54 protein-coding genes, 1 pseudogene and 1 riboswitch (1 of these 56 running past the window's edge) are annotated in these 55565 nt (G+C 70.1%); of the genes and pseudogenes, 23 read left to right on the top strand and 32 right to left on the bottom strand.

Annotated elements, in window-relative coordinates; translation table 11 throughout:
• Positions 1–386, bottom strand: the 5' portion of a protein-coding gene (locus Q0568_RS04595) for an ATP-binding cassette domain-containing protein (protein WP_298862970.1). 1507 nt of this gene lie to the left of the window's left edge; only the first 386 of its 1893 coding nucleotides appear in the window; the start codon lies at positions 384–386; its stop codon lies off the left edge, out of view.
• A 111-nt stretch (positions 387–497) separates the two neighbouring features.
• Between Q0568_RS04595 and Q0568_RS04590 the strand changes: the two genes are divergently transcribed.
• Entirely contained in the window at positions 498–1556 is a 1059-nt protein-coding gene (locus tag Q0568_RS04590; protein ID WP_298862967.1) for an enoyl-CoA hydratase/isomerase family protein, read from the top strand.
• A 207-nt stretch (positions 1557–1763) separates the two neighbouring features.
• Here the strand turns inward: Q0568_RS04590 and Q0568_RS04585 are convergent, their stop codons facing one another.
• The gene (locus tag Q0568_RS04585; RefSeq protein ID WP_298862964.1) at positions 1764–2921 is read right to left on the bottom strand and encodes a glycosyltransferase family 4 protein; all 1158 of its coding nucleotides are present in this window, start codon (positions 2919–2921) and stop codon (positions 1764–1766) included.
• A 182-nt stretch (positions 2922–3103) separates the two neighbouring features.
• Between Q0568_RS04585 and Q0568_RS04580 the strand changes: the two genes are divergently transcribed.
• Together Q0568_RS04580 and Q0568_RS04575 are read left to right on the top strand one after the other, a co-directional pair.
• Positions 3104–4831, top strand: coding sequence for an ABC transporter ATP-binding protein (locus Q0568_RS04580; protein ID WP_298862961.1), 1728 nt, complete (start codon positions 3104–3106; stop codon positions 4829–4831).
• On the top strand, positions 4828–7005 hold the full coding sequence (locus Q0568_RS04575; RefSeq protein WP_298862955.1) for an ABC transporter ATP-binding protein: 2178 nt from the start codon (positions 4828–4830) through the stop codon (positions 7003–7005). The genes Q0568_RS04580 and Q0568_RS04575 overlap by 4 nt, the downstream gene beginning before the upstream one ends.
• Positions 7006–7234: 229 nt before the next feature.
• On the opposite strand, the gene Q0568_RS04570 is transcribed toward Q0568_RS04575, so the two are convergent.
• Positions 7235–8695, bottom strand: coding sequence for a D-alanyl-D-alanine carboxypeptidase (locus Q0568_RS04570; protein WP_298862952.1), 1461 nt, complete (start codon positions 8693–8695; stop codon positions 7235–7237).
• A 210-nt stretch (positions 8696–8905) separates the two neighbouring features.
• Positions 8906–9017: riboswitch (TPP riboswitch) on the top strand.
• Between Q0568_RS04570 and Q0568_RS04565 the strand changes: the two genes are divergently transcribed.
• The 4 genes from Q0568_RS04565 (at position 9008) to Q0568_RS04550 (ending at position 12442) form a co-directional block, all read left to right on the top strand.
• Positions 9008–9649, top strand: a complete 642-nt coding sequence (locus tag Q0568_RS04565) for an ECF transporter S component (protein WP_298862949.1) — start codon at positions 9008–9010, stop codon at positions 9647–9649. Its footprint overlaps the riboswitch before it by 10 nt.
• A gap of 2 nt (positions 9650–9651) precedes the next feature.
• Positions 9652–11109 (top strand): ABC transporter ATP-binding protein, encoded by a 1458-nt coding sequence (locus Q0568_RS04560; RefSeq protein ID WP_298862946.1) that lies wholly within the window; start codon positions 9652–9654, stop codon positions 11107–11109.
• Positions 11106–11888 (top strand): energy-coupling factor transporter transmembrane protein EcfT, encoded by a 783-nt coding sequence (locus Q0568_RS04555; RefSeq protein WP_298862943.1) that lies wholly within the window; start codon positions 11106–11108, stop codon positions 11886–11888. The genes Q0568_RS04560 and Q0568_RS04555 overlap by 4 nt, the downstream gene beginning before the upstream one ends.
• A 38-nt stretch (positions 11889–11926) precedes the next feature.
• Complete coding sequence (locus tag Q0568_RS04550) at positions 11927–12442, top strand: DUF2127 domain-containing protein (RefSeq protein ID WP_298862939.1); 516 nt, start codon at positions 11927–11929, stop codon at positions 12440–12442.
• A 3-nt stretch (positions 12443–12445) separates the two neighbouring features.
• Here the strand turns inward: Q0568_RS04550 and Q0568_RS04545 are convergent, their stop codons facing one another.
• Complete coding sequence (locus Q0568_RS04545) at positions 12446–12808, bottom strand: DUF488 domain-containing protein (protein ID WP_298862935.1); 363 nt, start codon at positions 12806–12808, stop codon at positions 12446–12448.
• Between the two features lie 125 nt (positions 12809–12933).
• Here Q0568_RS04545 and Q0568_RS04540 point away from each other — a divergent pair, with 125 nt between their 5' ends.
• On the top strand, positions 12934–13695 hold the full coding sequence (locus tag Q0568_RS04540) for an SDR family NAD(P)-dependent oxidoreductase (protein ID WP_298862932.1): 762 nt from the start codon (positions 12934–12936) through the stop codon (positions 13693–13695).
• Positions 13696–13734: 39 nt separating this feature from the next.
• On the top strand, positions 13735–14565 hold the full coding sequence (locus Q0568_RS04535) for an NAD(P)-dependent oxidoreductase (RefSeq protein WP_298862929.1): 831 nt from the start codon (positions 13735–13737) through the stop codon (positions 14563–14565).
• Positions 14566–14586: 21 nt separating this feature from the next.
• Here Q0568_RS04535 and Q0568_RS04530 read toward each other — a convergent pair whose 3' ends face one another.
• Complete coding sequence (locus Q0568_RS04530; protein WP_298862926.1) at positions 14587–15318, bottom strand: sulfite exporter TauE/SafE family protein; 732 nt, start codon at positions 15316–15318, stop codon at positions 14587–14589.
• A complete protein-coding gene (locus Q0568_RS04525; RefSeq protein WP_298862923.1) occupies positions 15315–15953 on the bottom strand; it encodes a bifunctional 4-hydroxy-2-oxoglutarate aldolase/2-dehydro-3-deoxy-phosphogluconate aldolase in 639 nt (212 codons plus the stop codon). The genes Q0568_RS04530 and Q0568_RS04525 overlap by 4 nt, the downstream gene beginning before the upstream one ends.
• Before the next feature lie 111 nt (positions 15954–16064).
• Here Q0568_RS04525 and rlmN point away from each other — a divergent pair, with 111 nt between their 5' ends.
• Together rlmN and Q0568_RS04515 are read left to right on the top strand one after the other, a co-directional pair.
• A complete protein-coding gene (rlmN, locus tag Q0568_RS04520; RefSeq protein ID WP_298862920.1) occupies positions 16065–17327 on the top strand; it encodes a 23S rRNA (adenine(2503)-C(2))-methyltransferase RlmN in 1263 nt (420 codons plus the stop codon).
• A 78-nt stretch (positions 17328–17405) separates the two neighbouring features.
• Positions 17406–18986, top strand: a complete 1581-nt coding sequence (locus Q0568_RS04515) for a DUF4407 domain-containing protein (RefSeq protein WP_298862917.1) — start codon at positions 17406–17408, stop codon at positions 18984–18986.
• 5 nt (positions 18987–18991) lie between these two features.
• Here Q0568_RS04515 and Q0568_RS04510 read toward each other — a convergent pair whose 3' ends face one another.
• The 6 genes from Q0568_RS04510 to Q0568_RS04485 form a co-directional block, all read right to left on the bottom strand.
• Positions 18992–19771, bottom strand: a complete 780-nt coding sequence (locus Q0568_RS04510; RefSeq protein ID WP_298862914.1) for an FAD:protein FMN transferase — start codon at positions 19769–19771, stop codon at positions 18992–18994.
• Positions 19768–20319 (bottom strand): FMN-binding protein, encoded by a 552-nt coding sequence (locus Q0568_RS04505; RefSeq protein WP_366941345.1) that lies wholly within the window; start codon positions 20317–20319, stop codon positions 19768–19770. The genes Q0568_RS04510 and Q0568_RS04505 overlap by 4 nt, the downstream gene beginning before the upstream one ends.
• Before the next feature lie 31 nt (positions 20320–20350).
• Positions 20351–21769, bottom strand: coding sequence for a ferredoxin reductase family protein (locus tag Q0568_RS04500; RefSeq protein ID WP_298862911.1), 1419 nt, complete (start codon positions 21767–21769; stop codon positions 20351–20353).
• 87 nt (positions 21770–21856) lie between these two features.
• Positions 21857–22465 (bottom strand): hypothetical protein, encoded by a 609-nt coding sequence (locus tag Q0568_RS04495; protein WP_298862907.1) that lies wholly within the window; start codon positions 22463–22465, stop codon positions 21857–21859.
• A gap of 96 nt (positions 22466–22561) precedes the next feature.
• The gene (locus Q0568_RS04490; protein ID WP_298862904.1) at positions 22562–23557 is read right to left on the bottom strand and encodes a HAMP domain-containing sensor histidine kinase; all 996 of its coding nucleotides are present in this window, start codon (positions 23555–23557) and stop codon (positions 22562–22564) included.
• Complete coding sequence (locus Q0568_RS04485) at positions 23554–24213, bottom strand: response regulator transcription factor (protein WP_298862901.1); 660 nt, start codon at positions 24211–24213, stop codon at positions 23554–23556. Before Q0568_RS04485 ends, Q0568_RS04490 begins: the two co-directional genes overlap by 4 nt.
• 58 nt (positions 24214–24271) lie before the next feature.
• Between Q0568_RS04485 and Q0568_RS04480 the strand changes: the two genes are divergently transcribed.
• Positions 24272–25285, top strand: coding sequence for an aldo/keto reductase family protein (locus Q0568_RS04480; RefSeq protein WP_298862898.1), 1014 nt, complete (start codon positions 24272–24274; stop codon positions 25283–25285).
• Positions 25286–25309: 24 nt separating this feature from the next.
• Here Q0568_RS04480 and Q0568_RS04475 read toward each other — a convergent pair whose 3' ends face one another.
• The 5 genes from Q0568_RS04475 to Q0568_RS04455 all read right to left on the bottom strand — a co-directional run bounded on the left by Q0568_RS04475 (position 25310) and on the right by Q0568_RS04455 (position 29632).
• Positions 25310–26692 (bottom strand): FAD-linked oxidase C-terminal domain-containing protein, encoded by a 1383-nt coding sequence (locus Q0568_RS04475; protein WP_298862895.1) that lies wholly within the window; start codon positions 26690–26692, stop codon positions 25310–25312.
• Positions 26689–27198 carry an ACT domain-containing protein gene (locus Q0568_RS04470; protein ID WP_298862893.1) on the bottom strand — a complete coding sequence of 170 codons (510 nt, stop codon included), beginning with the start codon at positions 27196–27198 and terminating at the stop codon, positions 26689–26691. Before Q0568_RS04470 ends, Q0568_RS04475 begins: the two co-directional genes overlap by 4 nt.
• Positions 27199–27202: 4 nt before the next feature.
• Entirely contained in the window at positions 27203–28264 is a 1062-nt protein-coding gene (locus Q0568_RS04465; RefSeq protein WP_298862890.1) for a PLP-dependent cysteine synthase family protein, read from the bottom strand.
• 48 nt (positions 28265–28312) lie between these two features.
• A complete protein-coding gene (locus tag Q0568_RS04460) occupies positions 28313–28714 on the bottom strand; it encodes a hypothetical protein (protein ID WP_298862887.1) in 402 nt (133 codons plus the stop codon).
• A 381-nt stretch (positions 28715–29095) separates the two neighbouring features.
• The gene (locus Q0568_RS04455; RefSeq protein ID WP_298862884.1) at positions 29096–29632 is read right to left on the bottom strand and encodes a CGNR zinc finger domain-containing protein; all 537 of its coding nucleotides are present in this window, start codon (positions 29630–29632) and stop codon (positions 29096–29098) included.
• A 39-nt stretch (positions 29633–29671) separates the two neighbouring features.
• Between Q0568_RS04455 and Q0568_RS04450 the strand changes: the two genes are divergently transcribed.
• Entirely contained in the window at positions 29672–30646 is a 975-nt protein-coding gene (locus tag Q0568_RS04450) for an EamA family transporter (protein WP_298862880.1), read from the top strand.
• Between the two features lie 128 nt (positions 30647–30774).
• Here Q0568_RS04450 and Q0568_RS04445 read toward each other — a convergent pair whose 3' ends face one another.
• The 4 genes from Q0568_RS04445 to Q0568_RS04430 are packed head-to-tail and all read right to left on the bottom strand — an operon-like array spanning position 30775 to position 32996.
• Positions 30775–31542, bottom strand: coding sequence for an ABC transporter permease (locus tag Q0568_RS04445; RefSeq protein WP_298862877.1), 768 nt, complete (start codon positions 31540–31542; stop codon positions 30775–30777).
• Positions 31539–32294, bottom strand: coding sequence for an ATP-binding cassette domain-containing protein (locus tag Q0568_RS04440; protein ID WP_298862874.1), 756 nt, complete (start codon positions 32292–32294; stop codon positions 31539–31541). Before Q0568_RS04440 ends, Q0568_RS04445 begins: the two co-directional genes overlap by 4 nt.
• Positions 32291–32659 (bottom strand): DUF1048 domain-containing protein, encoded by a 369-nt coding sequence (locus Q0568_RS04435; protein ID WP_298862871.1) that lies wholly within the window; start codon positions 32657–32659, stop codon positions 32291–32293. The genes Q0568_RS04440 and Q0568_RS04435 overlap by 4 nt, the downstream gene beginning before the upstream one ends.
• 1 nt (position 32660) lies before the next feature.
• Positions 32661–32996, bottom strand: a complete 336-nt coding sequence (locus tag Q0568_RS04430; RefSeq protein WP_298862869.1) for a PadR family transcriptional regulator — start codon at positions 32994–32996, stop codon at positions 32661–32663.
• 149 nt (positions 32997–33145) lie between these two features.
• Between Q0568_RS04430 and Q0568_RS04425 the strand changes: the two genes are divergently transcribed.
• Genes Q0568_RS04425 through Q0568_RS04410 form a run of 4 tightly spaced genes read left to right on the top strand, consistent with a single transcriptional unit; the run spans position 33146 to position 37448 of the window.
• Entirely contained in the window at positions 33146–33808 is a 663-nt protein-coding gene (locus tag Q0568_RS04425; protein WP_298862865.1) for a GntR family transcriptional regulator, read from the top strand.
• A complete protein-coding gene (locus tag Q0568_RS04420; RefSeq protein ID WP_298862862.1) occupies positions 33805–35355 on the top strand; it encodes an MmgE/PrpD family protein in 1551 nt (516 codons plus the stop codon). Before Q0568_RS04425 ends, Q0568_RS04420 begins: the two co-directional genes overlap by 4 nt.
• Positions 35355–36257 (top strand): methylisocitrate lyase, encoded by a 903-nt coding sequence (gene prpB, locus Q0568_RS04415; protein WP_298862859.1) that lies wholly within the window; start codon positions 35355–35357, stop codon positions 36255–36257. The genes Q0568_RS04420 and prpB overlap by 1 nt, the downstream gene beginning before the upstream one ends.
• A 3-nt stretch (positions 36258–36260) precedes the next feature.
• Complete coding sequence (locus Q0568_RS04410) at positions 36261–37448, top strand: bifunctional 2-methylcitrate synthase/citrate synthase (protein WP_298862856.1); 1188 nt, start codon at positions 36261–36263, stop codon at positions 37446–37448.
• Positions 37449–37481: 33 nt separating this feature from the next.
• On the opposite strand, the gene Q0568_RS04405 is transcribed toward Q0568_RS04410, so the two are convergent.
• The 9 genes from Q0568_RS04405 to Q0568_RS04365 all read right to left on the bottom strand — a co-directional run bounded on the left by Q0568_RS04405 (position 37482) and on the right by Q0568_RS04365 (position 47278).
• On the bottom strand, positions 37482–39329 hold the full coding sequence (locus tag Q0568_RS04405) for a beta-L-arabinofuranosidase domain-containing protein (RefSeq protein WP_298862853.1): 1848 nt from the start codon (positions 39327–39329) through the stop codon (positions 37482–37484).
• A gap of 3 nt (positions 39330–39332) precedes the next feature.
• Positions 39333–40226, bottom strand: a complete 894-nt coding sequence (locus tag Q0568_RS04400; RefSeq protein ID WP_298862850.1) for a carbohydrate ABC transporter permease — start codon at positions 40224–40226, stop codon at positions 39333–39335.
• Positions 40227–40238: 12 nt separating this feature from the next.
• Entirely contained in the window at positions 40239–40496 is a 258-nt protein-coding gene (locus tag Q0568_RS04395) for a hypothetical protein (protein ID WP_298862847.1), read from the bottom strand.
• An 11-nt stretch (positions 40497–40507) separates the two neighbouring features.
• Positions 40508–41353, bottom strand: coding sequence for an NAD(P)-dependent oxidoreductase (locus tag Q0568_RS04390; RefSeq protein WP_298862844.1), 846 nt, complete (start codon positions 41351–41353; stop codon positions 40508–40510).
• A gap of 47 nt (positions 41354–41400) precedes the next feature.
• Complete coding sequence (locus Q0568_RS04385) at positions 41401–42924, bottom strand: alpha-N-arabinofuranosidase (RefSeq protein WP_298862838.1); 1524 nt, start codon at positions 42922–42924, stop codon at positions 41401–41403.
• 30 nt (positions 42925–42954) lie between these two features.
• Positions 42955–43869 carry a carbohydrate ABC transporter permease gene (locus tag Q0568_RS04380; protein WP_298862835.1) on the bottom strand — a complete coding sequence of 305 codons (915 nt, stop codon included), beginning with the start codon at positions 43867–43869 and terminating at the stop codon, positions 42955–42957.
• Positions 43869–44813, bottom strand: a complete 945-nt coding sequence (locus Q0568_RS04375; protein WP_298862831.1) for a carbohydrate ABC transporter permease — start codon at positions 44811–44813, stop codon at positions 43869–43871. The genes Q0568_RS04380 and Q0568_RS04375 overlap by 1 nt, the downstream gene beginning before the upstream one ends.
• The gene (locus Q0568_RS04370; protein ID WP_298862828.1) at positions 44810–46144 is read right to left on the bottom strand and encodes an extracellular solute-binding protein; all 1335 of its coding nucleotides are present in this window, start codon (positions 46142–46144) and stop codon (positions 44810–44812) included. Before Q0568_RS04370 ends, Q0568_RS04375 begins: the two co-directional genes overlap by 4 nt.
• An 87-nt stretch (positions 46145–46231) precedes the next feature.
• Entirely contained in the window at positions 46232–47278 is a 1047-nt protein-coding gene (locus tag Q0568_RS04365; protein WP_298862825.1) for a LacI family DNA-binding transcriptional regulator, read from the bottom strand.
• Between the two features lie 66 nt (positions 47279–47344).
• On the opposite strand from Q0568_RS04365, the gene Q0568_RS04360 reads away from it, so the two are divergent.
• The 6 genes from Q0568_RS04360 (at position 47345) to araA (ending at position 53109) form a co-directional block, all read left to right on the top strand.
• On the top strand, positions 47345–47593 hold the full coding sequence (locus Q0568_RS04360; RefSeq protein WP_298862822.1) for a hypothetical protein: 249 nt from the start codon (positions 47345–47347) through the stop codon (positions 47591–47593).
• Positions 47590–48018, top strand: a complete 429-nt coding sequence (locus tag Q0568_RS04355; RefSeq protein ID WP_298862819.1) for a TA system VapC family ribonuclease toxin — start codon at positions 47590–47592, stop codon at positions 48016–48018. The genes Q0568_RS04360 and Q0568_RS04355 overlap by 4 nt, the downstream gene beginning before the upstream one ends.
• Positions 48019–48052: 34 nt before the next feature.
• A complete protein-coding gene (locus Q0568_RS04350; protein ID WP_298862818.1) occupies positions 48053–49075 on the top strand; it encodes a LacI family DNA-binding transcriptional regulator in 1023 nt (340 codons plus the stop codon).
• A gap of 217 nt (positions 49076–49292) precedes the next feature.
• Positions 49293–50009, top strand: a complete 717-nt coding sequence (locus Q0568_RS04345) for an L-ribulose-5-phosphate 4-epimerase (RefSeq protein ID WP_298862816.1) — start codon at positions 49293–49295, stop codon at positions 50007–50009.
• Positions 50006–51580 carry an FGGY-family carbohydrate kinase gene (locus Q0568_RS04340; RefSeq protein WP_298862813.1) on the top strand — a complete coding sequence of 525 codons (1575 nt, stop codon included), beginning with the start codon at positions 50006–50008 and terminating at the stop codon, positions 51578–51580. Before Q0568_RS04345 ends, Q0568_RS04340 begins: the two co-directional genes overlap by 4 nt.
• An 11-nt stretch (positions 51581–51591) precedes the next feature.
• Positions 51592–53109: an L-arabinose isomerase gene (araA, locus tag Q0568_RS04335; protein WP_298862810.1), complete on the top strand. Its 1518-nt coding sequence runs from the start codon at positions 51592–51594 to the stop codon at positions 53107–53109.
• Positions 53110–53456: 347 nt separating this feature from the next.
• Here araA and xylB read toward each other — a convergent pair whose 3' ends face one another.
• Positions 53457–54749, bottom strand: a complete 1293-nt coding sequence (gene xylB / locus Q0568_RS04330) for a xylulokinase (RefSeq protein ID WP_298862807.1) — start codon at positions 54747–54749, stop codon at positions 53457–53459.
• Positions 54750–54900: 151 nt separating this feature from the next.
• Positions 54901–55565: pseudogene (locus Q0568_RS04325) on the bottom strand (TIM barrel protein); the annotation flags it as partial.

The following is a 55565-nucleotide window of genomic DNA, read 5'->3' as shown; positions in this document are numbered from 1 at the left end:
CGGGTTTCGGCGTCGTCCTGCAGGCCGACCAGTCGCAGCACCTCGTCGACGCGGGACAGCGGGATGCCGTTGGCCTTGGCTGCGATGGTCAGCTGGCGTGCGGCGGTGCGGCGGGGCCGGTAGGCGGCCTCCTCGAGCACGGCGCCCACGGTGCGCAGCGGATTGCGCAGCTCGGAGTACGCCGAGCCGCCGATCGTGGCGGTGCCACTGGTGGGGCGGACCTGCCCGAGCAGCATCCGCAGCGACGTGGTCTTGCCCGCTCCGTTGGGTCCGAGGAAGCCGGTGACGGCTCCGGGCTCCACGCGCACCGACAGGTCGGAGACCGCGGTCACGGCGTTGAAACGCTTCGTGACCCGGTCGAATTCGAGCACCTGTCCTTCGGGCATGGTGTCCTCCCCTGTTGCGGCCAGTTCCTCCTATCTTCTCGGAAAACCCTGTGAATCGAGGTTTCCCCCGCAGAAATCCGGTACATAGACCGTTCGGAGTAGCCTGGCGGCGTGACCGATGCCGAAGCTGCCACCGTCCTCATCCGCACCGAGAATTCCCTCGGGCGCATCACCCTGAACCGTCCGCGGGCCATCAATGCGCTGAATCAGGACATGATCGCGCGCATCACCGAGGCGCTGCACGCCTGGACCTGTGACGCCGACATCGACACCGTGCTCATCGACGGCGAGGGGGAGCGTGGCTTCTGCGCCGGCGGCGACGTGCGCGCGCTGTACGACCACATCGTCGGCGGCAATCCCGGAGGCATCGCCGAGTTCTTCCGCGCCGAGTACGCCATGAACGCGCTCATCGCCGAGTACCCGAAGCCCATCGTGGTCTTCGCCGACGGCATCACCATGGGCGGCGGCATCGGCCTGGCCGGTCACGCTGCCGTGCGCATCGTCACCGAGCGCTCCAGGCTGGCCATGCCCGAGACGCGCATCGGCTTCACCCCCGACGTCGGCGGAACCTGGCTGCTGGGCCGTGCGCCCGGGCGACTGGGCGAGTACTTCGGCCTGACCGGGCAGAGCATGACCGGAGCGGATGCCGTGCAGCTCGGCTTCGCCGACCATTACGTCCCCTCCGACCGGCTCGACGCGCTGCGCGAGGCGCTGGCCTGGCGTGCCGACCCGCCCACGCCCAGCGGGATCGTGCTGCTGTTCGACGAGACGCCCGAGACCTCGCCGCTGCTGGCTGCGCGCTCGTGGATCGACGAGGCGTTCTCCGCCGACACCGTCGGCGAGGTCGTGTCGCGGCTGCAGGGGTCGCAGGAGCCGGATGCCGCCGCCGCGCTGGCCGTCATGCAGGAGCTGGCGCCGACGGGGCTGGCCGTGACGCTGGATGCCGTGCGCGAAGCGCGTCGGATGCACAGCGTGCGCGAGGCGCTGGAGGGCGAGTACCGCCGCATCATGTGGTTCGGCACGCAGCCGGACATGGTCGAGGGCATCCGGGCTCAACTGATCGACAAGGACCGCAACCCGCACTGGAATCCCGCGACCATCGCCGACCTGCCCGAGGATGCCGGCGCCGGAGCCCGCGAGTTCGTGCCGGTGGTGCCGCTGTTCGAGTAGAGGCACGCTCGCTTCGTGGGGCCCATAATGCGGTCTCGGCGCGCAGGAGTCGACCAAATGGGACCCGCGACATGCCCGGGGTGCTGGGGAGCGCTGGTCGCGGGGTCCGAATGGTGGCCTCGCTTCGCGGGAGGCAGCAATTCGGGACCCGTGAAGGCAGTGACGATCGGATGCCGGTGGCGAGAGCTCCGTGCCCCGCTTCGCGGCTCAGCGCCGCGCTGACGCGATGAGCTCCTGCAGTCGGGCCACGTGCGCGGCAGCCACGCGGTCGCGAGCGTAGGCGATGGCTCCGGCGCGCGGGGCGTCCAGCAGGGTGCGATCGGCCTCCAGCCGCAGGAGCAGGGCCGCCAGGCCCTCGGCATCCGGCGTCGGCGTGCCGAGCGCGGCGTCGCCGAACTCCGTCGCCAGCACCGGATCGCTGACGATCACCGGACGGCCGTGCGCGAAGGCCTCGAGCGCCACCATCGGCTGGTTGTCGAAGCCCAGCGAGGTGATGAGCGCGGCATCCGCGGCATCCATCAGCTCCGCCACGCGCTCACCGGGGACCGGACCGTGGAACGTGACACCTGGTACCGGCCGGTGCGTTCCGCCGGCCACGTCCAGGTGCACGCGACCCTCGCCGAGACGGGCGACGACGGCGCGCATGGCGTCCAGCGCGACGTCCACGCGCTTCTCCGGCGCGAAGCGCGCCACCCACAGCAGCCGCAGCGGCCCGTCCGTGCGCGCGGGCGCGATGGCCAGCGGTTGCGCCACGTTCGAGAACGCCTCCACGCGGCCGGCGCCCGCCTTCCGCAGCGCCTCGGCCTGATGGCGAGAGGGGGAGAGCACGATGTCGGCGCGCTGCGCGATGCGCAGCGTCATGGTGCGCAGGGCGTTGTTCAGCGGGTGACTGCCGGTGTACCGATCGCCGCCGCGGATGCCGGTGAGCGCGGAGTGCACGCGGGAGACCACCGGCGCGAAGGGGGCGAGCGCCGCCGGTGCGCGCCAGAAGAAGGTGTGCACGGTGTGCAGCACGGGGATGCCGAGCCGCTTGCCCACGGCGAGAGCGGCGGATGCCAGTGCGAACTCGGAGTGCACGATGATGGCGCCCACGTCGTGCCTGCGCACGGTCGCCGCCACCAGAGGCTCCAGATCGCGCGCCCTGCCCAGCAGCGGAAGGTCCAGCACGGGGATCTTCCCGCGCTGCGGCGGGGCCACGGTCACGATGCCCGGGGCGGTCAGCTCACCGGCATCCGGCGCCAGCACCACCACCGGCACGCCCTCGGACGCCAGCGCCTGCGCCTGCCGAACGAATGCGGTCTGCGCCCCGCCCAGATAGGCCAGCGAATAATCGCACACCAGCAGGACGGCAGAAGCGGATCGCATGCCTGCGAGTCTATTCGCGGGCCCCTCGGCGGTTCTTCGATCCTGTCCAGGAAATCGGGTGGTGCCGGGCATTCGTTCGCCTTCAGTGAAAGTCCCCCTTCAGGGGGATACGGATGTCGGAGCTTCGTGGCACTCTGTCAGGTGGCCCTCTGTCGGCCCCGATCCCAAAAGGAAGTCCGCCTGTGCTGGGAAAACTCCTCGTCCGCTATCTCGCCAGATACAAATGGCTGCTGCTGGTCATCGTCGTGCTGCAGTTCGCCAGTGTCATGGCGTCGCTCAACCTGCCTCAGCTGAACGCCGACATCATCAACAACGGTGTCGCCAAGGCCGACATCGGCTACATCTGGAGCCACGGCGGCCTCATGCTGCTGGTCTCGCTGGGCCAGATCCTCGCATCGATCTTCGCGACCTTCTTCGCAGCCCGCATGGCCATGGCCGCCGGTCGCGACATCCGCGCCGACGTGTTCGCGCGCGTGAGCGGATTCTCCGAGCGTGAGGTCGCGCAGTTCGGCGCCGGCTCGCTGATCACCCGCAACACCAACGACGTGCAGCAGGTGCAGATGCTGGCCATGATGGGCGCGACGATGTTCGTCACCGCCCCGCTGCTGGCGATCGGCGGCATCATTATGGCCGTGCGCCAGGATGTCGGGCTCAGTTGGCTGATCGCCGTCTCGGTGCCCGCGCTGCTGATCATCGCGGTGCTGATCATCGGCCGCATGGTGCCGCTGTTCCGCGCCAACCAGCGCAAGCTCGATGCCGTCAACAGCATCATGCGCGAGCAGCTCACCGGCGTGCGCGTGGTCCGTGCCTTCGTGCGCGAGCGCATCGAGGAGCGCCGCTTCCGCGAGGTCAACACCGACCTGATGGTGCTCGGCCGCAACATCGGCTCGCTGTTCGTGCTGATGTTCCCGCTGTTCATGCTGGTGCTCAACGTCACCGTCGTGGCCGTGATCTGGTTCGGCGGGCTGGAGATCAACGCCGGCAACGCCGAGGTCGGCACGATCTTCGCGTTCATGCAGTACATCGGCCAGATCATGATGGGCATCATCATGTCCAGCTTCATGGCCATGATGATCCCGCGTGCGGCCGTGTCGGCCGAGCGCGTGGGCGAGGTGCTGGATGCCGAGTCCTCCATGACCCGCCCCGAGAACGGCATCGCCGAGTTCCCGGCTCCTGGCGCCGTGAAGTTCGAGAACGTCGAGTTCACCTACCCGGGCGCCGAGGTGCCGGTGCTCACCGACATCAGCTTCCACGCCGCGCCCGGCGAGACCGTCGCCATCATCGGCTCGACGGGCTCCGGCAAGACCACGCTGGTCTCGCTGATCCCGCGGCTGTTCGACGTGACCGGCGGTGCGGTGAGCATCGGTGGCGTCGACGTGCGCGAAGCCGACCTCGACCGCCTGTGGCAGGGCATCGGCCTGATCCCGCAGCGTCCGTTCCTGTTCGCAGGCACCGTGGCATCCAACCTGCGCTACGGACGCGAGGAGGCCACCGACGAGGAGCTCTGGAAGGCCCTCGAGATCGCCCAGGGCCGTGACTTCGTCGAGGAGATGCCCGAGCAGCTCGAGTCTCATATCTCCCAGGGCGGCACCAACGTCTCCGGCGGTCAGCGTCAGCGCCTGGCCATCGCCCGCGCCATCGTGCACCAGCCGCGGATCCTCGTCTTCGACGACTCGTTCTCGGCGCTGGACCTCACGACGGATGCCCGACTGCGGCAGGCGCTGTGGCGTGAACTGCCCGACGTGACCAAGATCGTCGTCGCGCAGCGCGTGTCGACCATCACGGATGCCGATCGCATCGTCGTCCTCGATGACGGGAAGGTGGTGGGCGTCGGCACGCACGACGAGCTGCTGGCCTCCAACGAGACCTACAAGGAGATCGTCGTGTCGCAGCTGGGGGTGGACGCATGAGCCCGCAGGCCGAGTCCGGAACCAGGGGTCCCGTGGAGATGACCGAGGCCGAGCGCGAAGAAGCCGAACAGGCCGAGAAGGCGCGCCAGCACGGCGGCGGCATGTTCAGCGGCCCCGCACCCGGCAAGGCCGACCACTTCGGGCCCAGCTTCCGCCGCATGATCGGGCTGCTCAAGCCCTCGGCCTGGTGGTTCGTCTTCGTGTCGGTGCTCGGCGCGATCGGCGTCGTGCTCTCGGTGGCGGCTCCGAAGATCCTGGGACGGGCGACCGACATCGTCTACGAGGGCTTCATCTCGAAGACCCTCGGCGAGGGCGACCACCCGTTCCCGCAGGGCACGACCAGCGAGCAGGTCGTCGAGGCGCTGCGCCAGGCGAAGCAGGGCACCTTCGCCGACATGGTCGCCGCGATGGACCCCTTCAAGGTCGGCGACGGCGTGGACTTCGAAGCGCTGCGCTGGATCATCGTGGCGGTGCTCGGCATCTACGTCGTCTCGTCGATCCTCAGCTGGCTGCAGGGCTACGTGATCAACGTGATCATGGTGCGCACCATGTGGCGGCTGCGCGAGGACGTCGAGGCGAAGATCAACCGCCTGCCGCTGTCGTACTTCGACAAGGTGCAGCGCGGCGAGCTCATCTCGCGCGTGACCAACGACATCGACAACATCACGCAGACCATGCAGCAGTCGCTCTCGGGTGCGCTGACCAGCGTGCTGACCGTGGTGGGCGTGCTGGTCATGATGTTCTCCATCTCGTGGCAGCTGGCACTGGTGGCGCTGATCTCACTGCCGCTGATGGGCGTCATCTTCGGCGTGATCGGCCCTCGCTCGCAGAAGGCCTTCGGCATCCAGTGGCGCAAGGTCGGCCGTCTGAACGCCCGCGTCGAGGAGGCCTTCTCGGGCCACGCCCTGGTCAAGGTGTTCGGTCGCGAGCAGGACGCCCTCGACGGCTTCCAGGCCGAGAACGAGGAGCTGTTCCAGGCCAGCTTCAAGGCGCAGTTCCTGTCGGGCATCATCATGCCCGCCATGACCTTCATCGGGAACCTGCAGTACGTCGGCATCGCCGTGCTGGGCGGACTGATGGTGGCGAACGGCGGCCTGAAGCTCGGCGACGTGCAGGCGTTCATCCAGTACTCGCAGCAGTTCAGCCAGCCGCTCAGCGAGCTGGGCGGCATGGCCGCCGTCGTGCAGTCCGGCACGGCATCCGCGGAGCGCGTCTTCGACTTCCTGGATGCCGACGAGCAGGACCCCGACGACGAGGACGCCCCCACCGTGGACGGCGGCAAGGGCGTCATCGAGTTCGACCACGTGGCGTTCTCGTACAGCGAGGACCGTCCGCTGATCACCGACCTGTCGTTCCGGGTTGAGCCAGGGCAGACCGTCGCGATCGTCGGACCGACCGGCGCGGGAAAGACCACGCTGGTCAACCTGATCATGCGCTTCTACGAGCTGGGCTCCGGCCGCATCCTGCTGGACGGGCAGGACATCGCCGAGATGGCCCGCCCCGACCTGCGCAGCCGCACCGGCATGGTGCTGCAGGACCCGTGGCTGTTCGGCGGCACGATCCGCGAGAACATCCGGTACGGCAAGGAGGACGCCACCGACGAGCAGATCATGGCGGCCGCCGAGGCGACCTACGTCGACAGGTTCGTGCACTCCCTGCCCGAGGGCTACGACACGGTGCTCGACGAGGAGGCGTCCAACGTCTCCGCCGGTGAGCGCCAGCTGATCACGATCGCCCGCGCGTTCGTGGCGCAGCCGTCGATCCTCATCCTCGACGAGGCCACCAGCGCCGTCGACACCCGTACCGAGCTGCTGCTGCAGCACGCCATGGCGGCGCTGCGCCAGGGGCGCACCTCGTTCGTGATCGCGCATCGTCTGTCGACGATCCGCGATGCCGACCTGATCCTGGTGATGGAGCACGGCGACATCGTCGAGCAGGGCGACCACGACGAGCTGATCGCCAAGCAGGGCGCGTACTGGCGGCTGTACCAGTCGCAGTTCGAGCAGGCCGCCGCCGACATCGACGCGGAGGACGCCCTCACCGGCTCGACGCCGATCATCGTCACCGGAGAGGCGGAGGCCGAAGAGGCGATCGCCGAGTCGGCGGATGCCGCGCAGCTGGCCGAGGCCGTCCGCGAGGCCGAGTCCACGGCATCGGATCCCGGTCGGGCCTGATCACACCCCGAAGGCGCCCACTCGCAAGAGTGGGCGCCTTCGGGGTGCGGGCGACTGGCATCGTGTCCTCGTGGGGCCCGAATGGTGGCCTCTGCGCGTACGAGGCCGCCATATGGGACCCGCGACCCTCCCGGGCCGCAGGGGCGTGTTCTCCGCGGGGTCTGAATGGCTGCCTGGCTGCGGGGGAGGCCGCCAGATGGGGCTCGCGAATCGCGCGGACGCACCGGCCTCAGCGCTTGTCGAGGCCGAACAGCTCCAGCGGATGCGTCAACCGCCACCAGACGGTCGGCTCGGCAAGCGTCTTGGACAGCGATACGCGGGTCTTCACGGTGTTGATCGGGCCCTTCGCATCGAGGGAACCGGCCTTCGCCCCGGCCTTCATCGATGCCCCCAGCTCCAGCGTCGTGGTCGCGGTCGCCGTTGCGCCGTTCCACAGCACGACCCTCGTGTCGTCGTCCGTCACGATGTCGCTCTTCGCGCCCCACGGGGTCTCGACGCTCCCGACGACGGTGCCCTTCGGCACGGCCACCGGCTGATCGGTGAGCGACTTCTCCACCTCGGCCAGCAGCGACCGTGTGACGGCGAGGCGATCGCCGTTGCTGTTCTGCCCGAGCACCGATGCGAACAGGCGCACGGTGGTGCCGTTCACGGTCACGTCCTTGGCGGTGAGCAGGTTCCAGTGCGTGAGGGTGCCGGTCTTGATGCCGACCACTCCGGGGTCGTCGAGCATCTGGTTCGTGTTGGTGACCGTGCCCACGCCGGGGATCTCCGCCGAGCGGGTGCTGACGATCTCCACGAACACCGGGTTGCGCATCGCGACCTCGCCCAGCCGCAGCAGCGCCTCGGGTGAGGAGACGTTGTCCCTGTCGAAGCCGGACGGACTGTCCAAGGTCATTCCCTCGATGCCCTTGCTGCGCAGCCAGGCCGCCGAGGCATCGGCGAAGCCGCGCTCCGAGCCCCAGATCTCACGGGCGAGGCGGTCGATGTAGTTGTTGGCCGAGCCCAGCAGCACACCCTGCAGCATCTGATACTCGGTCAGGCTGCCGCCCACCGGCACGTCCAGCGACGACTGGTTCTGGCGACGGTACTGCTGGAAATCGCGCTGATCCGCGCGGGTGAACTGGTAGCTGGGGCCCTGCTCACCGACCTTCAGCGGCAGCTTCTCCAGGACCATCGAGACCGTGGCGACCTTGGTGATGCTGGCGATCTCATCGCGCTCGGTGGTGGAGGCGAGCGGTGTCATGCCCTGCACGGAGACCGACGCGCTGCCCCTGCCGGGCCAGGAGACCGTGGCCGCCGGTGCCGGCGCGATCTCCACCGGCGCGGACTGCACCGTCGGCGGGACGTTGCCCAACGGCACCAGCAGCGTGCCGCCGACGTAGGTCGCGCACATCCCCGCCATCACGATGATGGGGACGAGCAGCCGGATGCGGCGGCCGGCTGCAGGCAGATGGACGCCGTCGAACAGTGACGGCGGGGAGTCGTCGGCAACTGTCGGCGGGGCGGTGATCGTCTGCGGGTCGAGCCAGGTCAGTGCGGTGGTCGGATGCTCGGCATCCGCCCAGCTCGTGACCGACTCCGCCTCCGGCACCGGCTCGACGCCCGCGGTGAGGCCGCTGAGGAAGTCGGGCTCCGTCTCGGCGGGCGTCTGCGCTGCGGTCAGCTCGTCCAGCGGCACCGGCCGGGTCACGACCTCCGTGGCGGCGTCCGTCGCCGTCGCGCCCGCCGTCGCGCCCGTCTCGGGGGCGACGAGAGTGGCGGCGTCGGCTCCGGCTCCTGAGTCGTCGCCGCGGCCCGGGCGCTCGCGCAGTGAACGGCGCGTCGGAGGGCGCGTGGAGTCGGGGGGGGGACGGTCACGCGATACACGCTATCAACCGATCCCCGACGCGACTAAGATCGAAGGCACAACCACGGGAGTCCGGTGTGCCGGGCTGAGAGGAAGCGAACCGCGCTTCGACCGTCGAACCTGATCCGGATCATGCCGGCGCAGGGAGGAGTTCTGATGAGTGCATCCACGTCCACATCCACCGCGGCTGCGGCCGCCACTGCCACCACCCGCTGGAACTGGCGCGTCGTCGACATCGTCGTGGCCGCCGTGCTCGGCGTCGCCATCGGCCTGGTCTTCTGGGGCTGGAACGCCGTCGGCGGCGCCTGGTTCTCGGCCGCCGACGCGCTGACGCCCGGTCTCGGCGGCATCGCCGTCGGCATCTGGCTGATCGGCGGCGTGGTCGGGGGCCTGGTCATCCGCAAGCCCGGTGCGGCCTTCGTCGTCGAGGTCGTCGCGGCCATCATCTCGATGCTCATCGGCAACGTCTGGGGCGTCTCCACGGTGCTGTCCGGCATCGTGCAGGGCTTGGGCGCCGAGCTGGTCTTCGCGCTGCTCCTGTACCGCCGGTTCACCCTGCCGGTGGCCATGCTGGCCGGTGTCGGCGCGGGGGCCGCGGCCTGGATCTTCGAGATGTTCTACGGCTCGTCGCCGAACTTCCTGAAGTCGTTCGAGTTCAACGCCATCTACCTGGGAACCCTCGCCGTCTCCGGCGCGCTGCTGGCCGGCCTGGTGGGCTGGCTGCTGGTGCGCGCCCTCGCGACGACCGGCGCCCTGAGCAGGTTCGCGGCCGGGCGGGAAGCACGCCAGGAGGTCTGAGCATGGCCGCTCCTGCTCGCGTCACCGCGAACGGGTGGGGCTGGCGCTACGCCGGGCGCAGGCTGCCCGCCGTCAGCGACGTGTCGTTCACGATCGAACCCGGCGAACGGGTGCTGCTGCTCGGCGCATCGGGGGCGGGCAAGTCCACGCTGTTGGCGGGGCTGGCCGGCGTCCTGGGCGATGCCGACGAAGGCGAGCGCACCGGTTCGCTGCTCGTCGACGGGTCGGCCCCCGAGTCCCGGCGCGGCGCCATCGGGCTGGTCCTGCAGGACCCGGATGCCGGTGTCGTGCTCTCCAAGGTGGGCGACGACATCGCCTTCGGATGCGAGAACCTCGGCGTCCCGGCATCCGAGATCCCCTCCCGCGTGGCCGCGGCGCTCGACGAGGTGGGCCTGGACGTGCCGCTGGACCGACCGACCAAGGAGCTCTCCGGAGGGCAGAAGCAGCGCCTGTCGCTGGCGGGGGTCCTGGCGATGCGCCCCGGGCTGCTGCTGCTGGACGAGCCGACCGCCAACCTCGATCCGACGGGCGTCCGCGAGGTGCGCGAGAGCGTCGGCCGCATTCTCGAGGACACCGGCGCCACACTGGTCGTGGTCGAGCATCGCACCGAGATCTGGGCCGACGTGCTCACTCGCGTGATCGTGCTGGCCGCCGACGGCGGTCTGCTGGCCGACGGCACCCCGTCCGAGGTGTTCGGACGTCACGGTGACGAGCTGGCGGATGCCGGCGTGTGGGTTCCCGGGCGCAGCATCCCCCTTCCCCTGCTCGAGTCGGCGGATGCCGGGACGGATGCCGTTCTCACGACGCGGCACCTCGCGGTCTCCCGCGACCGCCGCACGGTCGTGCAGGCAGGACTCGACCTGCGGATGCCGCGCGGCGCGGCGACGGTGCTCACGGGCCCGAACGGAGCAGGCAAGTCCACGCTCGCGCTCACGCTGGCCGGGCTCCTGCCCGAACTGCGCGGCGCCGTGACCTCGGCGACTGACCTGGCCGGGCGCTCGGGCGTGCGCCCCTCGAAGTGGGCGTCGCGCGAGCTGCTCACCCGCATCGGCACGGTGTTCCAGGAGCCCGAGCATCAGTTCCTGGCGCGCACCCTGCGAGACGAGCTGGCGGTGGGGCCGCGCGCGCTGGGCAAGACCGAGGCCGAGGCGAACGCCATCGCCGACGACCTGCTGGAGCGACTGCAGCTGGCGCCGCTGGCCCTGGCCAACCCGTTCACGCTCAGCGGCGGGCAGAAGCGGCGGCTCTCGGTGGCCACGGTGCTGGCATCCGCTCCGCAGGTGATCGTGCTCGACGAGCCCACCTTCGGGCAGGACCGGCGCGGCTGGATCGGCATCGTCGAGCTGCTGCAGGAGGAGATCGCCGCCGGTCGCACGATCGTCGCCGTCAGCCATGACGACGCGGTGGTGCGCCATCTCGGCGGGCAGCGGCTCGAGCTCGAGACGGTCGTGGCACGATGACCGCCGTACTGACGGAGACCAGGAGGGCCTGGCTCGACGGGGTGAACCCGGTGACGAGGATCGTGATGGCACTGCTGCTGTCGATCCCGCTGTTCGCGTCGATCGATCCGGTCAGCGCCGTGGTCGCCATCGGTCTTCAGGCGCTGTGCCTGCCGCTGACCGGGCTGCGCGTGCGCACCGTGCTGCTGCGGATGCTGCCCATCGTGATCTTCTCGCCGCTGGCCGGCATCAGCATGCTGCTGTACGCCAAGCCCGAGGGCGCCGTGTACTGGCAGTTCGGGGTGGCGACGGTCAGCGACGGCTCGATCGCCCTGGCCCTCTCGGTCACCCTGCGCGTGATCGCGCTGGGCCTGCCCGCGATCCTGCTGTTCGGCCGCACCGATCCCACCGAGCTCGGCGACGCGCTCGCGCAGGTCGCGCACCTGCCCAGCCGATTCGTGCTGGGGGTGCTGGCGGGAACGCGGATGCTGGGACTGTTCCTCGACGACTGGCGCACCATGACCCTGGCCCGTCGCGCGCGTGGCGTCGGCGACCGCGGTGCGATCCGGCGGTTCTTCTCGATGGCGTTCGTGCTGCTGGTGTTCGCCGTGCGCCGCGGCACCAAGCTGGCCATGGCCATGGAGGCGCGCGGTTTCGGCTCGGGCATCCCGCGCACCTGGTCCAGACCCTCCCGGCTGCACCCGCGCGATGCGGTGGCGCTGCTGGGCGCCGCGGCGATCATGGTGCTGGCGATCGCGGCGGCCGTCGCCACGGGAGCCTTCCGGTTCGTCTGGAGCTGATCGGACTACTCTGGCGGCACCGACCGGAGAGGATGCCGATGATGCGCCAGCGCGTGCTCGATCTGCTCTTCCTCATCGGCGTGGTCGTGAAGGGCATCGACGGGCTGGTCGAGCTGATCGGAGGCGCCGCGCTGCTGATCCTGTCGCCGCAGGCCATCCAGCATCTGGCGTTCCGCCTCACCGCGGAGGAGCTGGCCGAGGACCCGAACGACTTCCTCGCCAACCTCATCGTCCGCGGCGCCACCCATCTCGCGCCGCAGGCCGCCGGGTTCCTGGCCGCCTACCTCCTGCTGCACGGCGTGATCAAGCTCGCGATCGTGCTGGCGCTGCTGCGCGGCTCGCGCCGCATCTACCCCTGGGCGATCGGGGCACTGGCGCTGTTCCTGATCTTCCAGGTGTACGAGCTGTTCGTCTCGCCCTCGGTGATGATCGTCGTGCTGACAGTGCTTGACGCCCTGATCATCGCACTCACGTGGCGCGAGTGGCATGAGGGGCGCACGCTGCGCGAGACCGCGCGCGGCACGATCGACTGGGTGCTGCGACGGAGCGTCTGATGCTCACTCGCCGAGCATCTGCTTCAGGATGGGCTCGAGCACGACGGCGTGGTTGTGCTCAGTGTCGTTCACGGCGTAGACGAGGGTGACGACGGGATGCTTGCGCAGTTCATCGACGAGCTCCGCCAGCGCCTGCGCGTCCTCGTTCTCGAGCTCGGCGCGGTAGCGCGCGGCGTTCGTGGCGAAGTCGGCATCCGGTGCATGCCATTCGTGGCGCAGCTCGGTGCTGGGGGCGATGCCCTTGGCCCACAGGTCGATGGCCGCGCGCTCCTTCGAGACGCCTCGGGGCCACAGCCGGTCGATGAGAACACGGAACCCGTCTTCGGCTGAGGCGTTGTCGTAGGCTCGTTTCCGACGAAGTTCCATAGCTTCAGCATCCACCTCTGCTTCCGATCCCGCTAGTTGCGAAACTCAGAACCACGTATGCTGAGACTCAGTCGCAACGTCGGTGCGATGCGCCGACGGGTGCAGTGCCGTTCGAAGGAGAACACATGCAGATCACGGGACAGGGCGCCCTCATCACAGGCGGCGCCAGCGGCCTGGGCCTCGCCACCGCGCGCCGGCTGGCCGCGGCAGGTGCGCAGGTCACGATCATCGACCTCCCCACCTCCGCGGGCGAGGAGATCGCCGCAGAGCTGGGCGGGCTGTTCGCCCCCGCCGACGTCACCAGCGTCGACCAGGTGGCCGCGGCCGTGGCATCCGCCGGTGCGATCGCGCCGCTGCGCGTGGTCGTCAACTGCGCGGGCATCGCGCCGCCCGCCAAGGTGCTCGACCGCGAGGGCAACCCGACCGACCTGGCCGCGTTCGAGCGGATCATCCGCATCAATCTCATCGGCACGTTCAACGTCATCTCCCAGGCATCCGCCGTGATGGCGCAGCAGGAGCCGACGGAGGGAGGCGATCGCGGCGTGATCGTCTCGACCGCCAGTGTTGCAGCCTTCGACGGGCAGATCGGCCAGCCGGCGTACTCGGCGTCGAAGGGCGGCGTGCACGCCATGACGCTGCCGATCGCCCGCGAGCTGGCGCGCTACGGCATCCGCGTGTGCACCATCGCTCCGGGCATCATGGAGACGCCGATGCTGGCGGGGCTCCCGCAGGCCGCGCAGGACTCGCTGGGCACCCAGGTGCCCTACCCGTCGCGGCTGGGCAGGCCCGACGAGTACGCCGCGCTGGTGGAGCACATCGTCGCCAACGGCTACCTGAACGGCGAGACCATCCGCCTCGACGGTGCCATCCGCATGGCCCCGAAGTGACCACTCGCCGGTGACCGGACCGAACCTAGGAGAGACCTCATGACCCTGGCTGGAAAGACCATCCTCATGTCGGGCGGCAGCCGCGGCATCGGCCTGGCCATCGCGCTGCGCGCAGCGGCCGACGGCGCGAACGTCGCCATGCTCGCCAAGACCGACACCCCGCATCCCAAGCTCGAGGGCACCGTGCACACCGCCGCCGACGCGATCCGCGCCGCAGGCGGGAAGGCGCTGGCCATCGTGGGCGACGTGCGCAACGACGACGACATCACCGGAGCCGTGCTGAAGACGCAGGGCGAGTTCGGCGGCATCGACATCGTCATCAACAACGCCAGCGTCATCGACCTGTCCCGCTCGGCCGACCTCGCGGCGAAGAAGTACGACCTCATGCAGGACGTCAACGTGCGGGGGACGTTCATGCTGTCCCGCGCGGCCGTTCCGCTGCTGAAGGATGCGCCCAACCCGCACATCCTGTCGCTGTCGCCGCCGCTGAACATCACGCCCAAGTGGCTGGGTGCGCACACCGGCTACACGCTGGCGAAGTACGGCATGACCATGGCCACGCTGGGCCTGGCGGCGGAGTTCGCGGATGCCGGCATCGCCGCCAACACGCTGTGGCCCCGTACCACCATCGCCACCGCCGCCGTGCAGAACCTGCTGGGCGGCGACCGCGTGATGGCTGCCAGCCGCACCGCCGACATCTACGCGGATGCCGCCTACGAGGTGCTCACGACGCCGTCGCGCGAGCGCACCGGCCAGACGCTGATCGTCGAGGACGTGCTGGCGGATGCCAGTGTCACCGACCTGTCGAAGTACGCCGCCGTGCCGGGCACGCCGGACGACCGGCTGTTCCCGGACATCTTCCTGGACTGAGCCGGGATCGGCGCCCGCCGCTCAGAACAGCAGATACACCGAGCCCACGATCGTCAGCACGATCACGAGCCGGTCGAACAGCTGCTGCGGCATCCGCTTGGCGATGCGGATGCCGATCAGCGCGCCGATCACGACGCCCGGAGCCAGCACGAGATCCAGCAGCAGGAGCTGCGGCGTGATCAAGCCGATGCCAGCCAGGAACGGCACCTTCACGATGTTGATGATCGCGAAGAACCACGCGGAGGTGCCCAGGAACACCTTCACCGGCGTGCGCGTGGCCAGGAAGTACATCGACATCACCGGGCCGCCGGAGTTGGCGACCATGGTCGTGAAGCCGGCGAGCGACCCGTAGCCGGCGGCGGCCAGGCGTCCTCCCGCGGCGGTGCGCGATCGCCATCGGCGCCACAGCGTGATGGCGATCATCACCAGCAGGATGGTGGCGATCGTGCGGCGCACGAGGCCGTCGGCCGCGAGGGCGAGGAACGCCGCACCCACCAGCAGTCCGGCGATCACGGCCGGCGCCAGGCGCAGCAGGGTGCGCCAGTCGGCGTGCCGCCGGTAGGCCGTCAGGGCGAACACGTCGCCCACGATGAACAGCAGCAGCATGGCCGCCGTGGAGGTGCGCGCGGGCAGCACGGATGCCAGCAGCACCACCGACACGGTCGACGCACCCGGCACGGCGGTCTTGCCGAGCCCGGCGATCAGCGCACCCAGGGCCAGCAGCGCCCACGCCCAGAGCGGGAGGTCGATCACCCGCGCACAGCCGCCAGCGCCGCCGCGAAGCGGGCGGCGCGAGCCTCGAGGTCGGCCCAGTCGCCGGAGGCGATGGATGCCGAGTTCGCCAGGTCGCCGCCGGCGCCGACCGCCACGGCGCCGGCCGCGAACCAGTCCGCCACGTTGTCGGGCTTCACGCCGCCGGTGGGCATGAGCACGGCATCCGGGAACGGGCCGCGCAGCGCCTTCAGGAACGACGGTCCGCCCAGCGACGCGGGGAAGATCTTCACGACGTCCACGCCGAGCCCCTGCGCGATCATCACCTCGGTGGGCGTCAACGCGCCGGTCATCACCACACGACCCGTGTCGATCATGGCGCGGGTCAGGTCCGGCAGCGTGCCGGGGCTGACCAGGAACGCGGCCCCGGCATCGGCGGCTGCCGCGGCCTGCTCGGGCGTGGTGACGGTGCCCGCGCCGATGTACGCCGCGTCGCCGTGCCGGGCGATGAGCTCGCGGATCACGGCCGGGGCGTCGGGCGTGGAGTACGTCACCTCGATGCCGGGGATGCCGCCGCGGATGATGGCCTCGGCGGCATCCAGCGCCTGCTCGGGGGAGGGCGCACGCAGCACGGCGAGCACGCCGGCGTCGCGAGTGCGGGAGAGGCGGTCGGTCATGGGGGCTCCGTTCGTCCTCTCCATTGTGCTGCCCGTGCGCCCGTGAGGACAAAGCGGGTCGGATGCCGGGCACCCAGGCCGCTCGCGGGCGACACGCCGTACCCTTGACTCATGCCCGCATCCGATAGGACTCCGCCTGCCCGCAGCACGCCCGTGCGCTCCACTCGCGCACCCCAGGTGCGCCCGGCGACGGAGGGGTGGACCCAGAAGAAGGATGCCGAGGGGCGGCCGCTGCTGCAGTTCGCCAGCCCCAAGCGCGGCAAGCCGCCGGTGCACCTGGCCGACATGACGCCCGAGCAGCGCGTGGAGATGGTGAAGGAACTCGGCATGCCCGGCTTCCGCGCCAAGCAGCTCGCCACGCACTACTTCACGCACTACACGTCCGACCCCGCGCTGATGACCGATCTCCCGGCTGAGCAGCGCGAGGAGTTCGTCGCCGGCATGCTGCCCCCGCTGATGACCGAGGTGCGGCGCCTGACGACCGATCGCGGCGACACCATCAAGTTCCTGTGGCGCCTGCACGACGGCGCGCTGGTCGAGTCGGTGCTCATGCGCTACCCGGGCCGCATCACGCTGTGCGTGTCGAGCCAGGCCGGCTGCGGCATGAACTGCCCGTTCTGCGCCACCGGACAGGCGGGCCTGACCCGCAACATGTCCACGGCCGAGATCATCGAGCAGGTCGTGCGCGCCAACCGCGTGATCGCGAACGGCGAGCTGGGCGGCAAGCGCTCCAGCGACCACTCCATGGAGCGCGTGAGCAACATCGTGTTCATGGGCATGGGCGAGCCGCTGGCCAACTACAAGCGCGTGATGGATGCCGTGCGCGTGATGGTCGAGCCGCAGCCGAACGGTCTGGGCATGAGCGCCCGTGGCATCACGGTCTCCACGGTCGGCCTGGTGCCCGCCATCCGCAAGCTCGCCGACGAGCACATCCCGGTGACGTTCGCGCTGTCGCTGCACGCTCCCGACGACCAGTTGCGCGACGAGCTGATCCCGGTCAACTCCCGCTGGAAGGTCGACGAGGCGCTGGATGCCGCGCGCGAGTACTTCGAGAAGACCGGGCGCCGCGTGTCCATCGAGTACGCGCTCATCAAGGACATGAACGACCACGCCTGGCGAGCCGACCTGCTGGCCGAGAAGCTGAACGCCCGCGGCCGCGGCTGGGTGCACGTGAACCCGATCCCGCTGAACCCGACGCCGGGCTCGATCTGGACCGCATCCGAGGTCGACGTGCAGAACGAGTTCGTGCGCAGGCTCAACGATGCCGGCATCCCGACCACCCTGCGCGACACCCGCGGCAAGGAGATCGACGGGGCCTGCGGCCAGCTGGTGGCCACCACCGAGGACGAGGTCGCCGCAGCCGCGATGGCCTGATCCCTGCCTCTCGTTCCTGGGAGCCGTTCGCAGGGATCGTCCGGCGGCTGCACAGCCGGGGTTTCCTAATCTCGAAGGATGTCCTATTCCGCGCATCGCCCTGGTCGGATGGATTCGCAGGGGCGGATCTCGTTCGAGACCGACGCCCCCGACGGCTCGGTGAGCGACGACGACCTCGACTTCCTGCGCAGTTTCGAGCCGCGCGGGAGCGCGGAGACGGTGACGGATGCTGTGACGCACCCCACTGAGGTCATCGAGCCGCTTCCCGCCGAGCCGGAGCCTGTTGCGGCGCCGGAGGCGAAGCCGGCCAAGGCTCCCAAGCCGCGGCGCGCGCTCCGTCCGAAGCGCGAGCGCACGCCGGGTTCGCGGCTGCGCACGATGGCCATCCTCGGCGGCGCCGAGGGCGCGATCCTCGACCGCGTGCCCGGCGAGACGCCGCGGTTCGTGCAGATGTTCTTCGTGCTGCTCGGCACCGCGCTGGTCTCGGCCATCTCGATGTTCTTCGCTCTCACCACCGGCGTGCAGCTGCTGGCCTGGCTGGCGCTGCCGCTGGCCCTGGTGTGGATGGTGCTGATCTTCAACCTCGACCGGTTCCTCACCGCGACCATGTCCTCGACCCGCAGCGTGGGCAAGCTCATCGCCCTGGCACTGCCGCGCGTGGCCATGGCCGCGCTGATCGGGTTCCTGGTCGCCGAGCCGCTCGTGCTGCAGGTGTTCCACAACGACATCGCCCGCGAGGTGGCCGCCACCAACATCACCCAGTCGCAGTCCGACCAGACCGCGCTGGAGAAGGGACCGGAGAAGAAGGCACTGGATGCCGCCACCAAGCGCGTCGCGGTTCTGGAGAACCAGGCCGCCACCGGCATCGTCGCGGGAACGGCATCCGGCTCCGCCTCGACCGCCGCCGCGCAGTCCACCGTCGACGACATCACCACCAAGATGGCCGAGCAGCAGAAGGTCATCGACACCGCGCGCACCCTGTACCAGTGCGAGCTGACCGGCGAGGGCGCCGGCACCGTGCCCGGCTGCACGGGCGTGAACGGCCAGGGCTCCAGCTCGGATGCCGCCAAGGCGCAGCTGGCCGCCGCCCAGCAGACCTATGACGCACTGGCCGCCCAGCTGCGCTCGGCCAACGCCGATCTGAACACCGCCGAGGGTGCTGCGAAGCAGAACGCCACGGCATCCGAGACCACCAACCGCCAGCAGGCGAAGGACCAGCTGCCTGCGGCGAAGAAGACCTACGATCAGGCGCTGGCCGCCTACAACGCCCGCGCTGACGCGGTCGCCGCCGGCAACGCCGGCGCGGTGGGGCTGCTCAGTCAGATCTCGGGGCTGAACAGGCTCTCCGCCAAGGAGCCGACCATTCTCTGGGCGCACTGGCTGATCGCGGCGCTGTTCTTCATGATCGAGCTGCTGCCGGTGCTGGTGAAGGTGCTCACCAGCTACGGCGACGAGTCGCTGTACGAGAAGACCGCCGCCATCCGCAAGCAGGTCGAGTTGGATCGGGTCAGCGCCGAGGGCTTCCGCGACCGCGCGGCGATCGTGAGCGCGGGGGCTGCATCCCCGACATCCGCTCCGTCCCCGGCATCCGACCCAGCGGGCGGCGCCCCGACAGTGCCGCTCACCCGCGCCGACATGCGCGAGTCCGTCTCGGTCTGAGCCCGTCAGGCGGGCTGGACGTCGACGGTCACGCCGGCGATCCAGCGGTGGACGCCACCGGCGTCGTCGACCAGCAGACCGGACGTGTCGGGCGCGCGTGAGATCCACGACAGGTCGTCGCCCGCGACGACCGCCGCCGTCGCCCAGACGTCGGCGCGGGTGAGGCCCGGTGCGATGACGGTGGCGGAGCGGATGCCGGTGGCCGGCCGCCCCGTGCGCGGGTCGATGATGTGCGCACCGCGCTCCGCGCTTCCGGAGGTCGCCACGGCGCCGTTGCGCACCGGCACGGTCGCCAGCACCCGAGTGCGATCGGTGGGATCGACGATGCCGATGTTCCACGTCCAGTCGGAGGATTCGGCCGTGAGCACCTGCAGGTCTCCGCCGACGTCCAGGCCCACGGCCTGCACGGCAGGCTCCGAGAGCAGCGGCGCCAGATGCTCGCGGAGCGCGCGCTCGGCCGCCCAGCCCTTCACGCATCCGGTCGGGTCGAAGGCGCCGCCGAGGTGCGCGCTGAACAGGCCACGGGTCTCGAACTCCGCCCCGTCGCAGGCGTCGGAAACCTCGCGCACCCAGGGGTCGGCGGCGGCGACGGTCAGCTCGCCACGGGCGATCCGGCGGATGTCGGACTGCTCGTCGTACATCGAGAACACCCGGTCTGCACGGCGCAGCAGCCCGAAGGCTCCGTCCACCGCGTGCTCGAGCGCAACGGCATCCGCACGTCCGATCACATGGATGCTGGCGACCGTGCCCATCACAGGGCACACCCGCACCTGCCGCGCTGTCATGACTGCGCCTGATCCAGCGCGCTCTGCAGCGACTGCGCGTACCCCTGGCTGGTGTACGTGGCGCCGGAGATCAGGTCGATCTGCGCGGACTGCGCGGCCGTGGTCTCGCTGACCAGCATCGGCACGGCCTGCTGGTTGATCTCGCGGTCCCGTGGGCTCTGCGTGGGGTACTCGACCACGTCCACCGACGAGATCCTCCCGCCGCTGATCTGCACCTGCACCTGCACGGGGCCGTAGCGGGTGTTCGCGGACTGGCCCGTGTACGTGCCGTCCTTCAACCCGCTCGAGGCGGTGCCGGATACTGAGGAGCCGGACGCGCCGGATGAGTCGCCCGAGCTGGAGGAGCCGGTGCCGGTCGTCCCGCCGGAGTCCGACGACGACCCGGTCGACCCTGTCGCCGGTGCGCTGCTGGTGGTCGAGCCGGTGCCGACCACGGCATCCGCTGTCGGGATCGCAGCTCCGGTGGAGGTGCGATAACTGAACAGCAGCACCACTCCGCTGACGGTGGCCAGCATCGCGTAGGCGATGCGCTTCATCGGCTTGTCCATGATTCTCTCCTCGATCCGTCTTCTCGAGCGCTCAGACTCCGTAGGCCTCACGGTGGATGTGCGAAGCGGCGAAACCCGCCGCGCGCAGGTCGCGGATCACGGCATCCGTCCACTCCGGCGGACCGCACACGTACGCGTCGTGATCCTCGACCACGGGCGCCAGGTGGCGCAGGGCGTCGGCGCCGCTCCAGCCGGCGTGCGACTCGGGCAGCCAGGTGGCTCCGGATGCCGCGCGCCGACCGGGCAGCGCGATGTGCTGCACGCCCCGGTCGCGCACCAGCGCAGCCAGGGCATCCGTGCGCAGCGCCACCTCGGGGCGCGTGTCGCGGGTGACGATCACCGCCTCGCCGGGTGCGTAGTCCTCGCCCTCCAGCAGCGACACCAGCGGGGTGACTCCCGCGCCTGCGCCCAGCAGCAGCATCCGCCGTGCCCGCCTGCGCTCACCGGTGAATCCGCCGTAGGGGCCTTCGACCAGCACCCGCGTGCCGGGGCGCAGCGAGGCGAGGCGCCTGCTGCCGTCGCCGGCGAGGCGGGCAGAGATGGTCAGCTCGTCGTCTACGGGTGCCGCCGACAGTGAGAACGGGTGGCCGCGCGTCCAGCCGGGGCCGGCCAGGAAGCGCCAGACGAAGAACTGGCCCGGACGCGCTCCCAGTCGTGCGAGCCCTTGCCCGCGCATCCGCACGGTCACGCCGTCCGCGCCGTCGCGGGTCACGCTCGCCACCCGCAGCAGATGCCGGCGGGAGACCACCAGCGGCACGAGCAGGCGATAGACGATGACGGCGACGAGGGTGAGGATCCACAGGCTCCACCAGAACCAGGTGGCCGCCGCGGATGCCGTGAAGTCAGCACCCGTCCACAACTGGTGCGGCAGAGCCAGCCCGGCGCCCAGGTAGCCGTACAGGTGCAGCAGATGCCAGGACTCGTAGCGCAGCCGCCGACGCGCTCGCCGCATCGACGTCACGGCCACGAGGATCACCAGCGCCGTGCCGGCGGTCGCGAGCAGCATGCCCGGGTAGTCGACGACGAACTGCCACAGCTGCACGAGCGGGTTCAGCTTCGCGTCGGCGGCATAGCCGAGCGTCTGCAGCACGATGTGCGCGAGCATCAGGGCGAACGACCAGAACCCCACCAGCCGGTGCAGGCGGGTGATGCCGTCGTGCGTGAAGCCCCGCTCGAAGAGCGGCACGCGCGCCATCAGCAGCACCTGCAGCAGCAGGAGGTTCGCCGAGACCAGGCCGGTGATCCGGCCCAGCGCGTCGAGCGCCTCGCCGCCGCCGGTCACGAGCGCCTGGATGCCGCCGCCTGAGACCCACAGCGCTGCGACATGCAGGCAGGTGCCCCAGACGACGACGCTCGCGCCGAGGTTCCAGGCATCGGTCCGGCGGCGACGGGATGCCCTGTCTCGGGCATCCCGTCGAATCGCTTCGCGGGGGAGGGCGATGGCGGCCATGGTGTGCTCCAGAGGCGATCGTGGACGGCTGGGGTGCCGGGGTGCGATCCCGCGTCGGAGCGACGACGGCGGGATCGCAGCCCGGAGTCAGGAGCCGGGCGTGCTGCTCGGGTCGGGGACGGTGCCGTCCGTGCCGTTGGAACCGTCGGTGCCGTTCTGGCCGTTCGTGCCGTTCTGGCCGTCGCCGAACCGCTGTCCGCCGTCGTTCTGGCCGTTGCCGAAGCCCTGGCCCCCGCGTGGTCCGTTCTGACCGCCGGAGTCGCCGCGCATCGGGCCGCGGTCGCCGTGACCCCAGGCCTGCTCGTGCATGCCGAAGCCCGGGCGCAGCTCGCCGTGGGCGAGCCAGCCTCCGCCGAAGCCCACCATCAGCACGACCAGGCCGCCGGCGATGCCGGCGCCGATCCTCGTGCCGGTGCGGCTCCAGAACGGCTTGGCCGGTGTCGCGGTGGCGACGGCGGCCGGTGCCACGGGCAGGGCCGCCGCAGGTGCGGCCGCCGCCGGCGGTGCCTGAGGAGGCAGAGCCTGAGCCGGCGGTGCCTGAGGGGGCAGAGCCTGCGTCGGCGCCGCTTCGGGGATCGGCGTGGTCTCGGCCGTGCCCCCGCTCGCGACGGAGGCTGCGTTCGCGGCCGTCGCATCGGGGACGCTCTCGGCGGGGACTCCGCTCTGGTCTGGTGTGTTCTCGCTGTGATCGGTCATGGCATGACTGTCCCGCGCGTCCGCCAAGACAGCACCAAGAATCGGCCCGCCCCGCCGTTCTCATAGCTTTCGGATCGACGATTCCCAGGAGACGACTCAGCGCAGCGGCAGCTCGAGCAGGAACGTCGTGCCCGACGGCGAGGACTCCTCCACGCGCACTGATCCGCCGAACCTGTTCGCGACATCGCGCACCAGCGCGAGTCCCAACCCGAACCCGCGACGCTCGGCGGATGCCGTGGAGCGGGCGAACCGCTCGAAGATCCTCGACGAGTCCATATCGCCCAGCCCCGGGCCCCGGTCGGACACCCGGATCTCGGCCCGGTGCGCGGTCGCGGTCGCGGTGACCTGAACGATCGCATCGTCGGGGCTGTAGCGCACGGCGTTGTCGAGCAGCGCGATCACCGCCCGCATCAGCGCGGTCGGCTCCGCAGCGACCTGAAGCTCCCCGGAGGCGTCGACCTGAACGCGCACCCCGCGCTCGGCTCCCTTCGGCGCGATGACCGCCGCCGCATCGCGCAGCGCCTTTCCCACAGATGCCGAGGCGGAGGCATCCGACTCCTTCGTACCGGCGGACTCCGCCGCCAGCAGCAGGTCGGTGAGCACGGCATCCATCACCACGGCATCCCGGCGCAGGTCGGCGAGGACCGGCGTGACGTCCTCGCCCTGCCGCAGCCGGTGCTCGGCCAGCTGGATGCGGCTGTTCAGGGTGGTCAGCGGCGTGCGCAGCTCGTGGCTGGCATCCGCGACGAACGCGCGCTGCACGCTCAGCGCCTCCGCCAGGGGCTGGGACGCCCGGCGCGACGCGTACCAGGCGATCACCCCCAGCAGCAGCACGCCCACGACGCCCATCACGATCACCACCGGCAGCACGTCGTCCAGATCCAGGATGCGGTCGCCGCGGGGCTCGCCGGGCCGCCCGAACGGCTGGTGCGGGCGGGGTCGCGATGCCGTCAGCAGCGTGGTGATGATCGTGATCGTGACCACGGCCACGACGGCGGCCGAGGCGATGCCCACCCACAGGCCCGTCCGCAGCGCCGAGCGCTGCACGCGGGCTTTATCGGCCGCGACGGCGCGTTCCGAGCGGGCGCTCATCGCGGCATCCCGCTGCGGTAGCCGTGCGCGCGCACGGTGTCGATGATCTCGGGGGTGGACTTGCGGCGGATGTAGTGCACGTAGGCGTCCACCGTGCCCGCTGAGCCGCCGGGGAACACGTCGGCGACGATCTCGTCGCGGGAGAACACGTGCTCGGGGCTCGAGGTCAGCAGCTCCAGCAGATCGGCCTCGGCCTGGGTCAGCGCGACGCGGTCGCCGTCGGGCGCGTACAGCGCGAGGGAGGTCGTCGAGAACAGCCAGTCGCCGATCTCCCGTCGCGTGCCGGCGCCACGGCCCCGCCGCAGCGCGCGCAGCCGGGCGCGCAGCTCGTCGAAGTCGAAGGGCTTGAGCAGATAGTCGTCGGCGCCGGCATCCAGCCCGCTGATCCGATCGGCCACGGTGCCCAGCGCCGTGAGCATGATCGCGGGGGTCGCGATGTGCGCGGTGCGCACCGCCTGCAGCAGCTCGGCACCCGACATCCCTGGCAGCCGACGGTCCACGACCATCACGTCGTAGCGATGCCCGAGGGCGCGCTCGAGGCCCTCCTCGCCGGTGCGCGCGTGGTCGACGAGGTACTCGTCCGAGAGCATCTCCACGACGATCGCGGCGGCCTCGGCCTCGTCCTCGACGTACAGCAGGCGCGGCAGCGTGGACATGGCGACAAGTGTGGCAGACGCGCGAACAGTGCGGGCTGTGAGCGGATAGCGTTGGACCATGGTCAACTATCGCTATCTCGGCAACAGCGGTCTCAAGGTCTCTGAGATCACCTACGGCAACTGGGTCACTCACGCGTCTCAGATCGACGACTCCGCCGCGATCTCGACGGTGCACGCCGCTCTGGATGCCGGCATCACCACCTTCGACACCGCCGACACCTATGCCAACACGGCCGCCGAGGTCGTGCTCGGCAAGGCTCTCGCCGGGCAGCGCCGCGCCGGCCTGGAGATCTTCACGAAGGTGTACTTCCCGACCGGCCCGAAGGGCCCCAACGACACCGGTCTGAGCCGCAAGCACATCCGCGAGTCCATCGACGGGTCGCTCACGCGCCTCGGCGTGGAGTACGTCGACCTGTACCAGGCGCACCGCTACGACTACGAGACTCCGCTCGAGGAGACCATGCAGGCGTTCGCCGACGTGGTGCGCGCGGGCAAGGCGCTGTACATCGGCGTCTCGGAGTGGACCGCAGAGCAGCTGCGCGCGGGCCACGACCTGGCCGTGCAGTTGGGCATCCAGCTGGTGTCGAACCAGCCGCAGTACTCCATGCTGCACCGCGTGATCGAGGGCAAGGTCGTCCCGACGTCCCAGTCGCTCGGCATCTCGCAGATCGTCTGGTCGCCCATGGCGCAGGGCGTGCTCAGCGGCAAGTACCTGCCCGGTCAGCCCGTGCCCGATGGCTCGCGTGCCACCGACCCGCACTCCGGTGCGCACTTCATCGAGCGGCTGCTGAAGGACGACATCCTCACCGCCGTGCAGAAGCTCAAGCCCATCGCCGCCGAGGCCGGTCTGACGATGCCGCAGCTGGCCATCGCCTGGGTGCTGCAGAACGAGAACGTCGCAGCCGCGCTGGTGGGTGCCTCGCGCCCGGAGCAGCTGGCCGAGACCGTCAAGGCCTCCGGCGTGACGCTGGATGCCGACGTCATGGCAGCCATCGATGCCGCCCTCGCGGGCGTCGCGAACACCGATGTCGAGGACACGTACTCGGTGTCGCCGAAGCGCCGCCTGGTCTGAGGTGCCGGCCGGGGCCGGCTTCGGTCAGCCCCGGCCGAACATCGCGCCGGGGTTGAGGATGTTCTGCGGGTCGAGCGCCTTCTTGATGCGCAGGTTCAGCTCCAGCACGTCGTCGCCGAGGTAGTCCGCCAGCCAGGGCTGCTTCAGGCGCCCCACACCGTGCTCGCCGGTGATCGTGCCGCCCAGTCCGATGGCCAGGGCCATCACCTCGCCGAAGGCGAGATCGGCCTGGGCGCGCTGGGTGGCATCCTCGGGATCCAGCACGATCAGCGGATGCGTGTTGCCGTCGCCGGCGTGCGCGACCACGGCGATCTCGATGCCGCGCTGCTCGGCGATCTGCCGCATGCCCTCGATCAGGTCGCCGAGCCGGGGCAGCGGCACTCCGACGTCCTCCAGCAGCATGGCCCCGCGCTTCTCCATCGCGGGGATGGCCTGACGCCGTGCCTCGATGAGCGCCTCGCTCTCGTCGGGGTCGCTGGTGGCGTACAGCTCGGTGGCGCCGTGCAGCCCGCAGGTCTGCTCGATGGTCGCGATCTGCGCCTCGGCGACCTCGGCCGGCTCGTCGGACTGCACGATGAGCATGGCGGCGGCATCCCGGTCCAGGTCCATCCGCAGCATGTCCTCGACGGCGTTGATGGTGATCTGGTCCATGAACTCCAGCATCGACGGGCGCATGGCGGCCTTGATGTCGACGACGGTCTGGATCGCACCGGCCACGGTCGGGAAGACCGCGACCAGCGTGGTGGGCGTGCGCTGCGCGGGCACCAGGCGCAGCGTCGCCTCGGTGACGATGCCCAGCGTGCCCTCGCTGCCGACGAACAGCTTGGTGAGCGACAGGCCCGCCACGTCCTTCAGGCGCGGCCCGCCGAGCGTGATCGCACGACCGTCGGCCAGCACCACCGTCATACCCAGGACGTAGTCGGTGGTCACGCCGTACTTCACGCAGCACAGGCCGCCGGCGTTGGTGGCGATGTTGCCCCCGATCGAGCAGAACGCCTGCGACGAGGGGTCAGGCGGGTACCACAGGCCGTGCTCGGATGCCGCGGCCTTCACCTCCGCGTTGAACGCGCCCGGCTGCACGACCGCCATCTGCAGCGCCGGGTCGATGCGGATCTCGCGCATCCGCTCCAGCGAGATCACGATGGCGCCGTCCACGGCGGACGATCCGCCGGACAGGCCCGAGCCCGCACCGCGCGGCACGATCCCCACGCCCTCGCGCGCGGCGATGCGCACGGCGGCCTGCACGTCCTCGGTGCTGGTGGCTCGCACCACGGCCAGCGGGGTGCCGGCATCCGGGTCCTCAGCGCGATCGCGCCGGTAGGCCTCCAGGGAGTCCGGGTTGGTGATCACGGCGCCCTCGGGGAGCGCGTCGATCAGGTCTGCGATGACGGTGTCGACACTGCTCATGCTTCTGCGATGTCCACCTGCAGATCGTGGGTGAGCTGCTCGATGTCGGCGCGCAGCGCCTCCAGGTCGACGGATGCCGGCATGGTCGCCGTGACGGCGGACTCGAACAGCCGGCCGCCGGCCATCGCCGCGTCCCGCGTCTGCGTGGTCATGCTCTGGATGCTCAGCGCATGGCTGCTGAGCACCCCGGTGACCTCGCGCACGATGCCGGGGCGATCATCTCCCAGCACGGTCACCGAGACGCGGCGCTCCACGGCGGGCGCGTCGACGTCGGCGCCGGTGCTGACGGTGACCGCCAGCATCCCGTCCAGCCCGCGCAGCGCCTCGCGCAGCTCGTCGACGCGGTCGTCGGCGACGGTCAGCTGGATGACGCCCGCGAACGTGCCCGCGAGCTCGGCGAGGCTGCTGTTCTCCCAGTTGCACCCGTAGGCGCCGGTGAGCTCCGCGACGGCGGAGACGAGTCCGGGGCGATCCGCTCCCGCGACCGTGAGGATGAGCGTGGTCATGCGCTCAGCGTAGCTGGCCCCAGGCGCCGCCGGTGAGGAACCGCTCCATGCGCTCGCGGTGCGGGGCCAGATCCCAGCCCTGCGCGACCACCCACTCGTCGGAATAGTAGGTCTCGGCGTAGCGCGCACCGCCGTCGCAGATCAGCGTGACCACGCTGCCGGTCTCGCCGGCATCCCGCATGCGCGAGATCAGCTCGAAAGCGCCGTACAGGTTGGTGCCCGTCGAGCCGCCCGCCCAGTGCAGGGTGCGCTCGCGCAGCAGCCGGATGGCGGCGACGGAGGCGGCATCCGGCACCTGGATCATCTCGTCGATCACGCTCGGCACGAACGACGCCTCCACACGAGGGCGCCCGATGCCCTCGATGCGGGAGGGCGCGCCCGTGGCATCCGCATCGCCCTTCCAGCCGGCGTAGAAGGCCGACCCCTCCGGGTCGACCACGGCCACCTGCGTGGCATGCCGGCGATAGCGCACGTAGCGGCCGAAGGTGGCGCTGGTGCCGCCGGTTCCGGCGCCGACGACGATCCAGCGGGGGATCGGATGCCGTTCCTGTGCCAGCTGGCTGAACACGCTCTCGGCGATGTTGTTGTTGCCGCGCCAGTCGGTGGCGCGCTCGGCATAGGTGAACTGGTCGAGGTAGTGGCCGCCGCACTCGGATGCCAGCCGGCGGGCCTCCGCCGAGATCTCCGACGCATGCTCGACCAGGTGGCAGCTGCCGCCATAGAACTCGATGAGGTCGATCTTCTCCTGGCTGGTGGAGCGCGGCACGACCGTGACGAAGTCCAGTCCCAGCATCCGCGCGAAGTACGCCTCGGACACGGCGGTGGAGCCGCTGGAGGACTCCACGAGCGTCGTGCCCTCGTCGATGAGCCCGTTGACCAGGCCGTACAGGATCAGCGAGCGCGCCAGCCGATGCTTGAGCGAGCCGGTGGGGTGCACGGACTCGTCCTTCAGGTACAGGTCGATGCCCCAGTCGGCCGGCAGGGGGAACAGGTGCAGATGCGTGTCGGCGGAGCGGTTGGCGTCCGCCTCCAGGACTCGGATGGCGGAACTGACCCATTCACTCATGACTCGAGCGTACCGGCGCGCCCCCGGTCAGTTGTCGGTGAAACCGCCCTACGTCGCCGCGACCTGCATGTCGGTGAGGAAGAACAGGTAGGCGCTCACGGCTGTGTCGTTGAAATCGGTGTGCTCCAGCCTCTTCCACAGCGAGCCGTCCTTGCGTGCATCGCGATAGGCATCGATCTTCGCCTGCAGCTGCTCGGCGATGGTGGCCGGATCGGCGATGATGTCGCCGTCGGCGGCGGTCTCGTCCGAGGGCACGGCGGGTGTCGTGGCCACGGGCTCATCGGGGGCGCTCTGGCGAGGGCTCGTGAAGATGCCGGTGGCCAGCAGACTGCTGATCAGCACGACCAGCACGATGACGCCCGCGGTGATCGCGAGGATGATGGCCGGCGTCACCCAGCGCGCGGAGCCGGATGCCGGTTTCGCGGGCGCCTGCGGCTGACCGCCCCACACCGGAGGCGGAGGCAGCTGCGGGCCGGCGTGGGGTGCGGCGGAGCAGCAGGAGAGGAGTGCGCGGCGTACGGCGGTTGCGGTGCGTATTGCGCGGGTCCCGTTGCGGTCGGGTGAGCACCGTACGGTGCTGAACCGTACGGTGCTGAAGGCATGGGCGCGCCGGGAGGCGGTACGGCCGGGACGCCGGGGTGTGCTCCGTATGGCTGTGTCGCAGCCGTCCCGTATGCCGGTGCGTCGGTATCCGCCTGTTCCGGTGGTGGTGGGATGACGGGATAGCCGTCATCGGGCTCCAGCGAATGCTGGTCGGTCATGGTGTCCCCCCCCCGGGGTCGTGCCGCCTTCGAGCGTAGCCGGAGCGGGTGTCCGAATCGGCGTGAGGACTCAGCCCTGCGCCTGCCGCGCCCGGTAGGCGGCGACGGCGTTGCGGTTCGCGCAGGTGGTGGAGCAGTAGCGCTTGGATCGGTTGCGGCTGAGGTCCAGCGCGATGGCCCGGCAGTCGGCATCCTCGCAGACCGCCAGCCGCCTGCCCTCGTCGGCGCGGATGACGTCGATGAGCGCCATGGCGGTCTCGACGAGGATGCGCTCGGGCAGCGGATGGTCGTCGGCGACGGCGTGCAGGTGCCAGTCGGCCGCATCGTGCCTGGTCAGGCGCGGGGTGAGCGTGGCATCGGCGAGGGCGGCGTTGACGTGCTCGACCATCTCGTCGCGGGGAGCCAGCAGCATGTCCCGCAGCCGCGGGCGCAGTGCGCGCAGACCCTGAAGTTCGGCGTCATCGCGGTCGATGCGGCCGGTGTACGGGTACTCATCGAGGAAGGCGGCGAAGTCGTCGGTGGTCGCCAGGGTGTCCGGCTCCTCGGCGGAATTGACCAGGCTGACGGCAGCGCGCAGCGCCTCTTCCGTGTCACTGGTGAAGATCATGTTGACACCTTACATCGCACAGGAATAGTGTCATCACTCATGGGGCATGTTGCATATGACACCCGGGCGCGCACGGGCGTCGGCGCGGGTCTGCTGGTCGCGCTGGGCGCGGCATTCTCGTTCGGCATGTCCGGCGCGTGGGCGCGCGGCCTGATCGATGCGGGTTGGACCCCGGGTGCGGCCGTCACCGCGCGGGTGTGGGTAGCGGCCCTCGTGCTGCTGGTCCCCACGATCCTCGCGATGCGCGGTCGCTGGCACGTGCTGCGCCGCAACGCCGGCATGATCATCGCCTACGGACTGCTGGCCGTCACCGCCACGCAGCTCTGCTACTTCCAGGCGGTGGCCGTGATGGACGTCGGCATCGCGCTGCTCATCGAGTACACCGCACCGGTGGCGGTCGTGCTGTGGCTGTGGCTGCGCCGCGGCGAGAAGCCCACCGGCCGCAGCATCCTGGGCGCGGTGATCGCCTTCGCGGGCCTCATCCTCATGCTCGACATCCTCACCGGCGCGCGCGTCGATGTCGGCGGCATCTTCTGGGCGCTCGCCGCGATGGTGGGCGCCGCGACCTACTTCGTGCTCTCCGCCCGCGAGGACACCGGGATGCCGCCCATCGCCCTCGCCGGGGTCGGGCTGCTGCTGGGCGCGCTGGGCCTGACCACGGCGGGCCTGACCGGCGTGCTGCCCATGCACTGGAACCTCGACGACGTCGCCTACCGCTTCGGTTCCGTGCCCTGGTTCGTACCCGTGTTGGCCATCGGCCTGCTGGCGACCGCGCTGGCATACGTGCTCGGCATCGCTTCGACGCGGATGCTGGGCTCGAGACTGGCATCTTTCGTCGCCCTCGCCGAGGTCATCGCCGCGATGCTTTTCGGCTGGATGCTGGTGGGACAGCTCCCCGAGCCGGTCCAGCTGCTGGGTGCCCTGCTGGTGATGGCCGGCGTCGTGGTCGTCAAGCTCGGCGAGCCGGCCGCGGCCGAGGCATCCGCTGCGGTGGAACCGATCCTCGTAGAGTGATGCCTCGGCCGATCCGGCTGACCTGCCGCTGAGGCCCGACACCCCGGGATACGGCCGACACCCCGTGCTGTGGGCGTCTGCAGCACGGGGTGTGGACGTCAGCACGGGGTGTCGGCGCAACAGGCGGCTCAGCCGATCCGCCTCCGATACGCGCGCATCGCGAACACATAGGCGATGACGAGGATGCCGACGCACCAGGCCAGCGCGACCCAGATCGACGAACCCACGGGCTCACCCGCGAACAGCGCCTGGATCGAGTTCACGATCGAGGTGACCGGCTGGTTCTCGGCGAACCAGCGCACCGGGCCGGGCATGGTCTCGGTCGGCACGAACGCCGAGCTGATGAACGGCAGGAAGATCAGCGGGTAGCTGAACGCGCTGGCGCCGTCGACGGTCTTCGCCGACAGCCCCGCGATCACGGCCAGCCAGGTCAGCGCCAGCGTGAACAGCGCCAGGATGCCGATCACGCCCAGCCACGCCCACACGCTCGCGCTGGTGCGGAAGCCCATCAGCAGCCCCACTGCGAAGATGATCGCCAGCGTGATGCCGTTGGCGACCAGCGAGGTGAGCACGTGCGCCCAGAGGATGCTCGACCGCGAGATGGGCATGGAATGGAACCGCTCGAAGATGCCGCCCTGCAGATCCGTGAACAGCCGGAACGCCGTGTAGGCGATGCCCGAGGCGATGGCGATGAGCAGGATGCCGGGGAGCAGGTAGTCCACGTAGCTCTCGGCCCCGATGCTCTGCCGCAGCGCGCCGCCGAACACGAACACGAACAGCAGCATCAGCGCGATCGGGGTGACCGCCGTGGTGATGATGGTGTCGGCGCTGCGCAGGATGTGCCGCATCGAGCGGCCGGTGAGAGTGGCGGTGTCCGCCACGAAGTGCGTGGTCATGCGGCATCCCTCCCGACCAGGCTCAGGAAGATCTCCTCGAGCGTGGGCTGCTTCTCGACGTACTCGACGGTCGCGGCCGGCAGCAGCTGCTTCAGCTCCGCCAGCGAGCCGTTCGCGATGATGCGCCCTTCGTGCAGGATCGCGATGCGGTCTGCCAGGTGCTCGGCCTCGTCGAGGTACTGCGTGGTCAGCAGCACCGTGCGACCGGCATCCGCCAGCTCCTTCACCACGTTCCACACCTCGATCCGCGCCTCGGGATCCAGTCCGGTGGTGGGCTCGTCGAGGTAGATGACCTCGGGGTCGCCGACCAGGCTCATGGCGATGTCGAGCCGTCGCCGCATGCCGCCCGAGTAGGTGCCGGCGCGCCTCGCGCCCGCATCCGTCAGCCGGAACCGGGCCAGCAGCGCATCCGCCGCCGCACCCGGGTCCGGCAGGTGCCGCAGGCAACCGACCAGCACGAGGTTCTCGCGCCCGGTGAGGACCTCGTCGACCGCGGCGAACTGCCCGGTCAGGCTGATCGACCGGCGCACGTCGAGCGGCCGGGCCGCCACGTCGAACCCGTTGACGGTCGCGCCGCCGGCATCCGCCTGCGACAGCGTCGACAGGATCCGCACGAGCGTGGTCTTGCCGGCCCCGTTCGAGCCCAGAAGCGCGAAGACGCTGCCGCGCTCGACGGTGAAGTCCACGCCCCGCAGCACGTGCAGGCCCTTGAAGGACTTCTGCACGCCGCGCACGGTGATCGCGTCGGTCATGAGCCTTCAGCCCTCTCGGCATCCTCGATCGCCTGGGTGAAGCGCGCGCGCTCCTTGTCCTGCCATTCCTTCGCGGCGTACGCCCTGGCGAAGGTGTCGGCGAAGTCGACCGGGTCGTCGCCGACGATGCTGTGCACGGAGGTGCCGTCGACGGCGGCCGCCTCCCAGAGGTCGGCCAGGTCGGTCAGCATCCGGATGATGACGTCGCCGTCGACGATGCCGCTGGTGTTCAACAGGTAGCGGTGCATCGCCTTCGCAGCTGTCCCGTACGGTTCCGGCAGGCTCTCGATGCGGGCCTTGTCCTGCCGGTACTGCTTCTTCTGCTCGAGCGGTCCGGTGACCGCCTCGATCCACTTCATGGCCATGTCAGTTCTCCCTGTTCTTCGGGTTCAGTTCTTCGATTCGTCCTGCGAGGAGGCTCCAGGTCGTCCAGAACTCGGCGAGCTCCTGCTCGCCCCGGTCGTTGAGCGTGAAGACCTTGCGCGGCGGGCCCTTCTCACTGGGCACCTTCTCGACGTCGACGAGGCCCTTCTGCTCGATGCGCACCAGCAGCGCGTACACGGTGCCCTCGGCGATGTCCTCGAAACCGCGGTCGCGCAGCTGCGCGGTGATCTCGTAGCCGTAGGCCGGTCTGCCCGACAGCAGCGCGAGCACGATGCCCTCGAGCGTGCCCTTGAGCATCTCGGTCAACTGCTTGCTCATCGGCGCTCCCTTCACTACTCAGTGTCATTGACTACTAGTACATAGTAACGCTGAGTACTGAGAATGCAAGAAGATTCTTATGTATACGCAGAGCCATTCAGAACAGCGTATGATGGCGTTCGCGCGCGTTTGTGTATACGATGAGCTCTATGAGCACTGCCGTCGACTCCCCGCGCGCCGGCGACCGCGCGTACGCGGCGCTGCTGGAGGAGATCCAGTCCGGGGCTCTTCCCGCCGGCGCCGTGCTCGCCGAGGCCGAGCAGGCCGAGCGCTTCGGCGTGAGCCGCACGCCCCTGCGCGAGGCGCTGCGCAGGCTCGTGGCCGACGGCCTCGCCGTGCAGCAGTCGCCGCGTGTCACCGTCGTCGCGGCACTGGATGCCGACGACATCCGCTCCCTGTTCGAGATCCGCCGCGCGCTGGAGGAGACCGCCGCGCGGCTGGCGGCCCAGCGCGGCGATCGGGATGCCTTCGCCGCGCTCGCCGCGGAGTTCTCGCACGTCGACCTGGCCGGCGACGCCGGCCGCGACGCGTACTACGCGCTCATCGCCCGACTGGATGCCGAGATCGACGCATCCCACGGCAACGACTACCTCACCTCCGCCCTGCGACCCGTCCGCACCCACCTCGTGCGGGTGCGCCGCATGGCGCGCGACAAGCCCGCGCGGCTGGCGGCATCGGCATCCGAGCATCTGCTCATCGTCCGTGCCCTGGCAGCCGGCGATGCGGAGCTCGCCGCGCACGCCACCCACGTCCACCTGCACAACGCCCTCACCGGCATCCTCGAATCTCTCCAGAACGAAGGAACCCCATGACCGTCACCCATCACGTCCGTGTGTACCGCTCCGAGGAGGAGCTGCCCCGCGAGGAGCAGCTGGCCTGGAAGATCGCCGAGGTCGCCGCCGACCCGGTGGAGGTCGAGCCCGAGGTCGTCGAGATGATCATCAACCGCATCATCGACAACGCCTCCGTGGCCGCGGCATCCCTCACCCGCGGCCCGATCATCGCCGCCCGCGCACAGGCCTTCAGCCACCCGGTCTCCACCGGGGGAGCGGGGTCGACGATCTTCGGCGCCGAGCTCGATCACCGCACCAGCCCCGAATGGGCGGCGTGGGCCAACGGCGTGGCCGTGCGCGAGCTGGACTACCACGACACCTTCCTCGCCGCCGAGTACTCGCACCCCGGCGACAACATCCCGCCGATCCTCGCCGTCGCGCAGCACGCCGGATGCGATGGACGCGCCCTCGTGCGCGGCATCGCCACCGGCTACGAGATCCAGGTCGACCTGGTGCGAGCGATCTGCCTGCACGCGCACAAGATCGACCACGTCGCGCACCTCGGCCCCTCCGCCGCCGCCGGCATCGGCACCATGCTGGATCTGCCCGCCGAGACCATCTACCAGGCCGTCGGACAGGCGCTGCACGTCACCACCGCCACTCGGCAGAGCCGCAAGGGCGAGATCTCCACCTGGAAGGCGCACGCCCCGGCGTTCGCCGGCAAGATGGCCGTCGAGGCCGTCGACCGCGCCATGCGCGGCCAGACGTCGCCCAGCCCGATCTACGAGGGCGAGGACGGCGTGATCGCCTGGATGCTGGACGGCCGCTCTCATGGGGCAGATGACGAAGGCGCCTCGTACGACGTGCCGCTGCCCGCTCCGGGCGAGGCCAAGCGCGGCATCCTCGACACGTACACCAAGGAGCACTCCGCCGAGTACCAGGCGCAGGCCATCATCGACCTGGCCCGGCGCCTGGGCACCGCCCGCCCCGAGCTGCGCGACCCGGCGAACATCGCGTCGATCGTCATCCACACCAGTCACCACACGCACAACGTGATCGGCTCCGGCGCGAACGACCCGCAGAAGTACGACCCCACGGCTTCGCGCGAGACGCTCGACCACTCCGTGCCGTACATCTTCACGGTTGCCCTGCAGGACGGCACCTGGCACCACGTCGACTCGTACCTGCCGTCTCGTGCGGCACGGCCCGACACCGTGGAGCTGTGGCACAAGGTCACCACGGCCGAGGACCCGGAGTGGACGCGCCGCTACCACTCCATCGACCCCGCCGAGAAGGCGTTCGGCGGTCGTGTGGAGATCACGCTCACCGACGGCTCGACGGTCGTCGACGAGATCGCCGTGGCCGACGCGCACCCGCTGGGCGCCCGGCCGTTCGGCCGCGAGCAGTACATCCGCAAGTTCCGCATCCTCGCCGAGCCGGTGCTCGAGCCCGCCGAGATCGACCGGTTCCTCGAGCTGGTGCAGCGCCTGCCCGAGCTGACCGCCGCCGAGGTCGGCGAGCTCTCGATCATCGCGAAGCCGGGCATCCTGGCATCCGCCCCCGAGGCCCCGAAGGGACTGTTCTGATGCTGTACTCATCCACCCCGGCGCACGAGAAGCGCCGGCTGTTCCGGGAGCGGCTCGCGACCGGCGAACTGCTGCGCGTCCCCGGCGCGTTCAACCCGCTGTCGGCCCGGCTCATCGAGCAGAAGGGCTTCGAGGGCGTCTACATCTCGGGCGCCGTGCTCTCCGCCGACCTCGGCCTGCCCGACATCGGCCTCACCACGCTCAGCGAGGTGGCCGGCCGCGGTGCGCAGATCGCCCGGATGACCGAGCTGCCCGCCATCATCGACGCCGACACCGGGTTCGGCGAGCCGATGAACGTCGCGCGCACCATCCAGACGCTGGAGGATGCCGGGCTCTCCGGCACCCACATCGAGGACCAGGTCAACCCCAAGCGGTGCGGCCACCTCGACGGCAAGCAGGTCGTCGACGAGCAGACCGCGCTGAAGCGCATCCGTGCCGCCGTCGATGCGCGCCGCGATGAGAACTTCCTGATCATGGCCCGCACCGACATCGCCGCCGTCGACGGCCTCGACGCCGCGAAGGACCGCGCCAAGGCCCTCGTCGATGCCGGCGCCGACGCGATCTTCCCCGAGGCGATGCGGTCGCTCGAGGAATTCGCCGCGATGCGGGATGCCGTGGACGTGCCGATCCTGGCCAACATGACCGAGTTCGGCAAGAGCGACCTGTTCACCGTCGACCAGCTGCGCGACGTGGGCGTGAACATCGTCATCTGGCCGGTGTCGCTGCTGCGCATCTCCATGGGCGCATCGGCCCGCGCACTCGATACGCTGATCGAGGAGGGGCACCTGACCTCCAAGCTCGGCGAGATGCAGCACCGCGCCGACCTGTATGACCTCATCGACTACGAGTCGTACAACCACTTCGACTCCGGCGTCTTCAACTTCACCGTCACGAAGGGCTGAGCAATGACCGAGGACATCAAGAAGGGCCTCGCCGGCGTCGTCGCCGACGTCACCGCCATCAGCAAGGTCAACCCCGAGACCAACAGCCTGATGTACCGGGGATATCCCGTGCAGGAGCTGGCGGCCACCCAGCCGTTCGAAGCCGTCGCCTACCTGCTGTGGAACGGTGAGCTGCCGGATGCCGGACAGCTGGCCGCCTTCCGCGCCGCCGAGCGCGAGCACCGCGCGCTGACCCCGGCCGTGAAGGCCGCGATCGACGCGCTGCCGCTGGACTCGCATCCGATGGACGAGGTGCGCACCGCGGTCAGCGTGATCGGTGCATTCGAGACCGCGGGCACCGGCAACGTGCTGGACGCGGTGGGCACGCCCGAGCAGAATCTTCAGCGCAGCCTGGCGCTGTTCGCCGTGCTGCCGGCCATCGTCGCGTACGGCCAGCGTCGCCGCCGCGGGCAGGAGATCGTGCAGTCGCGCGACGACCTCGACTATGCCGCGAACTTCCTCTGGCTCACCTTCGGCGAGGAACCGGATGCGGTCGTCGTCGACGCCTTCAACCGCTCGATGATTTTGTACGCGGAGCACTCGTTCAACGCGTCCACGTTCACCGCCCGCGTGATCACGTCCACGCTCAGCGATATGTACTCGGCCGTGGTCGGCGCCATCGGCGCGCTGAAGGGCCCGCTGCACGGCGGCGCCAACGAGGCCGTCATGCACATCTTCGACGAGATCGGCTCGGCTTCGGAGGTTTCTGCATGGTTGGACAAGGCGCTGGCTGAGAAGCGCAAGATCATGGGCTTCGGGCACCGGGTCTACAAGCGCGGCGACTCGCGCGTGCCCACCATGAAGGCAGCTCTCGACACCCTGGTCGAGCACTACGACCGCCCCGATGTCGCCGAGCTGTACGAGAAGCTCGAGAGCGAGTTCGTCTCGCGCAAGGGCATCTACCCGAACCTGGACTACCCGTCGGGCCCGGCGTACAACCTGATCGGCTTCGACACGCTCACGTTCACGCCGCTGTTCATCGCGGCGCGCGTCACCGGCTGGACGGCGCACATCCTCGAGCAGCAGTCCCGCAACGCGCTGATCCGCCCGCTGTCGGCCTACGACGGCGTCGACGAGCGCCACATCTCCGGCTACACCCCCGACACCGCCGCGATCGACGTGCAGGAGCGACCCGAAGAGGCCGCCGGCTGATACCGGCATCCGCCCCTCGGGAACACCCTGGGCTCAGCTCGTCGGCAGCCAGACCCGCATGGTCGACGGGCCGCGCTGAGCCCAGGAGTGGTACGGGATCAGCCGCACCACGTGCGCCTCGCCGCCGCGACGGGCGATGCGCGCCCACACGGCTCCGTCGCGCTCGAACGGAGCGGATGCGGCATCCGCGACGGCCTCGCCGATGTCGGTCCCGAAGTCCGGTGACTCCAGGGCCATCACCTCGGGGCCGCGCTCGATCGCCACGCAGCCGCGGACGGCGTCCACGTGCGGGTCGGGCACGGTGATCCGCGGCGCCACCGGCAGCTCGAGCTCGACGATGTCGCCGGCGCGGAACGTCCGGCGCACGCGCAGTGCGCCGGGGGCGGCATCCAGAACCTCTGCCGAGCCGTCGCGGATGAACCGCGCGCCGGCGCCGACCGCCCAGGCAGGCACGCGAAGACTCAGCGTCCACTCGCCGTCCTCGACGATCGTCACCCGCACCGTGCCGCGCTCGGGGTATTCCGTCTGCACGTCGAACGCCACGCGCGTGCCGTCGGTCAACTCCGTGCGCACCGTGCTCGGCGCGAACTGGTGCACCTGCACGCCCTCGTCATCCGCCGTCGCGACGTACGCCGCCAGGCTGGCGAAGGTGCGCGCGAGGTTGTTCGGGCAGCACGACACCTCGAACCACGGCGCCCGCATGGCCGACGAGGCCCGCGGCGACGTGGCCTCCGAGTCCACGGAATGCGTGGGCGTGCGCTTGTGCAGGGTGTTGGCATAGAAGAAGGCGCGGCCGTCGGGCGACGGTGAGGTGGCGACCACGTTGAACAGGGTGCGCTCGATGAGGTCGGCGTAGCGCTCATCGCCGTCGGCCAGCAGCAGCCGCCACGAGAACATGATCGACCCGATCCCCGCGCACGTCTCCGAGTACGCCCGGTCCGGCGGCAGCTCCCAGTCCTCACCGAACGCCTCGTCCTGATGGTGCGAGCCCTGCCCGCCCGTGACGTAGGTGCGACGCTCCGCCGTGTGCGCCCACTGCGCGCGCAGGGCGTTCATCAGCTCGGCATCCTGATTCTCGACGGCCACGTCGACGGCCGCGGCCGACAGGTAGTTCGCGCGCACCGCGTGGCCGCGCAGCACCTCGGCATCCCGCACGGCCGCGTCGTCCTGGAAGTACTCCCGGCCGTACTCGATGTCGCCGAGCGACCCGCGGCCGTGCCGCTCGACGAACAGCGCCGCCTGGTCGATGTATTCGCGGCGTCCGGTCGCCCGGCCGAGCTCCGCCAGGCCGACCTCCACCTCGGCGTGCCCGCAGATCGCGTCGCGACCGTCGGGGCCGAACTCGCGGCACACCAGGTCGGCGGCGCGCAGCGCCACGTCGCGCAGGCCGTCATCGGCATCCGGCCTGGTGCGGATGCGCGCGACCGCGGCCTGGAACAGATGACCCAGGCAGTACAGCTCGTGCCCCCACTGCAGGTCCGACCAGCGGGCGCCCTGCCCCGGCCGCCCGAACCGCGTGTTCAGATAGCCGTCGGCCTCCTGCGCGGCGGCCACCCGGCGCACGATCGCGCGGAACCGGGCCTCCAGCGCGGGGTCGTCCGTGCGGGCGATCTCCCACGCCATCCCCTCCAGCAGCGTGTACGCCTCCGAATCGGAGAACTCCCTGCCGCGCCTGCCCTCCGGCAGCGTGCCGGCCGCGGCCAGGTCGAAGTTGGGCAACCACCCCTCGGACTCCTGCTTGGCCTCGGCGTGCGCGAGCGTGGCCGTGCCGTTCACGCGCTGCCGTTCGGCCCAGAAGCCGTCGGTCAGCACCACCTCGGAGAGCCCCAGCGGGCGCAGTCGGCCGCGTGCCGGAATCACCGGCGTCATGATCTCGGTCATCACTCACCCCTTGAAGGCGCCGGACATGAATCCGCGCACGTAGTGTCTCTGAAGAAGAAGGAACAGCAGGATGCACGGCAGCGCCAGCACCACGACACCGGCCTCGGTGGCCCCGTAGTCGACCACGCCCTGCACCTGGCCGCGCAGGTTCGCGACGGCCAGCGGCAGCGTCATCCGGTTGGTGTCGTTGATCAGGATCAGCGGCGCCATGAAGTCGTTCCACGCCGTGAGGAAGGCGAACAGGCCCACGGTGACCAGCCCCGGCTTGACCGCCGGCAGCAGCACCCGCCACAGCGCGCCCCAGCTCGAGCATCCGTCCACCAGTGCCGCCTCGTCGAGCTCGCGGGGGATCGACTCGAACGAGATCCGCATCATGAACATCGAGAACGGCAGTTGGAACATCGTGATCACCAGCGAGACGCCCACCAGCGAGTTCTGCAGGCCCACCGCGTTCAGGATCACGTACAGCGGGATCAGCAGCGTGGCGTACGGCACCATCAGGATCGCCAGTGTCAGCAGGAACAGCGCGTTCTTGCCGGGGAACGAGAACCGTGCGAACGCGTAGCCGCCCAGCAGGGAGATGAACAGGGTGAGGGCCACCGTGAGCACCGACACCACGGTCGAGTTCCACAGGTACACCCAGATGCCGGCCTGGTAGTCGCCGAGGGCCGCGTAGTTGCCGAAGCCCCAGCCGTCGGTCTGGCTGGTGCCGGCGTGCGGGCTCACGCTGGAGACCGCCGTCCAGATCAGCGGGTACAGGAAGATCAGGGCCAGCGCGCCGGTGAAGACCCAGTACGGGATGCCGAAGGCCAACGGCATCCGGTGGTGGCGGGCGCGCACGGCGCCGGGCGCGACGATGGCGCGGGTGGAGTCCGTGCGGGTATCGGTGACGGTCATGTCGGACTCCGGTCAGTTCTCGTCGCCGCGCCGGAAGGCGCGCAGCTGGAAGACGTTGATCACCACGAGGGCGAGCAGGACGATCACCGACAGGGCGCCGGCGATGCCGAGGCTGTTCTGCCCCTGGAAGGCGACGTTGTAGATCAGCTGCACGACGGTCATCGTGGAGTTGTCCGGCCCGCCCTTGGTGAGGATGTAGAACTGCTCGAACGCCAGCAGCGATCCGGTCACGCACATGATGGTCGTGAGGGCGGGCCTCTGGGCCGGCATTCGGCTCCCCGCTACACGTGGTCGCGCCAGGAGTGCTGCGGATCGAAGCCCAGCGCCTCGCGGGCGTGGTCGATCGACAGCAGCGTCTCGTTCGGTCCGACCTCGCGGGTCACCGGTACGCCGGGGAACACCTCGGAGATGAGCTCGGCATTCGGGCGGGTCATCACGGTGTCGGCCGCGGCGATGATGAACCTGTCGAAGCCGGGCTTCGCCACCTGCAGGGCGCGCTCCACGGCCTGGGCGCCGTCGCGGGCGTCGATGTATCCCCACAGGTTCCACTTGCGTCGCATCGCGTCGGCGTCGAAGGACGGGAACTCCGCGTAGTCCTCGGGCACCATCACGTTCGAGAACCGCAGGGCGGTGATCGACAGATCCGGATGCCAGCGCACCAGCTCGCGCGCCAGCTGCTCCTCGAGGGTCTTCACCAGCGAGTACACCGACTCCGGACGGGCGGGATACTCCTCGTCGACGGGGATGTACGGCGGCGGCACGTCGAACGGCAGGCCCAGCACCGTCTCGCTGGACGCGTAGACGATGCGGCGGATGCCGAGCCGCACGGCGGCCCAGAACACGTTGAACGTCGCCGGCATGTTGTTGTGGAAGGTCGCGACATCCGAGCGGATGCCCGGCGCCGGGATCGCGCCGAGATGGACCACCGCGTCGATCCCGTCGTGGCGGTCGCCCACTGCCGTGAGCGCGTCCACGACCTGCCCGTAGTCGGTCAGGTCGACCTGCACGAAGTCCGGGCCGCGTCTGCCCACGACATCCATCCCGATCACGTCCCAGCCGTGCGCGCGCAGTTCGCGGGCGACGACCGTGCCGAGCTTGCCGGATGATCCGGTGACGGCGATGCGCATGGGTGAGGTCCTTCCGTCGGATGCCTGTTCTGTCACCGTAGCCGGGATCAGCCCAGCTCGATCACCGACCAGCTCAGCGCCGGCAGCGTCGCGCGCACGGCGCCGTCCACGATCTCGGCGCCCGCCAGCGGCACCATGTGCACGGCGTCCGGAGTCGTCTCGAGGTTCGCGGTGTGCCGGTCGCCGCCCTCCGGAATCGTCAGGGTCTCCGCCTTCAGGACACGCAGGTCGCCGAAGCCGCGCAGGTCGACCGTCAGATCCGAGGCATCCGTCAGAGAGCGGTTGGCGACGAACACCACCACGCGCCCGGTCTCCTCGTCCCAGGTGGCGGCCGCGTCCACGGCATCCACGTCTCCGTACCTCTTCGTGGCGATCTGGGATGCCGACACCGCCAGCCGCAGGATGCGGCCGCGGGCCAGTCGGGCCATGCGCTCGAAGGGCCAGAAGCTGCTCTGCCGCCAGGCGGAACCGCCCTCCTCCGAGCGGATCGGCGCGATGACGTTCACCAGCTGCGCCTGGTTGGCGATGCGCACGCGGTCGCCGTGCCGCAGCAGGCTGTTGAGGAAAGTGCCCACGACCACGGCATCCGTCACCGAGTAGGTGTCCTCGATGAGCCGCGGATGCTCGCGCCAGGCCTTCGAGACCTGGTGCGGCTGGTCCTCGGTGTCCAGGCCTGACTGGTACCAGACGTTCCACTCGTCGAACGAGATGTCCACCTGCTTGGTGTGCTTGCCGGCTGCCCTCACCGCATCGATGGTCGAGACGACGCCATCGATGAAGGCATCCATCTCCACGGCCTCGGCCAGGAACGACTCGGCGTCGCCGTCGTGCTCCTGGTAGTACGCGTGCATGGAGATGTAGTCCACCTCGTCGTACGCGTGCGTGAGCACGGTGTGCTCCCAGGTGCCGAACGTCGGCATCCCGCGGTTCGAGGATCCCACCGCCACCAGCTCGATGGAGTCGTCGACGAGCTTCATGGCCTTGGCGGTCTCCTGCGCCAGCCGGCCGTACTCGTGCGCGGTCTTGTGGCCGATCTGCCACGGGCCGTCCAGCTCGTTGCCCAGGCACCACAGCTTGATGTCGAACGGGTCGGCCGAGCCGTTGGCCCGCCGCAGGTCCGACCAGTACGTGCCGCCCGGATGGTTGGCGTACTCCACCAGCGCGCGCGCCTCCTCCCCGCCGCGGGTGCCCAGATTGATGGCCTCCATCACCTCGACGTCGGCCTCGCGCGCCCAGTCCACGAACTCGTGCAGGCCGAAGGCGTTGGTCTCGATGGTGTGCCAGGCGCCGTCGATCCGCACCGGCCTGTCGGTCACCGGACCCACGCCGTCCTCCCAGCGGTACCCGGAGACGAAGTTGCCGCCCGGGTACCGCACCACGGTCGGCCCCATCTCGCGCACCAGCTCCAGTACGTCCGTGCGGAAGCCGCGGGCGTCGGCAGCGGGATGCCCGGGCTCGAAGATGCCGGTGTACACGCAGCGCCCCATGTGCTCGACGAACGAGCCGAACAGTCGGCGGGGCACGTCGGCGATGGTGAACTCGCGGTCGATGGTGATGCGGGACTGGGACATTGCTCTCCTTGTGAGGGGATGGGGTGGATGCTACTGGCCGCCGAAGCCGCTGGTGGCGACGCCCTTGACGATCTGCTTCTGGAACACGATGAACACGGCGATCAGCGGCAGTGCAGCCAGCACGGCCTGCGCCATCACCTGGGCGTACTGCACGCCGTAGGCGCTGATCACGGTCTGCAGGCCCACCGGCAGCGTCATCAGCGTCGTGTCGTTGATGACGAGGAACGGCCACAGGAAGTTGTTCCAGGCGCCGATGAACACGAAGATCGCGACGGATGCCAGGATCGGGCGCGACAGCGGCAGCACGATCGACCAGAAGATGCGGAACCGGCTCGCGCCGTCCACGCGAGCGGCATCCTCCAGCTCGATGGGGATCGCGTCGAAGAACTTCTTCAGGATGAACACCATCGCCGGCGCGACCACCTGCGGCAGGATCAGGCCCCAGTATGTGTCGACCATGCCGAACGCGAGCATCTCGTAGAACAGCGGGATGATCAGCACCTGCGGCGGCACCACGATGGCGGCGATGATGGCCACGAACAGCCAGCGCCGCCCGCGGAAGTCCAGCCGCGAGAACGCGTAGGCCGCCAGCGCCGAGATGGCCACGGTGATGACCGTGATGGCCACCGAGGTCAGCAGGCTGTTCCACGCCCACAGGTACACGTTGCCCTGCGACAGGATCGCGGTGAACGCGTCGGTCGTCGGGCCCGATGCGCCGATCCACGAGGGGTCGCCGGAGGCGGCATCCGTCTCGGTCTTGAATCCTGTCGCGACCGCCCACAGGAACGGCAGCAGCCAGCCGATGGCCATCAGTGCGAGCACGAGGAACGCGACGATGCGCAGCGGGCCGAACGGCCGGTGGCCGGGCTTGCGGGTGTGCTTGGGGCGATCGGAGCGGCCGGGGACGGTGAGCGTCTCGGTGGGGGAGAGCGTTGCGGTGGACATCACAGCTCCTTCTTGCGACGGGTCACGAGGGCCTGGGCCACGCCGATGATGATGATGAGGGCGAAGAACACGTAGGAGATGGCGGCCGAGAACCCGAACCGGTAGTTCACGAATCCGGCTTCGTAGATGTACTGCACGATCGAGCGCGTGGTGTCGCTGGCGACGCCGCCGAGCATCTGGTACGCCTGGTCGAACAGCTTCAGGGATGCCAGGATCTGCAGGATCAGGATCAGCACGGTGGCCGGTCCCAGCTGCGGCAGCGTGATCGACCAGAACTGCCGCCAGCCGCCGGCGCCGTCCAGCGACGCCGCTTCGTACTGCTGCGCCGGGATGTTCTGCATGGCGGCGAGGTACAGCAGGAAGTTGAAGCCCACGGTCCACCAGACCGTCGCGATCACGATCGAGATCATGTTGGTGTCGGGATTCTGCAGCCAGGCGATCGGCTCCAGTCCCAGGGCCTTCAGGATGTTGTTGGCCGCGCCGATCTGCGGGTTGAAGATCCACACCCAGATCTGCGAGATGACCGTGGATGCCAGCAGGTAGGGCATGAAGAACGACAGCCGCCACAGCCACTGTCCGGGCAGGCCGCGATCGACCAGCGCCGCCATCAGCAGTGCGAGCGCCACCAGCGGCACGGTGGACAGCAGCGTGAACCACACGGTGTTCCACAGCGACTGCCACATCACCGGGTCGCCCAGCGCCTCGGCGTAGTTGGAGAAGCCGACGAACCCGCCGCCGGCGCCGGTGAGCGACTGGTCGGTGAAGCTCAGGTACAGGCCGTGCACGATGGGCCAGGCCAGGAACAGCACGAAGGCGATCAGGAACGGGGCGAGGAACGCCCAGCTGACGAGCTGTTCGCGGTTGCGGGGGCCCGCGGCGCGGAACGGCGTGGGGCTCTTGCGGCCGGTGACGACCGCGCGGGTGCTGGCTGTGGTCGTCATCACTTCCACTTCCCTTCGGGGTCGGCGGGGTTGGGCTGCGCGAGCAGGGTGTTCACGCGTCTTTCGAACCTGTCGACGGCGGCGCCGGGGTCGTCGCCGCGCAGGAGCACGTTCTGCACGGCCGCGCCGAACTCGCCCTGGAAGTTGGACCCGGAGCCGGTGAACCACGCCTCGGGGTCGTAGACCACGTGGTCGGCGGCCTCGGCGTAGTGCGCCTGCGGCAGCAGCTTCGCGTACTCGGGCGAGGTGGTCACCGGCAGGTACGCCGGGATGTGCCCGGCCTCGGCCCAGCCGAACGATCCCTTGAGCATGTCGGCGACGAACTGGTACGTCAGAGCGCGGCGCTTCTCATCGGCGTGCGCCTGGTGGGGCAGCACGAACGAGTGCGAGTCGGCATAGGCGGCCGGCGTGCCGTAGAGCGTGGGGATCATGGTGGCGTCGAACGGGAGCTTGGCGTTCTGCATGGTGCGCAGCTCCCAGACCCCGGTCATCAGCATCCCGCTCTTGCCGGTGGCGAACTCCGCGACGGCCGTGCCGTAGTCGTTCTGGGCTGCGGCGATCTTGCCGTCGAGCAGGGTCTTCATGAACGTCAGCGTCTCGACCGCAGCATCCTTGTCGATGCCCATCCTCCCGCCGGTCGGCAGGTCGATGGCGAGACCGTGCTGGGCGTACAGGCCGTAGAAGAGCCGCCACATCTGCGCGCCGTCGCCGAGGTAGCCGTACGAGAGCGCGTGGCCCTTCGCGACCGAGCCGACGGCCTTCAGCTGGTCGAGGAACTCGTCGGGAGAGGAGGTCTTCTTCAACTGTCCGTCGGAGTCGAGCTGGTCGGCAGCACCGCAGATGTCGGTGTTGTACATCAGGACGAACGGGTGCGCGTCGAGCGCGACGCTGAACCGCTTGCCGCCGACGATGCCCTTCTTCCAGATCGGCTCGGGGAAGGTGGACTCGTCCACGCCGAGCTCGGCAAGCCTGTCCAGGTCCCAGCTGTCCAGCAGGCCGCCCGGCGCCCAGCCCGGCACGCGCGTGGCGTGCATGATGGCGACGTCGGGCGCTCGCCCGCCGGCGCCGGCCATGGCGAGCTTGGTGTAGTACGGGGTGCCCCAGGCGAGCACGGTGGGGCGGATGCGGTAGGCGCTCTGCGCCTTGTTGACCTTGTCGAGCAACTGCGACATGGTCACGCCGTCGCCGCCGGAGAGCAGATGCCAGAACTGCAGCGTCTGCGCGGTGGAGGCGGATGCCGTGCCCGGTGCGCAACCGGTGAGCAGGGCCGCGCCGGCAGTGAGGGAAGCGGCGGTGAGGAACTGCCTTCGAGAGAGATCGAACGGGGGTGTCATGAATCACTCCTTCGTGAACGGCTCCATCATTACATCGTGGTAATCCGACGCGCAAGAGTCGATTCTCGGATGCCGGAGATCAGACCGTCACGGATGGAGGCCGCGGGGAGTGCCGGCCGTGCTGGCGCGCATGCGCAGCCGGTGCGGGAGCGTCACGCCGCGTGGCGGCATCTCCCGATCATCCATCCGCGAGGTCAGCAGCGACAGCGCGGCATCCGCCAGCGCATCGCGATCGAAGGCCACCGTGGTCAGCGATGGGGCCGTGAACGACGACAGCTCGACGTCGTCGAATCCCGTCAGCAGCACGTCGTCGGGCACGCGGATGCCGCGCTCGGCCAGCGTGTGCAGCGCCCCGAACGCCAAGGAGTCGGTGAAGGCGATCACGGCGTCGAACGGGATACGGCGGTCCAGCAGTTCGGCCATCGCCTCGGCGCCGGAGACCATCGACCACGGCAGCTGGTCGATCTCCAACCTCGGGTCGGGGGCGATGCCGGCCTCGCGCAGCGCGTCGTGCACGCCCTCCAGGCGCAGGCGGCTGGTCGCCGTCGCGAGCTCGTGATCGCTGTGCCCGCCGATGACGGCGATGCGCCGTGCCCCCCGGCTCAGCACATGCCGGGCGACCTCGGTCGCCGCCAGCCTGCTGTCGATGAGCACATGGTCGGCGCGATTCTGCTCCACCTCGCCGATCACCACGATCGGCGGAAGGTCGGCAGTGTCGCGCAGCACGCTGTCCTCCAGGCGCACCGGGTTCAGGATCAGGCCGTCGACCAGTCTGGTGCGCGCACGGGCCAGCAGCTCGTTCTCGCGCTCGGGGCTCAGCGCGGTCTCCTCGAACTGCACGGCCAGGCCCCGCTGGTGGGCGGCGGTGACAATGCTGTGCACGAGCTCCGCGGAGTACGCCGTGGCGAGATCCGGCAGCGCGACGGCGATGGTGCCCGAGCGGCCGGTGCGCATCCGGCGCGCGCTGAGATTGGGCACGAAGTCCAGCTGCGCCATGGCCTGCTCGACGCGGATGCGGGTGTCGTCGTTGACCGCGAAGGCCCCGGTCACGACGTTCGAGACGGTCTTCGGCGAGACGCCGGCGAGGGCTGCGACATCCTTCATCGTCGCTCGGCGGGGTGGCGACGCGCTCATGCGGGCCAGCCTAGTAGCGAGCATCCGTCGCATCATGATGCGTTGACGTGATGCTATGATGCGTTCATGCGCACGACTGTGAACATCGAGGATGATCTGCTCGCCGAGATCAAGGTCGTCGCGGCGAAGCGCCGCGTGCCCCTCGGTGACGTGGTGGACGACGCACTGAGGAGCTACCTCGCAGTGCGGCCTATCGGGCCTGTCGACTTCGACTGGGGGAGCATCGCGGTGGAGGTGCCGGGTGACCGAGGACTGCGCCCGGGAGTCAACTGGCGCAGCAATGCGGCCATGCTCGAGCTGATGGAGGATCTGTGATCCTTCTCGATGTGAACCTGTGGGTCCCGTTCCTGCGAATCGGGCATGAGCAGCATGGCTTCGTCAGCGGGTGGGTCGCGGAGTCTGTCGCAGAGGGAGAGGTCATCGGCGTCTCCGAGCTGGCGCTCTCTGGCGCGGTGCGCCTGATGACCCACCCGCGCGTGTTCGACCCGCCGTCGTCGCCCGAGACGGCGATGCAGTCCTGCGACAACGCCCTGACCGCACCGTTCACCGTGATCGCCCGCCCAGGGCCCCGGCACTGGGGCATCTTCGGCCGGCTGGTGCGCGAAGGCGGCGCGCGAGGGAATGACGTGCCGGATGCCTATCACGCGGCGCTGGCCATCGAGCACGGTGCGACGCTGGCGTCCTTCGACCGTGGGCTCGCGCGCTTCCCAGGGCTGCGGCTGGTCGACCCGTCGGCGTGAGGTGAGCCTGCGCGCGCGCCGTACACTCGGGACGATGAACGAGCCGGGTCAGCAGCGCACGCGCGCCGTGGGAGTGCGCGACGTCGCCGCGCTCGCCGGGGTGTCCAGGCAGACCGTGTCGCGGGTGCTCAACGACAATCCCGAGGTGGCGGACGGCACCCGCGAGCGGGTCATGGCCGCGATGGCCGAACTCGGCTACCGCGTGAACAATGCCGCCCGCGCGCTGGGAACCCGGCGCTCGCGCACGCTGGGCGTGCTGGCGTCCAACGCCCAGCAGTACGGTCCGTCGCGCAGCATCGCCGCCATCGAGGCGTCGGCCCGCGCGGCCGGATACTGGGTCAGCGCCGCGTTCGCCGAGGCGGGAGACGCGGATGCCGTGGTCGCCGCCGTCGACCATCTGATCTCGCAGGGCGTGGAGGGCATCGTCGTGGTGGCGCCGCACGCCCGCACCCTGGATGCGCTGGATGCCCTGCGCATCGACGTTCCGATCGTCACGCTGCACTCCTCGGGCCGGGGTGCCCGGGGGCTGTCGGTCGACCAGGCCGCAGGCGCGCGGCTCGCCACGGCGGCGCTGGCGGATGCCGGCCACACCCGCATCGCGCATCTCGCCGGGCCCGCCGATTGGTTGGAGGCCGAGGCTCGTGCCGAGGGGTTCTCCGCCGAGACGGCCGCCCGCGGGTGGGAGCCCGGGCCGGTCATCGCGGGGGACTGGTCGGCGGCATCCGGCTACGCCGCGACCGCTGCCGTGATCGAGTCCGGCGTGACCGCGGTGTTCAGCGCCAACGACCAGATGGCGCTGGGGCTGCTGGGCGGTCTGCACGAGGCGGGCCGGTCGGTGCCGGGAGATGTCAGCGTGGTCGGCTTCGACGACATCCCGGATGCCGCGTTCTACTGGCCGCGGCTGACCACGATCCGGCAGGACTTCACTGAGCTCGCGCGCCGTGCGGTGGCCGCGTTGATCGCCGGACCGGATGCCGCAGCATCCGCTCTTCTCCCCGTCGCCCCGGTCCTGATCCTCCGCGACTCCGTCGCCCCGCCCCCGCCCCAACCCCGCTGAGCCCCCCACACTTCTCCGTCGAGAGCACGGGACCTCGCCGGGTGCACGGCTTGTTCGCGCGAAGTTCCCGTGCGCTCGGCGAGATGTCGTTCTCTCGACGGAAGAGGGGGAGCGGGGCGGGTACCAGGAGGGGGATTGACGGGGAGGTGGGGGCGTGTCATGCTGGGGGATGTGACCGGTCACAGTGGCCGGTGATCATGCAGAGCAGCGAGGTGCCGTGAGCGACGAAGCCCCCTTCAGCCCCGAGGTCGAAGCATCCATCCAAGCCGTCCGCGAGGATGTCGCGCGCCTGCACGGCGAACTCGTCCGCAACGGCCTGGTGGTCTGGACCGGGGGCAATGTCTCCGGGCGCGTGCCCGGCGCGGACCTGTTCGTCATCAAGCCCTCGGGCGTCTCGTACGACGACCTCGCCCCCTCGAACATGATCCTGTGCGACCTCGACGGCAACGTCATCCCCGGCACGCCGGGCAGCGACCGCTCGCCCTCCAGCGACACCGCCGCGCACGCCTACGTCTACCGGCACATGCCCGAGGTCGGCGGCGTCGTGCACACCCACTCCACGTACGCCGTCGCCTGGGCGGCGCGTCGTGAGGAGATCCCGTGCGTGATCACCGCGATGGCGGACGAGTTCGGCGGCCCGGTGCCCATCGGTCCGTTCGCCATCATCGGCGACGACTCCATCGGCCGCGGCATCGTCGAGACGCTGCGCGGCCACCGCTCGCGTGCGGTGCTGATGGCGAACCATGGCCCGTTCACGATCGGTGCAGATGCCAAGGATGCCGTGAAGGCCGCCGTCATGGTCGAAGATGTCGCGCGCTCGGTGCATCTGGCCCGCGAGGCCGGCCCCCTGGTGCCCATCCCGCAGGAGGCCATCGACCGCCTGTACGACCGATACCAGAACGTGTACGGACAGAACTCGGACACCCGGCGATGACGACCCGTCGCGACGACATCCTCGCCGGCCGCACGAGCCTGGGCATCGAGCTGGGCTCCACCCGCATCAAGGCGTGCCTGATCGGCTCCACGCCCACCGACGTGCTGGCCACCGGGTCGTTCTCGTGGGAGAACCGGCTGCAGGACGGGCTGTGGACCTACGCGCTCGACGAGGTGTGGACGGGCCTGCAGGCGGCCTTCGCCGACCTGGTGGCCGACGTGCACGACCGTTACGGCGTGCGGCCCGACGCCTTCGGCGCCATCGGAGTCTCGGCCATGATGCACGGCTACCTGGCCTTCGACGGTGCGGGCGAGCTGCTGACGCCGTTCCGCACCTGGCGCAACACCAACACCGGCCCTGCCGCCGCCGAGCTCACCGAGCTGCTGGGCGTGAACATCCCGCTGCGCTGGTCGGTCGCGCACCTGCGGCAAGCGCAGTTGGATGCCGAGCCGCACGCCGCTGACGTGCGCTTCCTCACCACCCTGGCCGGGTACGTGCACTGGCAGCTCACCGGTCGGCGGGTGCTGGGCATCGGCGACGCATCCGGCATGTTCCCCATCGACTCCACCGTCCGCGACTATGACCAGCAGCTCATCGCCCGCTACGACGACCACACCGGCGGCGACCTGCGCGCGCTGCTGCCCGAAGTGCTGGTGGCAGGAGCAGATGCCGGAACCCTGACCGCGGCGGGCGCGGCGCTGCTGGATCCGTCCGGGGCGCTGAAGTCGGGCATCCCCCTGTGCCCGCCGGAGGGAGATGCCGGAACCGGCATGGTCGCCACGAACGCCGTCGCCCCGCGCACCGGCAACGTGAGCGCGGGCACCAGCATCTTCGCGATGGTCGTGCTCGATCGCCCGCTCTCCGGCGTGCACCACGAGCTCGACCTCGTCACCACCCCTGCAGGAGACGCCGTCGCGATGGTGCACTGCAACAACGGGGCCAGTGAGCTGGCCGCCTGGGCGGGTCTGTTCACCCGGTTCGCCGAGGCATCCGGCATCCGTGGTTCCGCGGACGCCGTCTTCGAGACGCTGTTCCGCGAGGCGCTGCAGGGCGAGGCGGATGCCGGCGGGCTGATCGCCTACAACCACCTGGCCGGCGAGCCCATCGTGGGCCTGGACGAGGGACGCCCGCTGTTCGTGCGCACGCCCGACAGCCGTTTCACGCTCGCCAACGTCATGCGCGCGCAGTTGTACGGCGTGTTCGGCACGCTCGCGCTGGGCATGCAGGTGCTGACCGACGAGGGCGTGGCGCTGGATCGGATGTATGCCCACGGCGGCATGTTCCGCACGGCCGGTGTCGTGCAGCGCTTCCTGGCCGGCGCATTGAACGCCCCCGTGGCCGTCGGCGAGACGGCATCCGAGGGTGGAGCGTGGGGCATCGCGGTGCTCGCGTCGTACCTGTCCTCCGCTGCGGAACTGAGCCTGGACGCCTACCTCGACCAGCACGTGTTCGCTGCGGCATCCGTCTCCGTCACCGACCCGGATCCCGCCGACGTCGCCGGCTTCACCACCTACCTCGACCGCTACCGCGCGGGTCTGGCCATCGAGGCCGCCGCCGTCGATTCCCTCTAAGGACAGCATCCATGCCCAAGCTCACCACCTCCCTCGACGGCTACCAGGTCTGGTTCCTCACCGGCAGCCAGCACCTGTACGGGCCGGAGACCCTCGCGCAGGTCGCAGAGCAGTCGCGGGCGATCGCCGCGACCCTGGACGGCGCCGATGAGGTGCCGGTGCGCATCGTGTGGAAGCCGGTGCTGACCGACTCCGCCGCCATCAAGAAGGTCATGCTCGAGGCGAACGCCGACGACAGCGTGATCGGAGTCGTCGCCTGGATGCACACGTTCAGCCCGGCCAAGATGTGGATCGCGGGCCTCGACGCGCTGCAGAAGCCGCTCGCGCACCTGCACACGCAGGCCAACGTCGAGCTGCCCTGGGCGGACATCGACTTCGACTTCATGAACCTCAACCAGGCCGCGCACGGCGACCGCGAGTTCGGGTACATCCAGACCCGGCTGAACGTGCCGCGCAAGACCATCGTCGGGCACGCGTCCGACCCGCGGGTGTGGGTCGAGCTCGGCACCTGGCAGCGCGCGGCGGCGGGGCTGGCGGCATCCCGCTCGCTGAAGCTGGCCCGCTTCGGCGACAACATGCGCTTCGTCGCCGTCACCGAGGGCGACAAGACCGAGGCCGAACTGCGGCTGGGCGTGCAGGTGAACACCTGGGGCGTGAACGAGCTGGCGGATGCCGTGGCAGCGGCCTCCTCGGCCGACATCGATGCCCTCGTGGCCGAGTACGAGGAGCTGTACGAGGTGGTGCCCGAACTGCGCCGCGGGGGAGAGCGGCATCAGTCCCTGCGCGACGGCGCGGCCATCGAGATCGGGCTCCGGTCGTTCCTGGAGGAGGGCGGCTTCGGCGCCTTCACCACCTCGTTCGAGGACCTCGGTGCTCTGAAGCAGTTGCCGGGCCTGGCCGTGCAGCGCCTGATGGCCGAGGGCTACGGCTTCGGCGCTGAGGGCGACTGGAAGACCGCGATCCTCGTGCGCGTCGCCAACGTGATGGGTGCGGGCCTGCCGGGCGGCGCGAGCCTGATGGAGGACTACACCTACGACATGACGCCCGGTGCCGAGCTGATCCTCGGCGCGCACATGCTCGAGGTCTCGCCCTCGCTGACCACTGCGAAGCCGACCCTCGAGGTGCACCCGCTGGGCATCGGCGGCAAGGACGACCCGGTGCGCCTGGTCTTCACCGCCGACCCGGGCCCCGCCGTCGTCGTCGCGCTCAGCGACATGCGCGACCGGTTCCGCCTGACCGCCAACGTGGTGGAGAACGTCGAGCCGCGCGAGGCTCTGCCGAAGCTCCCCGTGGGCCGTGCGGTGTGGAGGCCCGCGCCCGACTTCACCACCAGCGCCGCCGCCTGGCTGACCGCCGGCGCCGCGCACCACACCGTGATGTCCACGGCCGTCGGTATCGAGGCGTTCCGCGACTTCGCCGAGATGGCGGGCATCGAGCTGCTGACGATCGACGAGTCCACCACCCTGCCCGAGTTCCAGAGGCAGGTGCGCTGGAACCAGGCGTACTACCGGCTGGCACAGGGGTTCTGAGTCGTAGCAAGCCTGCCTGATCGGCATCCGGTGCGTTGGCGCGGCTGAGATCCGGAAGACCGCTCGGATCCGGAAGAAGACGGCCTGAACCGTCCGGATCTGGGCGATCCTCCGGTTCTGGGCCGCGGATGCCGGTGGGCTGCGGGTGGATGCCGAGCAGTGCGTCGCCTGGGTCCCTGAGCCTGTCGAAGGGTCGGTCGGCTGGGTCGGACCGTGCTGAGATCCGGAAGACTGCCCGGATCCGGAAGAAGACGGCCTGATTCGTCCGGATCTGGGCGATCCTCCGGTTCTGGGCGGATGCCGAATGCCGGATGCCGGATGCCGGGCGAGCAGGTGCCCGTCCCGTCTCAGGCCCCGAGCACCCTCGCCGCCTGCCGCGCCGCACCGAGCGCGACATACTCAGCCGGCTCCGGCACCTCGACCGGAACCCCCAGCACGGCCGGCGCGATCTCGCGCACGGCCTGCGACTGCGCACCGCCGCCGATGAGCAGCGCGCGCTCGAGCCGGACGCCCTGCGCGCGAAGCGCATCCAGCCCGGCGCCCAAGCCTGACAGCATCCCCTCCACCGCGGCGCGGGCCAGGTTCTCGCGGGTCGTGGATGCCAGGGTCATGCCCGACAGGGTGGCCGTGGCGTCGGGCAGGTTCGGGGTGCGCTCGCCCTCGAAGTAGGGCAGCAGGTGCAGGCCGCCAGCACCTGCGGGAGCCGACAGCGCCAGCCGGGACAGCTCGTCGTGGTCGACGCCCAGCAGACGCGCGATGGCATCCAGCACCCGGGCCGCGTTGAGCGTGGCGACCAGCGGCAGGAAGCGGCCGTCGGCATCCGCGAAGCCCGCGATGGTGCCGGTCTCGTCGTGCACGGGCTTCTCGCTGACGGCGAAGACCGTGCCGCTGGTGCCGATCGACACCACCGCGTCCCCGGGAAGCGCACCGACGCCCAGCGCCGCGCCGGCGTTGTCGCCGGCACCAGGGCCGACCCGCCTGCCGTCAGCATCCGGAACCCACTCGGCAGGCCCCAGAACGCGCGGCAGCACGACATCGTGGCCGAGCGCCGCGACCAGCAGCTCGCGGTCGTATTCGCCGGTCGCAGGATTCCAGTAGCCGGTGCCGCTGGCATCCGATCTGTCGGTGACCAGCTCGTCGACCTGCGACGAGGAAGACGGACCGAACCCGCGCAGCCGCCAGGTCAGCCAGTCGTGCGGAAGCGCGACGGCCGCGACCCGCGCGGCGTTCTCGGGTTCGGCATCCCGCAGCCAGCCCAGCTTGGTGATGGTGAACGACGCCACCGGCACCAGCCCGGTGCGCTGCGCCAGGGCGGATGCCCCCAACTCGGCGACCAGGTCGGCCGCGGCCCTCGCCGATCGGGTGTCGTTCCACAGCAGCGCGTCGCGGATGACGGCGCCGGAGGAGTCCAGCGCGACCATGCCGTGCTGCTGTCCGCCGATGGCCCAGGCCTGCACGTCGGCCATGCCGCCGGCATCCGCTATCGCCTGCTGCAGGGCGACCCACCACGCCTCGGGATCGACCGACGTGCCGTCCGGGTGCGCGGCGCGACCGGTGCGCACGATCGCACCGGTCGCAGCGTCCAAGATCACGACCTTGCAGGACTGCGTCGACGAGTCGACCCCCATCACGAGTGCCATGCGCGGCATCCTCTCATCCACATTCTCCACCGCCGAAACCCCTCACCGTCGTCGAGACCCCTCCTGAATCGCGTCGCTCACGAGGGGTTTCGACGACCAGGAGGGGTCTCGGCGAGAAGGAGGCGAGAAGAGGGCGAGAAGGAGGGCAGGGTCAGCGGGCGCCCATCAGGTGCTCGGTGGCCAGCTGCTGCAGGCGCACGAAGCCGAAGCCGCGGGCGCCGAAGTACGCCGAAGCGTCGAAGTCCTCGAACGCGCTGCGGTCGGCCAGCAGGTCGTCGTAGCTCTCGCCCTCGTTCAGGGTCGGCTGCGACAGCTCGGCCACGCGGGCGGCGGCCAGCGCCTCCTGCACCTCGGGGTCGGCGCGGAACGCGGCCGCGCGCTCCTTCAGCAGCAGGTACGTGCGCATGTTGGCGGCGGCGGAGTCCCACACGCCCGACTCGTCCTCGGTGCGGCTGGGCTTGTAGTCGAAGTGCCGCGGACCGTCGTACGTCGGGCCGCCGTCGGGGCCGCCGTTCTCCAGCAGGTCCACCAGCGCGAACGCGTTGTGCAGGTCGCCGTGGCCGAACACCAGATCCTGGTCGTACTTGATACCGCGCTGGCCGTTGAGGTCGAGGTGGAACAGCTTGCCGTGGTACAGCGCCTGGGCGATGCCGGCGGCGTAGTTCAGCCCCGCCATCTGCTCGTGCCCGACCTCGGGGTTCAGGCCCACCAGCTCGGGCCGCTCGAGCGACTCGATGAACGCCAGGGCGTGACCGAGGGTGGGCAGCAGGATGTCGCCGCGGGGCTCGTTGGGCTTGGGCTCGATGGCGAAGCGGA

The sequence above is a fragment of the uncultured Microbacterium sp. genome (genome assembly GCF_937927635.1).
GTDB lineage: Bacteria > Actinomycetota > Actinomycetes > Actinomycetales > Microbacteriaceae > Microbacterium.
The sequence above is the reverse complement of the archived record's forward strand: the minus strand, read 5'-3'. Positions and strand labels throughout refer to the sequence as shown.

What these genes read in the sequence shown, in the direction of transcription:
- Q0568_RS04365 (WP_298862825.1), bottom strand. Translation starts at nt 47,278, where the DNA reads ATGAGCGCGTCGCCACCCCGCCGAGCGACGATGAAGGATGTCGCAGCC.
- Q0568_RS04340 (WP_298862813.1), top strand. Translation starts at nt 50,006, where the DNA reads ATGACGACCCGTCGCGACGACATCCTCGCCGGCCGCACGAGCCTGGGC.
- Q0568_RS04450 (WP_298862880.1), top strand. Translation starts at nt 29,672, where the DNA reads ATGGGGCATGTTGCATATGACACCCGGGCGCGCACGGGCGTCGGCGCG.
- Q0568_RS04505 (WP_366941345.1), bottom strand. Translation starts at nt 20,319, where the DNA reads ATGGACAAGCCGATGAAGCGCATCGCCTACGCGATGCTGGCCACCGTC.
- Q0568_RS04560 (WP_298862946.1), top strand. Translation starts at nt 9,652, where the DNA reads ATGGCCGCTCCTGCTCGCGTCACCGCGAACGGGTGGGGCTGGCGCTAC.
- Q0568_RS04440 (WP_298862874.1), bottom strand. Translation starts at nt 32,294, where the DNA reads ATGACCGACGCGATCACCGTGCGCGGCGTGCAGAAGTCCTTCAAGGGC.
- Q0568_RS04360 (WP_298862822.1), top strand. Translation starts at nt 47,345, where the DNA reads ATGCGCACGACTGTGAACATCGAGGATGATCTGCTCGCCGAGATCAAG.
- Q0568_RS04490 (WP_298862904.1), bottom strand. Translation starts at nt 23,557, where the DNA reads ATGAGCGCCCGCTCGGAACGCGCCGTCGCGGCCGATAAAGCCCGCGTG.
- Q0568_RS04485 (WP_298862901.1), bottom strand. Translation starts at nt 24,213, where the DNA reads ATGTCCACGCTGCCGCGCCTGCTGTACGTCGAGGACGAGGCCGAGGCC.
- Q0568_RS04495 (WP_298862907.1), bottom strand. Translation starts at nt 22,465, where the DNA reads ATGACCGATCACAGCGAGAACACACCAGACCAGAGCGGAGTCCCCGCC.
- Q0568_RS04395 (WP_298862847.1), bottom strand. Translation starts at nt 40,496, where the DNA reads ATGCCGGCCCAGAGGCCCGCCCTCACGACCATCATGTGCGTGACCGGA.
- Q0568_RS04565 (WP_298862949.1), top strand. Translation starts at nt 9,008, where the DNA reads ATGAGTGCATCCACGTCCACATCCACCGCGGCTGCGGCCGCCACTGCC.
- araA (WP_298862810.1), top strand. Translation starts at nt 51,592, where the DNA reads ATGCCCAAGCTCACCACCTCCCTCGACGGCTACCAGGTCTGGTTCCTC.
- Q0568_RS04585 (WP_298862964.1), bottom strand. Translation starts at nt 2,921, where the DNA reads ATGCGATCCGCTTCTGCCGTCCTGCTGGTGTGCGATTATTCGCTGGCC.
- Q0568_RS04380 (WP_298862835.1), bottom strand. Translation starts at nt 43,869, where the DNA reads ATGTCCACCGCAACGCTCTCCCCCACCGAGACGCTCACCGTCCCCGGC.
- Q0568_RS04455 (WP_298862884.1), bottom strand. Translation starts at nt 29,632, where the DNA reads ATGATCTTCACCAGTGACACGGAAGAGGCGCTGCGCGCTGCCGTCAGC.
- prpB (WP_298862859.1), top strand. Translation starts at nt 35,355, where the DNA reads ATGCTGTACTCATCCACCCCGGCGCACGAGAAGCGCCGGCTGTTCCGG.
- Q0568_RS04350 (WP_298862818.1), top strand. Translation starts at nt 48,053, where the DNA reads ATGAACGAGCCGGGTCAGCAGCGCACGCGCGCCGTGGGAGTGCGCGAC.
- Q0568_RS04480 (WP_298862898.1), top strand. Translation starts at nt 24,272, where the DNA reads ATGGTCAACTATCGCTATCTCGGCAACAGCGGTCTCAAGGTCTCTGAG.
- Q0568_RS04470 (WP_298862893.1), bottom strand. Translation starts at nt 27,198, where the DNA reads ATGACCACGCTCATCCTCACGGTCGCGGGAGCGGATCGCCCCGGACTC.
- rlmN (WP_298862920.1), top strand. Translation starts at nt 16,065, where the DNA reads ATGCCCGCATCCGATAGGACTCCGCCTGCCCGCAGCACGCCCGTGCGC.
- Q0568_RS04425 (WP_298862865.1), top strand. Translation starts at nt 33,146, where the DNA reads ATGAGCACTGCCGTCGACTCCCCGCGCGCCGGCGACCGCGCGTACGCG.
- Q0568_RS04500 (WP_298862911.1), bottom strand. Translation starts at nt 21,769, where the DNA reads ATGGCCGCCATCGCCCTCCCCCGCGAAGCGATTCGACGGGATGCCCGA.
- Q0568_RS04540 (WP_298862932.1), top strand. Translation starts at nt 12,934, where the DNA reads ATGCAGATCACGGGACAGGGCGCCCTCATCACAGGCGGCGCCAGCGGC.
- Q0568_RS04555 (WP_298862943.1), top strand. Translation starts at nt 11,106, where the DNA reads ATGACCGCCGTACTGACGGAGACCAGGAGGGCCTGGCTCGACGGGGTG.
- Q0568_RS04390 (WP_298862844.1), bottom strand. Translation starts at nt 41,353, where the DNA reads ATGCGCATCGCCGTCACCGGATCATCCGGCAAGCTCGGCACGGTCGTC.
- Q0568_RS04515 (WP_298862917.1), top strand. Translation starts at nt 17,406, where the DNA reads ATGTCCTATTCCGCGCATCGCCCTGGTCGGATGGATTCGCAGGGGCGG.
- xylB (WP_298862807.1), bottom strand. Translation starts at nt 54,749, where the DNA reads ATGGCACTCGTGATGGGGGTCGACTCGTCGACGCAGTCCTGCAAGGTC.
- Q0568_RS04445 (WP_298862877.1), bottom strand. Translation starts at nt 31,542, where the DNA reads ATGACCACGCACTTCGTGGCGGACACCGCCACTCTCACCGGCCGCTCG.
- Q0568_RS04575 (WP_298862955.1), top strand. Translation starts at nt 4,828, where the DNA reads ATGAGCCCGCAGGCCGAGTCCGGAACCAGGGGTCCCGTGGAGATGACC.
- Q0568_RS04535 (WP_298862929.1), top strand. Translation starts at nt 13,735, where the DNA reads ATGACCCTGGCTGGAAAGACCATCCTCATGTCGGGCGGCAGCCGCGGC.
- Q0568_RS04370 (WP_298862828.1), bottom strand. Translation starts at nt 46,144, where the DNA reads ATGACACCCCCGTTCGATCTCTCTCGAAGGCAGTTCCTCACCGCCGCT.
- Q0568_RS04410 (WP_298862856.1), top strand. Translation starts at nt 36,261, where the DNA reads ATGACCGAGGACATCAAGAAGGGCCTCGCCGGCGTCGTCGCCGACGTC.
- Q0568_RS04465 (WP_298862890.1), bottom strand. Translation starts at nt 28,264, where the DNA reads ATGAGTGAATGGGTCAGTTCCGCCATCCGAGTCCTGGAGGCGGACGCC.
- Q0568_RS04435 (WP_298862871.1), bottom strand. Translation starts at nt 32,659, where the DNA reads ATGGCCATGAAGTGGATCGAGGCGGTCACCGGACCGCTCGAGCAGAAG.
- Q0568_RS04525 (WP_298862923.1), bottom strand. Translation starts at nt 15,953, where the DNA reads ATGACCGACCGCCTCTCCCGCACTCGCGACGCCGGCGTGCTCGCCGTG.
- Q0568_RS04400 (WP_298862850.1), bottom strand. Translation starts at nt 40,226, where the DNA reads ATGACCGTCACCGATACCCGCACGGACTCCACCCGCGCCATCGTCGCG.
- Q0568_RS04510 (WP_298862914.1), bottom strand. Translation starts at nt 19,771, where the DNA reads ATGACAGCGCGGCAGGTGCGGGTGTGCCCTGTGATGGGCACGGTCGCC.
- Q0568_RS04385 (WP_298862838.1), bottom strand. Translation starts at nt 42,924, where the DNA reads ATGTCCCAGTCCCGCATCACCATCGACCGCGAGTTCACCATCGCCGAC.
- Q0568_RS04420 (WP_298862862.1), top strand. Translation starts at nt 33,805, where the DNA reads ATGACCGTCACCCATCACGTCCGTGTGTACCGCTCCGAGGAGGAGCTG.
- Q0568_RS04550 (WP_298862939.1), top strand. Translation starts at nt 11,927, where the DNA reads ATGATGCGCCAGCGCGTGCTCGATCTGCTCTTCCTCATCGGCGTGGTC.
- Q0568_RS04475 (WP_298862895.1), bottom strand. Translation starts at nt 26,692, where the DNA reads ATGAGCAGTGTCGACACCGTCATCGCAGACCTGATCGACGCGCTCCCC.
- Q0568_RS04405 (WP_298862853.1), bottom strand. Translation starts at nt 39,329, where the DNA reads ATGACCGAGATCATGACGCCGGTGATTCCGGCACGCGGCCGACTGCGC.
- Q0568_RS04545 (WP_298862935.1), bottom strand. Translation starts at nt 12,808, where the DNA reads ATGGAACTTCGTCGGAAACGAGCCTACGACAACGCCTCAGCCGAAGAC.
- Q0568_RS04430 (WP_298862869.1), bottom strand. Translation starts at nt 32,996, where the DNA reads ATGAGCAAGCAGTTGACCGAGATGCTCAAGGGCACGCTCGAGGGCATC.